Origin of the sequence: Pseudoclavibacter helvolus, assembly GCF_014191305.1 — a bacterium.
Classification (GTDB): domain Bacteria; phylum Actinomycetota; class Actinomycetes; order Actinomycetales; family Microbacteriaceae; genus Pseudoclavibacter; species Pseudoclavibacter helvolus.
In genome coordinates this window covers 172,270-229,940 of the sequence record NZ_JACHWJ010000001.1, presented here as the reverse complement: position 1 = coordinate 229,940, position 57,671 = coordinate 172,270, and the positions used below count along the sequence as shown (strand labels likewise).

The following is a 57,671-nucleotide window of genomic DNA, read 5'->3' as shown; positions in this document are numbered from 1 at the left end:
TGCGCGGGTCGCAGCGTCGACCAGCCGCGCTCCTTAGCCAGGTGGAGGGCCATGACGCCCGAGATGACAAACGGGTTCTGGACCGAGCCGTCGAGCACGGCGTCGAGCGCGTCAGCAAGCGCGACCCAACGCTGCTCCAGCTCGGCCTCCTCTCCCGTGCGTGCAAACGCCTCGGGAGTCTCGGACACGGTGCGGGCCAGGTAGACGCGCACGTTCTCGCTGCTTCCACCCGGCGACGTGTACTGGTCGAGCAGCACGTCCCAACGCTCGGCCACGAGGTCGACCTCTTCGGCCAGCTCGCGCTTGGCCGCGTCGAGCGGGTCCTCCCCCGGCGCGTCGAGCAGACCAGCGGGCAGCTCCCAGTCTCGACGCCCGACAGGGTGACGGTACTGGCGGATGAACAGAATGCGGTCGGCCTCGTCGAGCACAAGCACGGCGACCGCACCCGTGTGCGACATGAACTCGCGGGTGAGCTCCTCGTCGCCGAAGCGGAACCGCTCTCGGACGATGTCCCAGACGGCGCCGCGGAACACGACGCTCGATTCGAGGACCGTGTCCTCAGCGACCTCGTCAGCAAACGGCCCGGCTTCGGCGACGTGGGTCACTGCTGGACCTGGTCCACGGCCTGCACAGTGTCCACGTCCTGCACGTTCTCCTCGACATCGACGAGGCGGCCGGAGCGTTGACGCTCGAGGCCGGCGGCGACGAGGCCGGAGAAGAGTGGATGTGCGCTGTTCGGGCGCGACTTCAGCTCGGGGTGCGCCTGCGTGGCTACGTAGAACGGGTGGACCTCGCGGGGCAGCTCAACGTACTCGACGAGCGTGCCGTCCGGGGAGAGGCCCGAGAACTGCAGGCCAGCATCCGAGATCTGCTCGCGGTAGGCGTTGTTGACCTCGTAGCGGTGGCGGTGGCGGTCCTCGACGAGCGTCGAGCCGTAGAGCTCGGCGATGATCGACCCCTCGTCGAGGGCAGCCGGGTAGGAGCCGAGGCGCATGGTGCCGCCCATGTCACCGGTCTCGATGATGTCGACCTGCTCGGCCATCGTCGCGATGACTGGGTTCGGCGTCTCCGGGTCGAACTCCGACGAGCTCGCGTCGGTGATGCCGACGACGTTGCGGGCGTACTCGATGACCATGCACTGCATGCCGAGGCACAGGCCGAGCGTCGGGATGCCGTTGTCGCGGGCGAAGCGGAGCGCTCCGAGCTTGCCCTCGATGCCGCGGATGCCGAAGCCGCCAGGCACGCAGATCGCGTCGACGTCGCTCAGCTGAGCTGCCGCGCCCTCGTTCGTCTCGCACTCGTCGGAGGGGATCCAACGGAGCTTCACGCGCGTCTGGTTCGCGAAGCCGCCGGCTCGCAGGGCTTCGGTGACCGACAGGTAGGCGTCAGGCAGGTCGATGTACTTGCCGACGAGGCCGACCGTGATCTGGTGCTTCGGGTGGTGCACAACCTCGAGGAGGCGCTCCCAGGCGCTCCACTCGATCGGCTCGGCCGGGAGCTTGAGCTGCTCGATGATGTATTCGTCGAGGCCCTGCTCGCGCAGCACGCGCGGGATGTCGTAGATCGAGGGCAGGTCGATGGTGTTGACGACCGCACGCTCTGGCACGTCGCACATGAGCGCGATCTTGCGCTTGTTGCTCTCCGTCACCGGGCGGTCGCTGCGAAGAACGAGGGCGTCCGGCTGGATGCCAGCGGAGCGGAGTGCTGCGACCGAGTGCTGCGTCGGCTTCGTCTTCTGCTCGCCGGAGGCGCCCATGAACGGCACAAGCGAGACGTGCACGAAGAACACGTTGTCGCGGCCAAGCTCGTGGCGCAGCTGGCGGGCCGATTCGATGAACGGCTGCGACTCGATGTCGCCGATCGTTCCGCCGACCTCGGTGATGATGACGTCGGGGCGAGGCTCCTCGCTTGCCTGCAGGCGCATCCGTCGCTTGATCTCGTCGGTGATGTGCGGGATGACCTGAACGGTGTCGCCGAGGTACTCGCCGCGGCGTTCCTTGGCGATGACGCTCGAGTAGATCTGGCCCGTCGTGACGTTCGCCGACTGGGCGAGATCGACGTCGAGGAAGCGCTCGTAGTGCCCGATGTCGAGGTCGGTCTCTGCGCCGTCATTGGTGACGAACACTTCACCGTGCTGGAACGGGTTCATCGTGCCAGGGTCGACGTTCAAGTACGGGTCGAGCTTCTGCATGACGACGCGCAAGCCTCGGGCCCTGAGAAGGTTGCCCAAGCTGGCAGCGGTCAAACCCTTGCCGAGCGAGGAGACGACGCCCCCGGTCACATAGATCTGCTTGACAACGGCCTGGTCGTTTCCCGCAACTGGGATATCTGCGCTAGTCACGGAATTCCATATTAGACGACGGACCGCGATCCGTCTGCGCCTGGCGCTGTGCGATTCGCCGCGCCGAGCTCCAGCAGCTCCTCTGCGTGCGCGTTGCCCGTCTCGCTCTCGGAGAGACCAGACAACAGCCTGGCGATCTCCTGCGTGCGATCAGCCCCGCGAATCTGGCGGATGCTCGAGGTGGTGAACTGCCCGTCACTCGATTTCTCGATGCTGATGTGGTTGTCCGAGAAGGCCGCCACCTGTGCCAGGTGGGTGACGACGATGACCTGCGCGTTCGCGGAGAGCCGCTGCAACCTGCGGCCGATCTCGATGGCGGCAGAGCCCCCGACGCCTGCATCGACTTCGTCGAAGACGAGTGTCGGCACCGAGCTCACGTCGGCGAGCACCACTTCGAGGGCCAACATGACGCGAGAGAGCTCGCCGCCTGATGCTCCCTTCCCGAGCGGGGCCGGCTCGGTCCCCGGGTGGGGGCGGAGCATGAACGCGACCCTGTCGCCGCCGTGCGCGGCGATCTCGTCGAGCGGCGAGATCTCCACGGTGAGCTGCGCGGCCGGCATCGCCAGCGCGTGGAGTTCGTGAGTCACACGCTCCTCGAGCACGCTCGCGGTCGCTGTGCGCAACCCTGTGAGGTGGGCAGCGGCGGCGGCGAGCGTCGCCTCGGCCTCGGCGATCTGCGTTTCGAGCTCCTGGATGCGCGTCGTGTCGTTCTCGAGTTCCAGCAGCTGCATGCCGGCTTGGGAGCCGAGCTCGATGACGTCGTCGAGGGTCGGCCCGTAGGTCCGGGTGAGGCTCGTGAGCAGCGTGAGCCGCTCGTTGAGCTGAGCCAGCTCACCGCTCCCCTCCGATTCGAGGCCGTCGAGGTAGCTCGCGAGGCGGAGCCCGAGCTCGTCGATCGCGAACGAGATGTCTGCTGCGGCCTGCCCGAGCTCACCGAGCGCCGGGTCGCTCGAGGTCGCGCTGTCGATGAGAGCGCGCACCTGCGAGACGAGCTCGGTCGAGCTCGCGCCGCCCTGGCCGCCGAAACCGGCCGAGCTGTCTCCGGCAAGGAGCTCGTGCGCCTGGCCGACGTCTCTCCGCAGCGCCTCGAGGTTCGAGAGCCGCTCGATGCGCGTGAGCAGCGACACGTCCTCCCCTGACTGCGGTTCGGCAGGCTCGATGTCGGCGAGCGCACGGCGCAGGCGCGCGGCTTCGAGCTCGCGCTCCGCCTCAGCGTCGCTCAGCGTCTGCAGCTCAGAGCGAAGCTCGCCACGGCGCACGTGGGCCTCGCGGACCGCGCCGCGTGCCGTGCGCAGGTCGACGCCACCGAACGCATCCAGTGCCGCGCGCTGCGCCCCTTCGCTGCGGAGCCGCCACTGGTCGCTCTGGCCGTGCACGACGACGAGTCGTTCTCCGAGGTCGGCGAGGATCGACGCGGGAACGCCTCGGCCCCCGAGCCACGCCCGGCTGCGCCCCTCGGCGCTCACTTGACGGGCGACGAGCAGCTCATCGTTCTCGTCGAGCTCGGCGCCGGCGTCGGCGGCGAGCCGCGCCGCCGGGCTGTCGACGTTCAGCTGCCAGCGGCCCTCGACAACAGCCTTGCTGGCTCCGGAGCGCACTGCGTCGGCCGACGCGCGCCCGCCGCGCAGGAGCCCGAGGGCCGTCACGATCATGGTCTTTCCCGCGCCAGTCTCACCCGTGATGGCGGTGAAGCCCGGTCCGAGGGGAAGCTCGGCTCGCTCGATGACGCCGAGGCCGGAGATGTCGATGTCAAGAATCATGCGCGTGCGGGTCCTCGCCATCCTGAAGTCGGGAGTTGGAACTTTTCGACAAGCCGTTTGCTGAAGGGCGCGCTGTGCAGGCGCGCGAGTCGAATCGCGGCGGCGCCCCTGGTCGCCGTCACGCGGGAGCCTGCAGTGAGGTCATAGGTGCGGCGCCCGTCGCACCACAGCACGCCTGGGGTGCCCGTTCTCGGGATGATCTCCACGGCGAGCGTCGAACTCGGCCCGACCACGATGGGCCTGGCGAACAAGGCGTGCGCGCTGATCGGGACAAGCAGCAGCGCCTCGACCGTGGGCCAGACGATGGGGCCGCCGGCCGAGAACGAGTAGGCGGTGGATCCGGTGGGCGTCGAAAAGATCGCGCCGTCGGCGCCGAAGCTCAGGAGCGGCTGGCCGTCGACCTCCAGAACCAGCTCGAGCATCCGCTCTCTGCTGGCCTTCTCGATCGAGGCCTCGTTGAGCGCCCACGTCTCGTAGACCGTCTCGCCGCCAAGGGTGACGCGAACGTCGAGCGTCATGCGCTCCTCGACCTCGTAGTCCCGGCTCAGCGCCCGGCCGACCGTGTCGGCGAGCGAATCCCGCTCGCTCTCGGCGAGGAACCCGACATGACCGAGGTTGACGCCCAGGATCGGAACTCCGGCATCGCGCACTAGTTCGGCGGCGCGGAGGATCGTGCCGTCTCCCCCGAGCACGATCGCGATCTCGACTTCGTCCGCGGCGAGCTGGTCGCCAAGCGTCACCGTCGTGCGCGGCACCCGGTTGCGATCGAGGCGCAGCAGCTCGCGGTATGTCGCGGGCTCCAGCACGGGGGTGACCCCCGCGTCGTCGAGCAGCTGCAGCACGATCATGGCCGCTTCGATGGCCTCCTCGCGTGCCACGTGGCTCACGACGAGGATGCGCCGCTTCGAGTTCCCGCTCATCGATCTGCCTCCAGCTCCTCCGCTTCGACGATGGCTCGCCGCAGAGTGTCGAGTCTGTCAGCATCCGCTGGACTCGAGCCTGTCGACGTGCGGAAGACCGCAACGAATTCTGAGTTTCCGTGGGTGCCGACGATCGGCGATGGGCGGAGCGAGACGAGCTCGAGGCCACAACTTGCCGCTTCGACGAGCACTCGTTCGAGGGCGGGCGCGACGAGCTTGCGGTCGTGCACGATGCCGCCCTTGACGCCCGTCCTTCCGACTTCGAACTGCGGCTTGATGAGCAGCACGGCCTCGGTGATGCCTGGTGCCATCGCCATGATGGGGGCGATCACCTTCGTCAGCGAGATGAAAGAGAGATCGCCGACGACGAGGTCGATGTCCGCTGAACGCACGGGCGAGGCCGCGGCGTCGAGCAGCTCGTCGAGCTGGCTTGCGTCGATGAAGCGCGCGTTGACGCCCTCGAGGTTCGTGACGCGCTCGTCGTCGCGCACCGAGGGGGCGAGCTGGTCGTGCCCGACGTCCAGCGCGATCACATGCCTGGCACCGCGCGCGAGCAGCACCTGCGTGAACCCACCGGTGGATGCACCGACGTCGAGCGCCGCGCGTCCTGCCGGGTTCAAGCTCGGAACCGCGTCGAGGCCAGCGACGAGCTTGTGCGCTGCGCGAGAGACGAAGTCGTCTCCCCCGGCCACCGCCAGCTCGTCGGTCGACGCGACGCGAAGACCGGTCTTGGTCGAGGGAACGCCGTTGACCAAGACGGCTCCGGACTCGACGAGGCGGGCGGCCGCGGTGCGACTGCGGGCCAAGCCGCGACGCGTCAGCTCGCTGTCGAGGCGGGCAAGCGCGCCGCCACCGACGTCCGCAGCAGACGCGTTCACGCGCGATCTCCGTCGAAGAGCTCGACGGGTGTGCTCTCGAGGAGCTGCCCGAGCTGCTGGTGCACCTGAGAAAACGCGGCTGCCCGCTCCACGACGGGAAGGGCCGCGATGCGCTCAAGTTCCGCAGTGAGCTCCGACGCCTCGCCGAGGCCCTCGACGTCGAAGCTCAAGATGCGAGCTCCGAGTAGAGCACCTCTGGCACGCGGAGTGCGTAGATGAGCTTCTCCGAGGCCGCGACTGCCGCACATCCGGCCCGAAGGAGGTTGATGGGCGAGCTACCGGCGCGGTCGACGATGACGTCGATGCCGCGCACCGTGACCTGCGCGTCGCCGACGCGCGCGACGGCGAGCTCGGCCTGCGGACGCTCGGTGACGATCTTCGGGTAGGGCTGTGAGAGCTCACGCAGGTCGGTCAGGATGAAGTCGGGGCGCTGCCCAGGGGGTGCCGCGATGAGCTGCTTGGGGCGGTCGACGCCGGTGAGCACAAACGCGGAGGTCATGCCGGCGTTGTCGGCTCCCTTGATGTCCGTATCAAGTCGGTCGCCGATGAAGAGCGCCTTCTTGGCGTCGAAGCGGCGCACCGCCTCGTCGAAGATGGCCTTCTCTGGCTTGCCCGCCACGAGCGGCAGCTTCTGCACGGCCGTGTGGACTGCGGAGACGAGAGTTCCGTTGCCAGGCGCGATGCCGCGAGCGACAGGGATGGTCCAGTCCTGGTTCGTGGCGACCCAGGGAATGTCTCGAGCGAGCGCAAAGGACGCCTCGGCGAGGTGCTCCCAGCCGACGTGAGGGGCGAACCCCTGAATCACGGCGTCCGGCTCGTCGTCGGCGGATCGCGTCACGCGGAAGCCGCCCTTCGTGAGCTCGTCGATGAGGCCGTCGCCGCCAACGACGAGGATCAAGGATCCAGGCGCCACCTTCGTGGCGAGCAACCCGACCGCCGCTTGTGGACTCGTCACGACGTCCTCCGCGGTCAGCGAGAGTCCGAGGTCGCGCAAGTGCTGGGCAACCTGTTCGTCAGTCCGGGAGGCGTTGTTCGTGATGTAGCCCGAGCGGATGCCGGCGGGTGCGAGCGCGTTCAGGCTCTCGACGGCGTGCGGAACCGGGTTGGGGCCGCGGTACACGACTCCGTCGAGATCTGCCAGCACGACGTCGACGCCGTCGAGCGGGGCGGGTCCCGTTCCGGTGCTCTTCCTGAACAAAGCCATCTGGATCTCTCGTCTCTCTGAGCTCGCCAATTCTCCGCGATTGGTGCTCGTCGTGGTTCGGCAACGTGGTCGTGCGCATCTCGTCGTTGTTCACGCCGCAGTCACCCCGCGGACGCGGGTGGGGACGGGAAGCGGGAGCGGGGCGGGCTGGATGCGGGAAGCGGGGCGACGGAGTGCATCCGCCGCCCCGCATCGTGTCACAGGTCGAAGAGGGGCTCGGGCTCGTCGCCCTTGCGCTTGTCTTCGTCTTCGTCCTTCACTTCAGCCTCGTCGATCTCAGCCTCAGCATCAACGGCCTCGGGTGATTCGGGCTCGGTCTCAGGAGCCGCCGGGACAACGTCGAGTTCAACCTCGACCGCGACGTCCTGAGGCTCGTGCTCAAGTTCGTGCTCAGGTTCGTGCTCCTGGACGTCCTCCGCCGCCGCAACGATCGCGTCGGCTTCTTCCTGGACTTCCTGGACTTCCTGGACTTCCTCAGCCTCTTCGGCAGCCTCAGCCTCTGCGACGATCGCTTCCGCTTCAGCTTCGACGTCGCCGACGGCTTCACCTTCAGCGACGATCTCGTCTGCCTCTGCCTCGACCTCAGCGACGAGTGCCTCGTCGAGCACGGCGGCGACCTCCTCGATGTCAGAAGTTTCGGTTGCAGCGATCACGGCAGGTGCCGAGTCCTCGGTTGCAGCAAGGAGTTCCTCGACTTCAGCTTCGAGGTCGTCATCGTCGCTCGAGTACTCCTCGGTGACAGGCGCGGTGCGGGTGTCGGCTTCGTCGGACTCGTGCTCGGCCTCGTCTGCCACCGAGTCGTCTGTCGCGGCGTCATCTGCCGAGGCGTCATCTGCCTGCGCCTCGTTCTCGAGCTCTTCATCCTCGAGCGGCGGGAACTCGCCCTCGGTGATGACCTCGATCGTCTCGTGCTCGTCGTGCTTCACGGCGTCGAGGGCGTCCTGGGCTCGCGTCGCGAGGGCAGTCCATCGCTCGGCCTCGGCGTCACGTTCGAGCTCTTCGAGCACGGTCGCGTAGGCGCCGAAGAGCGCGGGGCTGTAGGAGTAGGCGCGCTTCGGGTCGAGCTGCGGGATCTCGAGCTCAGCGAGCGCGAGGTCCGGCGAGCCCTGGTCGAGGCGTGCACCTGACATTGCGATGGCGACCTGAACGAGTTCTGCCGGGCCGAGGCCTGTGCGGTCTGCGGCACGGCCGAGCTCGAGGGCGCGGTCCGGGCGGCCGAGACCACGCTCGCTGTCGATCATGAGCGCCAGCTGGTCTTCCTTGCCGCTGATTCGGCGGTAGGTGCGCAGCTCACGCAGCGCAAGTGCGTAGTCGCCGATCGTGTACGCCGTGATAGCAAGCGTCTCGCGAACCATCGCGATGCGCCCGCCTCGGCGCGCAGCCGAGACGGCATGCTGGTGCGCCAGCTCGGGGTCGCTGTCAATGAGCACGGACGCCATCACGAGGTGCCTGGCGACGAACTCCTGATTGGTTGCCTCGAGTGTCTTGAGCTCGTTGCGTGCGCCCTTGGGCAGGTCGGACTCGCTGACCTCATCTGGCACGATCGGGTCGATGTGCTCGGCGCGGACGGGGCGGAGCTCGCGTGCGAGCAGTTCCTCCTCCGTCAGCTCCGGACGCTCGGGAGCCGGGGCACCTCGGCCGCCGAAGCCACCACGTCGGTCCTGACCGCGGTCGTCACGTCCGCCGCGGCTGTCGCTGCGGGGCCCGGATGAACGACGCTCGCCGTCGCGGGGCGGGTACGACTTGCGCTCGCCGCGGTTGTCGTCGCGAGGAGCGTAGGACTTCCGCTCGCCGTCGCGAGGGGCGTAGCTCTTGCGCTCGCCGTCACGCGGCGGGTACGACTTGCGCTCACCGTCGCGAGGGGCGTAGCTCTTGCGCTCGCCGTCACGCGGCGGGTACGACTTGCGCTCACCACGGTTGTCGTCACGCGGCGCGTACGACTTCCGCTCACCGTCACGGGGCGGGTAGCTCTTGCGCTCGCCGCGGTTGTCACCGCGATCGTCGCGGGAGTTGTACGGGCGACGCTCGCCATCGCGCGGCGGGTACGACTTGCGCTCTCCGCGGCTGTCACCGCGATCATCACGCGAGCCGAACGAACGGCGCTCGCCATCGCGAGGCGGGTACGACTTGCGCTCACCACGGTTGTCGCCACGGTCGTCACGCGAGTTATACGGGCGACGCTCCCCATCGCGAGGCGGGTACGACTTACGCTCACCACGGCTGTCATCGCGAGGCGCGTAAGACTTCCGCTCACCATCACGCGGCGGGTACGACTTACGCTCACCACGGCTGTCATCGCGAGGCGCGTAAGACTTCCGCTCACCATCACGCGGCGGGTACGACTTACGCTCACCACGGCTGTCATCGCGAGGGGCGTAGGACTTCCGCTCACCATCACGCGGCGGGTAGGACTTGCGCTCACCACGGTTGTCTCCGCGTTCGTCACGCGAGTTGTAGGGGCGACGCTCACCGTCACGCGGCGGGTACGACTTCCGCTCACCGCGGTTGTCGTCACGCGGGGGGTAGCTCTTACGCTCACCATCGCGGGGCGCGTACGACTTACGCTCACCATCGCGGGGCGGGTACGACTTACGCTCACCACGGCTGTCATCCCGAGGGGCGTAGGACTTCCGCTCACCATCACGCGGCGGGTACGACTTACGCTCACCGCGGTTGTCGTCACGCGGGGCGTAGCTCTTCCGCTCGCCATCGCGGGGTGGGTAGCTCTTGCGCTCGCCGCGCTGACCGTCGCGGTCGCCGCCTGCGTAGGGCTTTCGGTCGCCGTACTGCTTGCGATCGCCGTTGCGGCCCCCGGCATCCCGTCGCCCGTCCTGGCCGCTTCGTTCGTGGCGGTTGCCCGCTCCACGTTCGTTGTTTGAGCTTCGCCGCTCGTTGTCGTTTGCGTCCATGAATAACTCCTCGGGATGCGCTGTCGAATTGTTGTTGTACTCGTTTGGATGCGCCTCACCTTGGACGCTTGCGTCGTCACCCAGCCTACGTCAACGCGCTTCCGCGGGCCGCTGTAGACCTTGAGTCGCGGGCGAGCAGCCGATTTCGCGGCGTCTCGCACTGTTGTGTAGACGTGGGGACAAATGAAAAAAGCCGGGGTTGGTGGTCGAGGAGCATCTCTGCTCACTCAACAACCAACCCCGGCTCATGAAGAAGTCCGGCGGTGACCTACTCTCCCACAGGGTCCCCCCTGCAGTACCATCGGCGCTGAGAGTCTTAGCTTCCGGGTTCGGAATGTAACCGGGCGTTTCCCTCTCGCTATGACCGCCGAAACACTATGGATAACCAATCATGTTCCGAACCACACACCCCGAAACCCGAAGGCTCAGAACATGTGGTCGATTCTCGATCGTCTATCGAGAACCACAAAGTGGACGCGAACAGCAACAACATTCATGTGCATGTTTTATCAAATCATCAGCTTATTAGTACCGGTCAGCTCCACACATTTCTGTGCTTCCACATCCGGCCTATCAACCCAGTCGTCTACTGGGAGCTTCTCCCCCGAAGGGATGGAAATCTCATCTTGAAGCCGGCTTCCCGCTTAGATGCTTTCAGCGGTTATCCGTTCCGAACGTAGCCAATCAGCGGTGCTCCTGGCGGAACAACTGACACACCAGAGGTTCGTCCATCTCGGTCCTCTCGTACTAAAGATAGATCTTCTCAAATTTCCTACGCGCGCAGCGGATAGAGACCGAACTGTCTCACGACGTTCTGAACCCAGCTCGCGTGCCGCTTTAATGGGCGAACAGCCCAACCCTTGGGACCTACTCCAGCCCCAGGATGCGACGAGCCGACATCGAGGTGCCAAACCATGCCGTCGATATGGACTCTTGGGCAAGATCAGCCTGTTATCCCCGAGGTACCTTTTATCCGTTGAGCGACAGCGCTTCCACAAGCCACTGCCGGATCACTAGTCCCGACTTTCGTCCCTGCTCGACTTGTCAGTCTCACAGTCAAGCTCCCTTGTGCACTTACACTCGCCACCTGATTGCCAACCAGGTTGAGGGAACCTTTGGGCGCCTCCGTTACTCTTTAGGAGGCAACCGCCCCAGTTAAACTACCCACCAGGCACTGTCCCTGAACCGGATTACGGTTCGAAGTTAGATATCCAGAATGACCAGAGTGGTATTTCAACAACGACTCCACGAACACTAGCGTGCCCGCTTCACAGTCTCCCACCTATCCTACACAAGCCACACCGAACACCAATACCAAGCTGTAGTAAAGGTCACGGGGTCTTTTCGTCCTGCTGCGCGTAACGAGCATCTTTACTCGTAATGCAATTTCGCCGAGTTCGCGGTTGAGACAGCTGGGAAGTCGTTACGCCATTCGTGCAGGTCGGAACTTACCCGACAAGGAATTTCGCTACCTTAGGATGGTTATAGTTACCACCGCCGTTTACTGGGGCTTAAATTCAGAGCTTCGCCGAAGCTAACCCTTCCTCTTAACCTTCCAGCACCGGGCAGGCGTCAGTCCGTATACATCGTCTTGCGACTTCGCACGGACCTGTGTTTTTGATAAACAGTCGCTTCCCACTGGTCTCTGCGGCCATCAATGCGCTTTCAGGAGTAAATCCCTATACGCCTCAGGCCCCCCTTCTCCCGAAGTTACGGGGGCATTTTGCCGAGTTCCTTAACCACGATTCTCTCGATCTCCTTGGTATTCTCTACCTGATCACCTGTGTCGGTTTGGGGTACGGGCGACTAAAACCTCGCGTCGATGCTTTTCTTGGCAGCAGAGGATCACCGACTACCTCACATACGTGAGTTCCGCGTCAGATCTCAGGCTTCACGAGTGACGGATTTGCCTATCACTCACCCTACATCCTTGCCCGGATTCAACCAATCACCCGGTTCGGCTACCTTTCTGCGTCACACCTGTTAATACGCTAACCGCACCAGAACGGGGTCGAGCGCTAGGCTTCCCACCCACCCGAAGGCAGACGAAAAGATTCGGACTCTTAGCACTACTGGATTGGCTTGGGCGGTTTTTCGCCGGCCACGGGAATATCAACCCGTTGTCCATCGACTACGCCTGTCGGCCTCGCCTTAGGTCCCGGCTTACCCAGGGAAGATTAGCTTGACCCTGGAACCCTTGATCATTCGGAGGACGGGTTTCTCACCCGTCTTTCGCTACTCATGCCTGCATTCTCACTCGTGTAGCGTCCACGGCTGGTTTCCACCGCCGCTTCACTCGCCACACGACGCTCTCCTACCCATCCACACGACTGGACCACGAAGGCCTGTCTATCAATATGAATGCCACAACTTCGGTGGCGTGCTTGAGCCCCGTTACATTGTCGGCGCGGAATCACTTGACCAGTGAGCTATTACGCACTCTTTCAAGGGTGGCTGCTTCTAAGCCAACCTCCTGGTTGTCTGTGCAACTCCACATCCTTTTCCACTTAGCACGCGCTTTGGGACCTTAGTTGGTGGTCTGGGTTGTTTCCCTCTCGACTATGAAGCTTATCCCCCACAGTCTCACTGCTGCGCTCTCACTTACCGGCATTCGGAGTTTGGCTGACGTCAGTAAGCTTTTGGGCCCCATCGGCCATCCAGTAGCTCTACCTCCGGTAAGAAACACGCAACGCTGCACCTAAATGCATTTCGGAGAGAACCAGCTATCACGAAGTTTGATTGGCCTTTCACCCCTAACCACAGCTCATCCCCCCAGTTTTCAACCTAGGTGGGTTCGGTCCTCCACGAAGTCTTACCTTCGCTTCAACCTGGCCATGGATAGATCACTTCGCTTCGGGTCTAGGACATGCGACTGAATCGCCCTATTCAGACTCGCTTTCGCTACGGCTGCCCCACACGGGTTAACCTCGCCACATATCACTAACTCGCAGGCTCATTCTTCAAAAGGCACGCCGTCACAGCTACAAGGCTGCTCCGACGGATTGTAAGCAAACGGTTTCAGGTACTATTTCACTCCCCTCCCGGGGTACTTTTCACCTTTCCCTCACGGTACTTGTCCGCTATCGGTCATCTGGGAGTATTTAGGCTTATCAGGTGGTCCTGACAGATTCACACGGGATTTCTCGGGCCCCGTGCTACTTGGGATACTCTTCAACGTCAATACACGCATTTCGACTACGGGACTCGCACCCCCTCTGGTCAGCCATTCAAAGCTGTTCGTCTATACGCTATTGTCACGCCCACTGCCTGGTAGAGCAGCATGAAAAGTCCCACAACCCCGACCGTGCAACCCCTACCAGGTATCACACACGACCGGTTTAGCCTGATCCGCGTTCGCTCGCCACTACTAACGGAATCACTGTTGTTTTCTCTTCCTGTGGGTACTGAGATGTTTCACTTCCCCACGTTCCCTCTACCCGCCCTATATATTCAGGCGGGAGTCACCAGGTCACCACAAGGGGCCCAGCGGGGTTTCCCCATTCGGAAATCCTCGGATCAAAGTTCGATTATCAACTCCCCGAGGCTTATCGCAGATTTCTACGTCCTTCTTCGGCTCCAGATGCCAAGGCATCCACCGTTTGCTCTTAAAGATTTGATTTACACATGAGTAGCCAATCATTTCATTCTCAGAAACTCTTGACTAAAATTGCTGAACACCACAAACCCAACCATCCGAAGACGATCGACATTTGCGGCATTCAAGATGCTCGCGTCCACTGTGTAGTTCTCAACATACGATCGGTACCAACCCCACACGACACACAGCCGAGCAACGAAGGCCCAAGAGTCCGATCCACCACCAACTCCCAAGAGCAGCAGCAGGCCCGGTCCCTCAGGACCCAACAGCGTGCACACCAGAACCCAACCCAACACCAGCCGTTCCAACCCCCGAAGAGGCGTACTAAACCAGCATCACGCTGAGCACCGAATAGTCAAATGTTCCACCCATGAGCGCCACCGGCCGACATTCGCGACCGAAATGACTTCAGCTCCACACGACAAAGCGTGCGTGCTAAGTGCTCCTTAGAAAGGAGGTGATCCAGCCGCACCTTCCGGTACGGCTACCTTGTTACGACTTAGTCCTAATTACCGATCCCACCTTCGACGGCTCCCTCCAAAAGGTTAGGCCACCGGCTTCGGGTGTTACCGACTTTCATGACTTGACGGGCGGTGTGTACAAGGCCCGGGAACGTATTCACCGCAGCGTTGCTGATCTGCGATTACTAGCGACTCCGACTTCATGGGGTCGAGTTGCAGACCCCAATCCGAACTGAGACTGGCTTTTTGGGATTCGCTCCACCTCGCGGTATTGCAGCCCATTGTACCAGCCATTGTAGCATGCGTGAAGCCCAAGACATAAGGGGCATGATGATTTGACGTCATCCCCACCTTCCTCCGAGTTGACCCCGGCAGTCTCATATGAGTTCCCACCATTACGTGCTGGCAACATACGACGAGGGTTGCGCTCGTTGCGGGACTTAACCCAACATCTCACGACACGAGCTGACGACAACCATGCACCACCTGTATACCGACCTTGCGGGGCGAACATTTCTGAACGTTTCCGGTATATGTCAAGCCTTGGTAAGGTTCTTCGCGTTGCATCGAATTAATCCGCATGCTCCGCCGCTTGTGCGGGCCCCCGTCAATTCCTTTGAGTTTTAGCCTTGCGGCCGTACTCCCCAGGCGGGGCGCTTAATGCGTTAGCTACGACACGGAAACCGTGGAATGGTCCCCACATCTAGCGCCCAACGTTTACGGCATGGACTACCAGGGTATCTAATCCTGTTCGCTCCCCATGCTTTCGCTCCTCAGCGTCAGTAATGGCCCAGAGATCTGCCTTCGCCATCGGTGTTCCTCCTGATATCTGCGCATTCCACCGCTACACCAGGAATTCCAATCTCCCCTACCACACTCTAGTCTGCCCGTACCCACTGCAGACCCGAGGTTGAGCCTCGGGATTTCACAGCAGACGCGACAAACCGCCTACGAGCTCTTTACGCCCAATAATTCCGGACAACGCTTGCACCCTACGTATTACCGCGGCTGCTGGCACGTAGTTAGCCGGTGCTTTTTCTGCAGGTACCGTCACTTTCGCTTCTTCCCTACTAAAAGAGGTTTACAACCCGAAGGCCGTCATCCCTCACGCGGCGTTGCTGCATCAGGCTTTCGCCCATTGTGCAATATTCCCCACTGCTGCCTCCCGTAGGAGTCTGGGCCGTGTCTCAGTCCCAGTGTGGCCGGTCACCCTCTCAGGCCGGCTACCCGTCGTCGCCTTGGTGAGCCATTACCTCACCAACAAGCTGATAGGCCGTGAGCCGATCCATAACCAAAAAATCTTTCCAAACACAGACCATGCGATCATGTTAGATATCCAGTATTAGCCACCGTTTCCGGAGGTTATCCCAGAGTTATGGGCACGTTGCTCACGTGTTACTCACCCGTTCGCCACTAATCCACCCAGCAAGCTGGGCTTCATCGTTCGACTTGCATGTGTTAAGCACGCCGCCAGCGTTCGTCCTGAGCCAGGATCAAACTCTCCGTAAATGAATAACAACCAAACAAGCCCAAAGACTCGCCGGTAAACATCACGCCACCACACCGAAGTGCGATGACAAGTTTGAAACTGACAAAAAACAAAACAACACCAAACCCGAAAGTTCAGTACTGACTTGTATTGTCCAAATATGTTTCCAAAAGGAATCCTTACCCCTCAAAAAGAGAGGCTTACCCCTCCAAAAGAAGAGGCACGGGATCAAATTGGCATTTGACATAGTGCACGCTGTTGAGTTCTCAAGAATCGAGCGCTTCCCTCTTCAAACCTCACGGTCATCTCTAAGGAGCCATCGCTTGTACTGCATCCCCCGGACAAGAACCACGGACCGTGAGCATGAAGCTCATCCTCCGCACAACCAACTGGAAGAACCAGAGGCCACCGATCTTGCTACCCGGTGAGGCAGGAGTTCCGAGTGTAGATCATGTTGCTCCAACTTGCAAGAACAAGTGGCAGATGCTGATCTTTCTTTCAGAACCATCCGGCCCGTGCAACCCGCTCTCGCGTTTCGCTCCGTTGGCCTGACGAGTGATTACTTTACGCACGGCTGGGTCGGCACACAACTCGTGCCGCATCCCGGGCGTGTCGAAGCGGGGCCACTCCCCCGTCAGGCCCGGAAAACCAGGCCAGCGAGGGTCTTCTTGCCACGACGGAGCACTGCGACGCCGCCGGCAAGCGCAGCCGATTCGTCCACGACTGCCGACTCATCGGCCACGCGTTCGTTGTTGAGCGAGACGCCACCCTGCGCGATACCGCGGCGAGCGTCGCCAAGACTCTTCGCGAGTCCCGTGTCGACAAGGGCCTGCGCAACGAGCGTTCCACCCGCGACCTCCGCATTCGGGAGTTCGAGGATCGCGGAACGAAGCGTGTCGCCGTCGAGCTCAGAGAGTTCCCCCTGCCCGAAGAGCGCAGCCGAAGCAGCGATGACGGCGTCGGTCGCCTTCTCGCCGTGGACCAACGAGGTCACCTTCGATGCGAGCGTCTTCTGCGCGACGCGCTTGAACGGCTCCTCCGCGACCAGCTTCTCGAGCTCCGCGATCTCGTCGCGGGTGAGGAACGTGAAGATCTTGATGCGCGCGATGACGTCGGCGTCGTCAGTGTTGAGCCAGAACTGGTAGAACGCGTACGGACTGGTGAGCGCAGCATCGATCCAGATCGCGTTGCCCTCGCTCTTGCCGAACTTCGTGCCATCCGAGTTCGTGATGAGCGGGGTGCCGAGTGCGTGGACGCTCGCGCCTTCCGTGCGGCGAATCAGATCAACGCCGGAAGTCAGGTTGCCCCACTGGTCGCTGCCACCCGTCTGCAGCACACACCCGTAGTTGCGGTGCAGTTCAAGGAAGTCGATCGCCTGAAGAATCTGGTAGCTGAACTCCGTGTACGAGATGCCCGCCTCGGAGTTGAGTCGCGCCGAAACGGCGTCCTTCTTGAGCATTGACCCCACACGGAAGTGCTTGCCGATCTCGCGCAGGAAGTCGATCGCGGAGAGCGGCGCCGTCCAGTCGAGGTTGTTCACCATACGAGCGGCATTGTCGCCCTCGAACGAGAGGTAACCGTCGATCTGCCCACGGAGGCCTTCAACCCATTCCGCAACGGTCTCCCTCGAGTTGAGCGTGCGCTCCGCCGTCGGGCGGGGGTCACCGATGAGACCCGTTGAACCGCCGACCAGGCCAAGCGGCTTGTGGCCCGCGAGCTGGAGGCGGCGCAGAAGGATCAGCTGCACGAGGTGACCAAGGTGCAAGCTGGGGGCAGTCGGATCGAAGCCGCAGTAGTACGTGATCGGCCCCTCGTTCATCCGTTCCTTGAGCTCGGCCAGATCGGTCGAGACGTGGATGAACCCGCGCCACTCAAGCTCGTCGATGACGTGCTCGAAGGTGGCGTCGTTGTGCTGGGTCGTCAGATCACGCGTAGTCACCGGCCAACCGTATCAAGCGGATGCCGCGTCAGCCCTTCCCCGCGCGGAGCGACTTGTGGGCAACGTAGCGAGAAACCGAAGCCTCGCCCTCCAGCCAGAATCGCCAGTCGAAGGGCAGTGCCCCACCCGGAGTCCCCACTCCGACTCGCAGCCCGCGAACGACAACGCCACGTGTACCGGCCGGACGCGGCGCAAGCGCATACGGTTCGGCGTCGAAACGCGCGCCGTCATCCCCCATGTGTGCGCCGAGGGCCGTGACCAGATTCCCCGGCCCTCGAGCAAGCTCATGATCATGCAATCGAGCACCTGAACGACGGCCTGCACCTCGCCGCGCCCTCGCCAACTCGACGCCGTCGATGACCTCACCGGACCTGAGCAAGACCGCGGACGCGGTCCCCCGCTCCCCTGTCACGACGTTGAGGCATGTGTGGATCCCGTAGATGCGATAGGCGTACAGGTGCCTGACCGTGCCGAACATCGTGACGTTCCTCGCCGTTCGACCGCGGAAAGCGTGGGACCCCGGGTCATCTTCACCCGCGTAGGCCTCAACTTCGGTCAATCGAACCGAGACGACGCCGTCCGGAGACGAACGCGAAAGGACCGCCCCCAGCAGCGCATCTGCCGCTGAGAGCGGTCCTTCGAGAAGAGCCGCGTGGAGATCTCTACCCACGCGATGCCCTAGGACTTGAGCGAGGCCAGCCGCTCGCGGAGCTCGACGATCTGCTCTGCGACACGAACAGGAGCCGTGCCACCGCGCCCGTCGCGAGTCGCGACGGAGCCGTCAACCGAAAGCACCTCGCGGACGTCTGGCGACAGGTATTCGGACACTGCCGAGATCTCCGCATCGCTCAGTCCGTCAAGGTCCACCCCCTTGGACTCCGCGGCCTGGACCATGGAACCGGACACCTCATGGGCGATCCGGAACGGGACCTGCCGCTTCACGAGCCACTCGGCCACGTCCGTCGCGAGCGAGAAGCCCTGCGGCGCGAGCTCACGCATCCGCTCACCATGGAACGTGAGCGTCGCGACCATTCCCGTGAACGCCGGCAGCACCAGCTCGAGCGTCTCGACGGAATCGAAGATCGGCTCTTTGTCCTCCTGCAGGTCGCGGTTGTAGGCGAGCGGGAGAGCCTTGAGCGTCGCAAGCAAGCCGGACAGGTTGCCGATGAGGCGCCCCGCCTTGCCACGCGCCAGTTCCGCGATGTCCGGGTTCTTCTTCTGCGGCATGATGCTCGACCCCGTCGAATACGCATCGTGCAGCGTGACGAATCCGAACTCCTTCGTGTTCCAGAGGATGATCTCCTCGGAGAGCCGCGAAAGGTCGATGCCGATCTGCGCCGCGATGAACGCGAACTCCGCGACCAGGTCGCGGCTTGCCGTGGCATCGATCGAGTTCGGTGAAGAGGATGCGAAGCCCAGCTCGCGCGCGACGCGAACCGCGTCGAGGCCGAGCGTGGACCCCGCAAGCGCACCGGCTCCGTACGGAGACTCGTCGAGACGGCGATCGAAGTCACGCAGCCGATCGAGGTCACGGACGAGCGGCCAGGCGTGGGCGAGCAGGTGGTGCGAGAGCAGCACGGGCTGCGCGTGCTGCAAGTGCGTGCGCCCAGGCATGATGACCTGGATGTTCTGCTCGGCCTGCTGCGCGAGCACCTCCACAAGCGTCTCGACCTGCTGTGCGATCGTCGCGCTGTGGTCGCGCAGGTACATCCGCACGAACGTGGCGATCTGATCGTTGCGGCTGCGACCGGCGCGAAGCTTGCCACCGAGTTCAGGGCCGGCGATCTCGATCAGCCCGCGCTCGAGCGCGCCGTGCACGTCTTCGTCATCTTCAGCCGCCACGAACTCTGCGGCCAGAACGCGCCGCTCGAGCTCGGTGAGCGCGTCCAGCATGCCCTTGAATTCGGCTTCGTCGAGGTAGCCAGCAGCCGCGAGCGCACCAGCGTGCGCCCGCGACCCAGCCACGTCGTACTTCGCGAGCTGCCAGTCGAAGTGCGTCGACTTCGACAGGCGCGCGAGCTCCGGGGACGGCCCGTCGCTGAAGCGACCGCCCCAGAGCGCGCCCGGCGTGGTCACTCCCCCGGACTTCGAGTCGCCCTCGGATGCGACCATGCTCAGAGTTCCGGCTTGTCGCGGCGAGCCGAGATCTTGGACGGCAGGCTCCAGAGCTCGATGAAGCCCTTCGCGTGCGACTGGTCGAACGTGTCACCGGTGTCGTAGGTGGCAAGGCTGTAGTCGTAGAGCGACTCGTCTGAGCGGCGACCCGTGACAACCGCGCGACCGCCGTGCAGAGTCATACGCACTTCGCCGGAGACGTGCTCCTGCGTGTGATTGATGAATGCATCGAGCGAGCGCTTAAGTCCGGAGAACCAGAGCCCGTCGTAGACGAGGTTCGACCATTCGGCCTCGATGCCGCGCTTGAAGCGTGCGACATCGCGCTCGATCGTGAGGTCCTCGAGGTGCTCGTGCGCCTCGATGAGGGCCAGGCCGGCCGGGGATTCGTAGATCTCACGGCTCTTGATACCCACGAGACGGTCCTCGACGACATCGATACGGCCGACGCCCTGGTCGCCCGCGAGCTTGTTCATGAGCTCGACGACCTGGATCGGCGTAAGCGACTCGCCGTTGATCTTGACTGGGACACCCTGCTCGAACGTGACCGTGACCTCGGTGGGCTCGCGCGTCAGGTCCGGGTCCTGCGTGTAGGTGTAGAGATCTTCGATGGGCGGGTTCCACGGGTCCTCGAGGAACCCGGTCTCGACGGCACGGCCCCAGACGTTCTGGTCGATCGAGTACGGGCTCTTCTTCGACTGCTCGATGGGCAGGTTGTGCTCCTGCGCGTAGACGATCGCCTTGTCGCGCGTCAGCGCGAGGTCGCGCACGGGCGCGATCGAGGTGAGCTCAGGAGCCACAGCGGCAACGGCGGCCTCGAAGCGAACCTGGTCGTTGCCCTTGCCGGTGCAGCCGTGCGCGATCGAGTCAGCGCCGAGCTCGCGAGCAGTCTTCGCGAGGTGCTTGGCGATGAGCGGGCGTGAGAGCGCGGAAACCAGCGGGTAGCGCTTCTGGTAAAGGGCGTTCGCCTTGAGCGCCGGCACGATGTAGTCGCTGGCGAATTCCTCGCGAGCGTCGATGACAACCGACTCGACAGCGCCGCAGTCGAGCGCTCGCTGTCGCACCTTCTCCATGTCCTCACCGGCCTGGCCGACGTCGATCGCGAGTGCGACCACGTCCTTGCCGGTGGCATCCTTCAGCCATCCGATGCCGACGGAGGTGTCGAGACCTCCGGAGTATGCGAGAACGACGCGTTCCGTCATCAATGCTCCTAGCGTTTGAGTCTTGTGTTCAGTCTATGTGCGGTGGATAGCCGGCTTAGGCCGCGGCCTTGGCGAGCAGCCAGACGAGCAGGGCCTTCTGGGCGTGGAGGCGATTCTCGGCCTCGTCCCAGATGACCGACTGCGGCCCGTCGATGACAGCGGCGTCGACCTCGTAGCCGCGGTCGGCCGGCAGGCAATGCAGGAAGATGGCACCTTCCGCGGCCTTGCCCATTGTTTCCTCGGTCACCCGGTACGCGCTGAGCGCGTCGATACGGCGCTGCTTCTCGTCTTCGCGCCCCATCGAGACCCAGGTGTCGGTCACGACGACGTCTGCCCCAGCCACGAGCTCGTCAATGTTCTCGCCGACGGTCACGGACCCGCCTGTCTGGGCGGCGATCCGCTCGGCGTCCGCGACCACGTCAGCCCGAGGCTGGTAGCCGACGGGCGCCGCGATGCGCACGTGCATGCCCGCCGTCGCGCAGGCCAGCAGGTACGAGTGCCCCATGTTGCTCTCCCCGTCTCCCAGGAAGACGAGCGTGCGCCCGGCCGTCTCACCGAGGTGCTCGTTGACCGTCAGCAGGTCGGCGAGGAGCTGGCAGGGGTGGAAGTCATCGCTCAGCGCGTTGACGACGGGGACGATGGCGCCGTTCGCCATCTCCTCGAGGCCACTCTGCGCGTAGGTGCGCCACACGATCGCGGCAACCTGGCGCTCCAGGACGCGGGCGGTGTCGGAGGCGGTCTCCTTGCCTCCCAGCTGGCTGGACGCCGTCGAGATGATGAGCGGCGAGCCGCCGAGCTCCGAGATCCCCACATGGAACGAGACCCGCGTGCGCGTCGAGGTCTTGTCGAAGATGACTGCCACGCTGCGCGGTCCCTCGAGCGGACGCGCAGAGAAGCGATCGCGCTTGAGCACTGCGGCGAGCTCGAGCACCTCGCGCTGCTCTGCTGGAGTCAGGTCGTCGTCGCGGAGGAAGTGGCGAATCACAGGATGGCCTTTCGGTGGGTGATGGAGAGAAGTCGGAGCGAGGTGCAGCCTCGCCGCGCGCGCAGGTGCATCAGGCGGACACCTTGGTGCCGAAGCCCTCTGTCGTGAAGATCTCGAGCAGCATCGAGTGCGGCACGCGCCCGTCGATGATGGCAGCCTGGTCGACGCCGCCCTCTACGGCTTCGATGCAGGCCTGCACCTTCGGGATCATGCCGGCAGAGAGCGTGGGCAGCAGGGTCCGCAGCTCGTCGAGGTCGATCTCCGAGATGAGCGAGTCGATGTCGGGCCAGTCGCGGTAGAGTCCCGCGACGTCGGTCAGCATGATGAGCTTCGCGGCGCCGAGTGCCTGCGCGAGCGCCGACGCGGCGCGGTCCGCGTTGATGTTGAGTGCTTTCCGCGGCGAGTCGATGTCGCTCGCGATCGACGAGACGACCGGGATGCGCCCGGCCGCGATATCGGCCCTGACCACGGTCGGGTCGACGGTCTCGATCTCGCCGACGAGCCCGAGGTCGACGGTCTCGCCATCGATGACGAGCTTCTTTCGTCTGGCCTGGAAGAGGCCAGCATCCTCTCCGCTCGTGGCCACGGCGATGGGAGCACGTTCATTGATGGCCGCCACGAGCTCGCGGGCGACCTGGCCGCCGAGCACCATGCGAACGACCTCCATGGCCTCCTCGCTGGTCACTCGGTAGCCGTCCTTGAACTCGCTTTCGATGCGCAGCTTGCCGAGCATCCTGGAGATGTGCGGGCCGCCGCCGTGCACGATGACCGGCTTGATGCCCGCGTACCGCAGGAACGCGATGTCAGACGCGAAGGCCTCGAAAAGCTCCGTGTCGACCATGGCATTGCCGCCGAACTTGATGACAAGGACGCGACCCGCGAACTCCTGCATCCATGGCAGGGCCTCGATGAGCGTCTCGACCTTGGAGGTCGCCTTCTCGTACAAGTCGGGAGTGGTCATGCTGCCCCTTTCGGGCCGGTCAGAAACCGTTGGGCTCTTCAGGCATCCGCGCCGCGAATGCTGCGCATGGTCGGGAGGTGCGCTGCTCGTCAGGACGAGTAGGCGCTGTTCTCGTGCACGTAGTCATGCGTCAGGTCGTTGGTGAGGATCGTCGCCTCGCTCACGCCTGCGTGGAGGTCGATGAGGACGCTCGTGTCCCTCGGGGTGAGGTCGACGAGGTCGGCCGACTCGTGGGGCGTGCCTGCTCGACAGACCATGACGCCGTTGATCGTGACGTCGAGCGCCTGCGGGTCGAACTCCGCGTCGGTCGTGCCGACCGCGGCGAGCACACGTCCCCAGTTGGGGTCGTTCCCGAAGATGGCGGCCTTGAAGAGGTTGGAGCGCGCAACGGCACGCGAGGCGTCGAGCGCGTCCTGCTCGGTCGCCGCGCCGATCGTCGTGATGGTGACGTCGTGGCTGGCACCCTCGGCGTCCTGCTGCAGCTGGCGAGCCAGGTCCGCGCACACCTCAGTGAGCACCGTCGTGAAAGCAGACTCGTCCGGGGTCACGCCGCTCGCGCCGGACGCCATGAGGGTGACCTGGTCGTTGGTCGACATGCAGCCGTCGGAGTCGACCCGATCGAACGTGACTCGAGTCGCTGCGCGGAGCGCACGGTCCAGCGCTGCGGACTCGAGGTCAGCGTCGGTCGTGATCACGACGAGCATCGTCGCGAGCCCTGGCGCGAGCATGCCCGCACCCTTCGCCATTGCGCCGATCACGTACCCCTCCCGCTCGCGCACGGAGCGCTTGGGCTTCGAGTCGGTGGTCATGATGGCGAGCGAGGCCTCCTCGCCAGCTTCCGCCGTGTCTGCCAGCGAGTCAGCCGTGAGTTCAACCCCGCGCAGCACACCATCGCGGAAGCTCTGGTCGCCAACACCGATGAGGCCCGTCGAACAGACGAGCACGTCGCCTGCTCCGATACCCAGCTTGGCCGCGACGGCCTCCGCCGTCTGGTGCGTCGTCTGGAAGCCGAAGGACCCCGTGTAGCAGTTCGCTCCGCCGGAGTTCAGCACGATCGCCGAGATCGACCCGCCCTTGATCGCTTCCTGCGACCAGAGGATGGGGTTTGCTTTGCAGCGGTTGCTCGTGAAGACCGCCGCGCAGGCGGCGCTCGGCCCGTCGTTGACGACGAGGGCAACGTCGCGACGCCCCTCCGACTTGATGCCGCCCGCGGCACCTGCCGCTCGGAAGCCTGCTGCTGCGGTCACGCTCACGGTGCCACTCCGTCCAGGGGAAGGCCCAGGGACTCTTCGAGTCCGAGGGCGAGGTTCGCTGACTGCACCGCGGCGCCCGCAGTGCCCTTGCCGAGGTTGTCGATCGCGGCGACAGCGACGAGGCGCCCAGCGCGCTCGTCGACGCCGATGCCGATGGAAGCGCGGTTCGAGCCGGTCACGTCACCTGTGCGCGGCCACTCGTCTTCGGGGAGGAGCTGCACGAAGCGCTCGCCACCGTAGGACTCCTCGTAAGCCGCGCGAAGCACGGCCGCATCGACGCCGTCCGCGAGGCGAGCCGTCGTCGTGGCCAGAATGCCGCGGGCCATGGGGACGAGCACAGGTGTGAACGCGAGGGAGACCTCGGCGCCACCTGCGCGCCGGAGGTTCTGCCTGACCTCGGGGTTGTGCCTGTGTCCTCCTGTTACGGCGTAGGGGTTCGCCGAGCCGATGAGCTCCGAGCCCAGGAGGGAAACGGCCGCCTTCTTGCCGGCGCCGGAGGGGCCGACGGCCAGGACCGCGGTGAGGTCGGTCGGCTGCACCAGCCCGCGGTGCAAGGCAGGCGCGAGCGCCAGTGAGATCGCAGTGACGTTACAGCCGGGGACGGCGACGCGTGACACGTTCTCGAGGTTCGCACGCTGCTTGCCGGCCGCTCCGGCAAGCTCGAGCTCTGGCAGGCCGTAGGCCCAGGTGCCGAAGAAGTCGCCTCCGTAGTACTCGGCCCAGTCCTCTTCGCGCTCGAGGCGGTGGTCGGCTCCGCAGTCGATGACCAGCGTGTCCGCGCCAAGCTCAGCCGAGATCGCGCCAGAGGTCCCGTGCGGCAGAGCCAGGAAGACGACGTCGTGTCCCCGCAGCACCTCTGCGGTTGTCGGCTCGAGCACGAGGTCGGCGTAGCTCGCGAGGTGCGGATGCACACGCAGGAGCCGCTCGCCCGCATTCGCGTGGGCGGTGACGGTACGGACCTCGAGTTCGGGGTGCGAGGCGAGAATGCGCAGGAGTTCGCCACCTGCGTACCCGCTCGCCCCAGCTACTGCAACGGAGAAAGCCATGCCGTTCATCCTAGGCCGTGCCACCCCCACCGGAGTTCGACCGCCATGCGAAGAGGCTCCCCCTGGACGCTTGAGGGAATGCAGGAGGCGCGGCGCACGTTGCACTCGTAGGCTTGACAGGCTGGGGCCACGACGTTCAGCCGTCGACGGCACCCGGCCAAGGAGAGGACGACGTGACACTGAACACCGAAGACGCAGCTTCCCCCACCCGCGCGGACGAGACCCTTTCGGCGCCGAGCTCGCTGAGCGGCGCCCGCGTGCTCGAGCTGCGGAAGGACTTCCCGATCCTCGATCAGGAGGTCAACGGCGAACCCCTCGTCTACCTCGACTCCGGCGCAACGTCCCAGCGTCCACTGCAGGTGCTCGGCACCGAGCGCCGCTTCCTCGAAACGGAGAACGCCGCGGTTCACCGCGGCGCCCACACGCTTGCCGCGCTCTCTACGGTCGCATTCGAGGACGCGCGCGAGACGGTTGCCAGCTTCGTGGGCGCGGCCCCTGAGCAGATCTCGTGGACGCTCAACGCAACCGACGCCATCAATCTCGTGACCGGGGGCATCCGCATCGCCAGCGCCGGGCGAGGCGGTGCACGCGCATCCCTCCTCGCGATCGGCGAGGGCGACGAGATCCTGATCACGGAAGCCGAGCACCACGCGAACCTCGTGCCGTGGCAGCAGCTGGCCCTCGATACCGGGGCGACGCTCGTGTACGTCCCGGTCAACGATCGAGGCACGTGGACCGTCGAGGACGCCGCAGCCCTCATCGGCCCCCGCACCAAGATCTTCGCCTTCGCCCACGTCTCGAACGTGACTGGCCTCATCGCGGACGCGACGCGACTCACCGAACTCGCCCACGAGGCCGGCGCGATCGTCGTGCTCGACGCGTGCCAGTCGGTGCCGCACCTGCCCGTCAACTTCCCCGCCATAGGCGTCGACTTCGCCGCATTCTCGGGCCACAAGATGCTCGGCCCGAACGGCGTCGGCGTGCTCTACGGCCGGGCCGAGATGCTGGATGCGCTCCCACCCGCGCGCACCGGCGGCTCGATGATCACGACCGTCACTATGGAGGAGAGCGACTTCATGGCTCCCCCGACGCGCTTCGAGGCCGGCACGCAGCCTGTCTCGCAGGTGGTTGCGCTCGCCGAGGCCGTCCGCTACCTCGAAGGCGTCGGCATGGACGCCGTCGCGGCGCACGAAGCAGAGATCGGCCAGCTCCTCCTCGACGGGCTCTCCGGGATCCCCGGTGTCCGCATCATCGGCGAGCCAGTCGGCGTGCCTCGCGCCGGCCTCGTGAGCTTCGAAGTCGAGGGGGTCCACTCCCACGACGTCACCCAGTTCCTGGATTCCAAGGGCATCGCCGTCCGCGGCGGCCACCACTGCGCGCAGCCGCTGCACCGCAGGCTCGGTCTCACGGCGTCGACGCGCGCGAGCAGCTACCTCTACACGACCCGAGAGGACGTCGACCGTCTCCTCTTCGCGGTCGGCCAGATCCGCGCCTGGTTCGGGGTCGACGCATGAGCGCACTCGACGGCCTGTACCAGCAGCTCATCCTCGAGCACTCCAAGAAGCGTGCGGGCGACGGACCACTCGCCGACGCAGACGCCGAGCACTTCGAGCGCAACCCCAGCTGCGGTGACGAGATCACGGTGCGCGTGAAGCTCGACGAAGACGGCACCGGCCTCGCCGAGCTCGCATGGCAGGGCGACGGCTGCAGCATCTCCATGGCCTCGGCCTCCGTGCTCAGCGAGCTCGCCGTCGGCAAGTCGACCGCCGAGATCGAGGAACTCGTCGCTGCGTTCCGACTCATGCTCCGAACACGAGACGGGTCGGAACCCGATGAAGACCTTCTCGAGGACGCGGTGGCCTTCCAGGGCGTCTCGAAGTTCGTCATGCGCGTCAAGTGCGCCATGCTCTCCTGGGTCGCTCTCGAGGCGAGCCTCAAGGAGGCCGCGGTCTCACGCGAGGGCTGAGTCCCGCGCACCGACTGAGTCCCGCGTGAGCGACTGAGTCCCGAGCAGCGAAGCAGGCTCAGCACGTTCCCGCTACGCAGAATCGCCCGGCCCCTCGAGGGGCCGGGCGATTGCTTTTGGATGCTCGCGCGTCAGGCTCGCATCGTCGCGCCGAAACGCTCTGCGGCGAGCGCTGCGCCCGCTTCCTTCGCCTCGCTCGCCTCTGCCGCGGTCAGCGTGCGGTCGGTCGCGCGGAATCGGAGAGCGAACGTGAGGCTCTTCTGCCCGTCTTCGAGGCCGGCTCCGCGGTAGTCGTCAACGATCGTGAGCTGCTCGAGTAGAAGACCGGCGCCCTCGCTCACGGCGTTCGACACCTCGGCCGCCGGGACTGCCGCATCCACCACGAGACTCAGGTCCTGCGTCGCGGCGGGGAACGTCGAGATCGGCTCGGGAAGGATGTCCCGGCGCGCGAGCTCGATGACCGCGTCGAGGTTGACTTCGAAAGCCGCAACGACGCGAGGGAGGTCGGCGCCCTCGGCGATGTCCGGGTGGACCTCGCCCGCGTAGCCGACAACAACCTCGTCGAGGCCCTGGCTGACGAACAGCTCGGCGCAACGTCCAGGGTGGAAGGCACGGTGGCTGCCCTGCCGCACCAGTATTTCGGCGCCGGTCGCAAGGCCCAGCTGCGAGACGAGCTCGAGCGCATCTTCCCAGGACGCCGCGACCGGTGCGTGACCGGGACGCTTCGGCTCGCGCTGGCCGAGCACAACACCCGCCGCGTACCGAGGCTGCGGCGGCAGGCCGGCCTCCAGCTCCGCGAGGCGCTCCGGGGTGGGGCGCTGGGCAACAGCGGGGACCTCGTCCACGCCGTAGACGACGCCGGACTCCGGCTTGAAGACAGTCCCCGTCTCGAAGATCGCGAGATCGGTGAGACCACGCGACACGTTGCGGTGCGCGATCGTGAGGAGTCCAGGCAAGAGGCTCGTGCGGAGCCAGGCTGCGCGCGGGTCGAGCGGGTTCGCGAGCTTGACGGCCGCCACCTCGCCGTCGTCGGGGCGACCGAAGGTGACCGTATCTGCCTCAGGTACAAACGGGTAGCTCTGGACCTCGACAGCACCGGACGCGGCGAGCACGTCCGCCGCGGCACGGCGCAGTCGCTGCTCGCGAGTGAGGCCGCGTCCCGGAGGCGCAACGGGGAGGCGGGACGGGATGCGCTCGAAGTCGCACAGGCGACCGATCTCCTCGACGAGGGTCACCGGCTCCGTGAGGTCGCCGCGCCAGCTCGGCACCGTCACGCCAAGGAGGCCCTCCGCCTCTTCCCAGACCTCGCAGCCAACAGCGCGCAGGGCGCCGATCGTTTCGTCGAGCGTGTAGTCGACTCCCATGATGCGCGAAGCAGCATCGACGGGCAGGGTCAGCGACTCGGGAGTCGGGATCTGCTCGTGCACGCTTCCGGCGCGCACGACGCGGCCGCCTGCGTGCTCGACGAGCAGCTCCGCGACGCGGGCCGCAGCAGGCTGCGCGACGCGTGGATCGACCCGGCGCTCGAAGCGGCGTGAGGCCTCGCTCGGCAGCTTGTGCCTGCGCGCCGTGCGGGCGATCGAGATCGGCGAGAACGAGGCCGCCTCGATGAAGACGTTGCTCGTCTCGGAGCTGAGCTCCGTCTCCTCGCCGCCCATGACGCCGGCGAGCCCGATCGGGCCTCGGTCGTCGGTGATGAGGATGTCCTCGGCGCTGAGCGTGCGCTCTTTCCCGTCGAGGGTCGTGAGCTGCTCGCCCTCGCTGGCGCGCCGCACGTGGATGCCTCCGCGGAGCTTGTCGAGGTCGTAGCCGTGGATGGGCTGCCCCAGCTCGAGCATGACGTAGTTGGTGATGTCGATGGCGACGGCAAGTGGGCGGATGCCCGCGAGGCGGAGTCGCTGGGCCATCCACGTCGGCGTCGGACGCGTCGCGTCGATGCCCTCGACCACGAGCCCCACGAAGACGGGTGCCATGGGCTGGTCGCGCACGGCCGCGTCGTCGTCGATCGACACGGTCACGCGCACGTCCTGCGCATCTGGCGCGATGGCTTCGGCAAGGATCGCCTCGAGCTGCGGACGGAGCGCCGGGTCGGTGAACGCGACGCCCGTCGCGTTCGAGTACTCGCGAACGAGACCACGAATCGACATGGCGTAGCCGCGATCTGGCGTGACGTTCACCTCGACCGCCTGCTCGGTGAGACCGAGCAGTTCGATCGCGTCGGTCCCCGGAGCTGCGCTGACGCCGAGGCGCGAGAGCACGATGATGCCCTCGTGGTCATCGCCCATGCCGAGCTCACGCTGCGACGCGATCATGCCGTCGGAGACGTGCCCGTAGGTCTTGCGAGCTGCGATAGCGAAGTCGCCGGGAAGAACGGCGCCTGGAAGCGTGACGACGACAGAGTCGCCGACGCCGAAGTTGTGGGCTCCGCAGACGATGCCGCGCACATCCGCGCCACCATCGGCGGCGAGCTGGCCCTCAGGCGCGACTCGCACCTGGCACCAGTTGATGGTCTTTCCGTTCGACTGCGGCTCAGGCTCAGCCGAGAGCACCTCGCCGACGACGATCGGGCCCTGCAGCTGCGTGCCGTGGACGGCCTCGTCTTCCAGTCCGACGCGGACAAACGCGTCGAGCACCGAAGCTGGGGAGGCAGAGGCTGGGATCTCCGCGTACTCGCGGAGCCAGGAGAGTGGGGCACGCATGACTAGATCACCATTCCGAACTGGGTGCTGAAACGGACGTCGCCCTCGACCATGTCTCGCATGTCGGTGAGCGCGTTGCGGAACATGAGGGTGCGCTCGACACCCATGCCGAATGCGAAGCCCTGGTATTCCTCCGGGTCGACGCCTGCCGCGAGCAGCACGTTGGGGTGCACCATGCCGCAGCCACCCCACTCGATCCAGCGGGGGCCGCCCTTGGCTCCCGGGTGCCAGATGTCCATCTCGGCGCTCGGCTCCGTGAACGGGAAGTAGTTGTTGCGCAGTCGAATGCGCGCCTCGTCGCCGAACATCGACGTCGCGAAGTGCTCAAGCGTGCCGCGCAAGTGCGCCATCGTGAGGCCCTTGTCGATCGCGATGCCCTCGAACTGCGTGAAGACAGGCGTGTGGGTCGCGTCGAGCTCGTCGGTCCGGTACGTGCGGCCTGGCGCGAGCACATAGAGAGGAACGCCACGCTCGATAAGGGAACGCATCTGAACCGGCGAGGTGTGTGTGCGCATCACGAGGTGGCGGTCTGCTGGCTCCACGAAGAACGTGTCCTGCATGGCCCGCGCCGGGTGGTCGGCGTCGAAGTTGAGGGAGTCGAAGTTGAACCACTCGCTCTCGAGCTCTGGGCCTTCCGCGATCTCCCACCCCATGCCAACGAAGATGTCGCTCACGCGGTCCTGCAGCACGGTGAGCGGATGCCGCGCTCCGGTCGCACGGGCAGGGCGCGCGAGCGTGACGTCGACGGTCTCGGCGGCGAGACGCGCGGTCGCCTCGGCTTCTGCCAGCTCACCCTCGCGTGCCGCGAAGGCCTCGTTGACACGGGTGCGGGCCTGCCCGATGAGCTGCCCGGCTTCCTTCTTGCTCTCCTTGGGCACGGCTCGCATCGCGGCGTTCAGCGACGCGATCGCTGAACCCTCCGCCAGATGCTCGGCGCGCACTCGCTTGAGTGCTGTCAGGTCGGGCGCCGCGGCGATAGCGGCGAGCGCCGCGTCGACCGCGGAGCCGACGGCTTCCTGCGTGATGGGGTTCGATGAGGCGTCAGACACAAGGATCGAGTTTACCGAACCGAGCAGACAACGGTTCCAGATCCCAAAATCATGCTTTCTCACCCCGTGAGATATGCCGGGCGAACGTCTTTGCGAGAATCTGGCTTCATCCCGTCGAGCGGTAGGAACCCGCGTAATTCCGGCGATCTTCCAGGGTTCAGGTGTAGCCAGGAGCACCGAAATCGCGCCCTCAGTGCACCGATCAGGTAACCATCTCGTTTCGAAAGCGAGAAATGGGCGACGACGGAGTCTGACGCTGTGGTGGAATCACACCATGCAAAATCAGAGCGAGCCCCTCGTCGTCGTTGACCACGTCGAGAAGCACTACGGTGAATTCCACGCCCTGAAGGACATCAACCTCAACGTCGAGCGCGGTCAGGTCGTCGTCGTCATCGGACCATCCGGTTCCGGCAAGTCAACCCTGTGTCGCACGATCAATCGACTCGAGACGATCACCTCGGGGGAAATCCGCATCGACGGGAAGGTGCTACCCAAGGAAGGGAAGGCACTCGCCGCGTTGCGCGCTGACGTCGGAATGGTCTTCCAGTCCTTCAACCTCTTCGCCCACAAGACCATCCTCGAGAATGTTGCCCTTGGCCCCATCAAGGTCAGGAAGCTCTCGAGGGCAGACGCCGAAAAAGAAGCAAAGGTGCTTCTCGACCGAGTCGGCATCGGTCACCAGGCCGCGAAGTTCCCGGCACAACTCTCGGGCGGCCAGCAGCAGCGAGTCGCGATCGCGCGTGCGCTTGCCATGAAGCCGAAGGTGATGCTCTTCGACGAGCCCACCAGCGCGCTCGACCCCGAGATGATCAACGAAGTCCTCGACGTCATGGTCGACCTCGCTAAGGAGGGCATGACGATGATCGTCGTGACCCACGAGATGGGCTTCGCGCGCAAGGCCGCCGACAGAGTCGTCTTCATGGCCGACGGCCAGGTGCTCGAAGACCAGTCCCCTGAGGACTTCTTCACGCACCCGAAGACCGACCGCGCCAAGGACTTCCTCTCCAAGCTCATCACCCACTGACCGTCGGCGCGGCTCCGCGCCTCGACTGTCTCGCAGGACTCAACAGACTTCCAACAGAAGGAGAAGCAAATGCGAAAGACCAAGCTCAGCGCCATTCTCGGCGCAGGCATCCTGGCCTCACTCGTACTGACGGGCTGCGCCGAGGGGGCGCCGCCGGCAGCAGGTGGCGGTGGCGAAGAGGGCACCACAACCGGTGAAGCACCCGTCTTCGAGGTCGCGACCGACGTCGCCATCGAAGGCTCGCCCACGTTCGACAAGATCACCGCTGCAGGCGGCAAGGTCGTCGTCGGTGTCAAGGAAGACCAGCCGAACCTCGGCTACCTGGATGCGGTCACCGGAGAGCGCACCGGCTTCGACGTCGACGTCGCCCGCTGGATGGCAGCTTCGCTCGGCGTCTCCGAGGAGAACATCGAGTTCAAGGCGATCCCGTCCGCGAACCGCGAGCAGGCGATCATCAACGGCGACATCGACTACTACGTCGGCACCTACTCGATCACCGACAAGCGCAAGGACCAGATCGACTTCGCCGGTCCGTACTTCGAGACGGGCCAGGGCCTCCTCGTCGGCGCCGACTCCGAGATCACGGGCGTCGACGACCTGGTCGCTGGCGTCAAGGTCTGCTCCGCGACGGGCTCCACACCAATCCAGAACATCAAGGACAACTACCCGGAAGTCACGCCCGTTGAGTTCGAGAAGTACTCTGAGTGTGTTGAGGCCTTGAAGAACGGCCAGGTTGACGCAGTCACGACCGACGAGGCCATCCTTATCGGCTACGCAGCACAAGCCCCGGACCAGCTCAAGGTAGTTGGCGAGCCCTTCAGCACGGAGCTCTACGGCATCGGCCTCGCAAAGGGCGACGACGCTCTGCGCGACCACTTCAACACGACCCTCGAAGAGGGCGGCGACGTCTGGCAGTCGATCTTCGACTACAACCTCGGTTCCTCCGGAACCACGGTCTCGCAGCCAACGCCCGACCGCTACTAATCCCACAGGCGAGCGGCGGCGAGACCACAATCTCGCCGCCGCTCGTTCGCACCTAGGGCGCCCCGCGCCGTAACTCAGAAAGGAAGGCGAGCGTGTTCGACATCATCACGAACCACCTCGACCTCTGGGGAGCCTCCCTCGTGGGGACACTCATCCTCTTCTTCGGCGGCGCCTTGCTCGCGTTGGTTCTCGGCTTCATCGTCGGCGCCATGCGAGTCTCGCCCGTCCCGATCGCTCAGATGGTCGGGGCCGCGTACGTCAACGTCATCCGCAACACCCCGCTCACGCTGGTTTTCTTCATCTTCGCGTTCGCTGTGCCCGTGCTGTTCCCGATCGGGCAAGCGGACTACCTCACCCTCGGCATCCTCGCGCTTGGGATCTACACGGCCACGTACGTCGCTGAGGTCCTGCGAAGCGGCATCAACACCGTGCCAGTCGGCCAGGCCGAAGCGGCCCGCGCGATCGGCCTGCCCTTCGGGCAGGTCATGTCGCTCATCGTGCTGCCCCAGGCCGCACGAGCCGTCGTGCCGCCGATGATGAGCGTGCTCATCGCGCTCCTCAAGAACACGACGGTGGCCGCCGGCTTCTCAGTCGTCAACCTCGGCAGCATCCGCGCCAACATGAGCGAACGGGGCGAAGATGCCCTTGGCGTCCTGCTCGTGGTCGCAGCGGTCTTCGTCGCCCTGGTCCTTCTCCTCTCCTGGGTGCAGAACGCGCTCGAACGACACTGGAAGGTCGCACGATGAGCCAGACTTCAGTGCTGTACGACGTGCCGGGCCCCAGGGCTCTGGCACGAAACCGAATCCTCAGCGTCGTCACCATTGCCGTGGTCGTCGCGCTCGCCGCGCTGATCATCTACCGGCTCGGCGTCACGGGAAACCTCAGTGCCAACAAGTGGCAGATCTTTGGCTACGCCGCGATCTGGACGCAAATCGCCAAGGCCCTCTGGGCGACGCTGAGCGCGTTTCTCGTGGCTGCGGTCGGTGCACTTGCACTCGGCTTCATCCTCGCAATCGGACGCCTCTCCGACCACGCCTGGGTCCGTATCCCGGTGACGGTTGTCGTCGAGGTCCTGCGCGCCATCCCTGTGCTTATCCTCATGATGCTCCTGTACTACGCCCTCCCGGGCCTCGGCGTGAAGATGGACCCGTTCTGGGCAGTTGTCATCGCGCTGATCGCCTACAACGGCTCAGTACTCTCCGAGGTCATCCGAAGCGGCGTCGAGGCGCTGCCCCGCGGTCAGTCCGAGGCCGGGTACGCAATCGGTCTGCGGAAAACCGGCGTGATGCAGCTCATCCTGCTTCCGCAGGCGATTCGCTCGATGCTGCCAGTCATCATCGCGCAGCTCGTCGTGACCCTGAAGGACACGGCGCTCGGATCGATCATCACCTACAACGAGCTTCTCTACCTGGCGAAGCTCATGGGAAGCCAGACGAACTACGGCACCCCGTACATCCCGGTCACGATAGTGATCGGCGCCGTCTACATCCTGACCTGTGTGCTGCTCTCCTGGCTCGCTACGGTGGCCCAGAAGCGCATCTCGCAGAACCCGAAGGTGCAGGGCACCACCGAGGTCGAAGCGAAGCCCGTCGGCAACGCTGGCAACGTGACCGACACTGAGCTCATCCTGGTTCAGCAGTCGGACGTGCTGGAACTCGAAGAGGACGAGCGCCAGAGGGCAAAGCACGACAAGGCGGAAGCGCAACGCCAGATCGACCTCCGCAAGAAGGAAGACGGCGACAGGCTCTAAGCGGTCTCCGCGAGCGAAGCTCCCCACGAGCAGGCACTGAGGTTCTCAGTTCCGGCTCGTGGGGAGCTTTTCGTTGCGCCCCGAGACGCCCCGCACTCCTCGACTCGCCGTTTCCAACGTGGGGCCGACTAGCCTGGACCGGATGCGCGCTGAGCCCGGACTTCGACAACTCCTGCGACTCTGGGAGTTCGTCCGCCCGGTGAAATGGAGCCTCTTCGCGGGCTTCGCGTCGGCCCTCACCGCCGCAGTGCTGAGCCTCGTCGGCCCGCAGATCATCCGCCTCATCGTCGACGGGCCGGTCTCTTCCGGCGAGCGGGCCGCCATCATCTGGGGCTCGCTAGCCCTCCTCGCGGTCGGCTGCTTCGAGGCCTTCCTCTGGTACCTGCGCCGCATCCTCGTACTCACGCCGATGGTGGGCGTCGAACGTCGGGTGCGTGACCGTCTCTTCGCCAGGCTGCAGGATCTGCCTGCGGCCTTCCACGATGAGTGGGAGGCCGGGCAGCTCCTCTCCCGTTCCTCCGTTGACCTGAACCGGGTGCGGCGTTGGCTCGCCTTCGGGCTCATCATGCTGACGGTGAACCTGCTCACGGTCGTCGCCGGAATCGGCGTCCTCCTCTGGCTCGACCCTCTACTCGGCATCGTCTATGCCGTCTTCAGCATCCCGACGGCCCTCATCACACTCCGCTTCCAGCGCGTGTACGGCCGACTCTCGCGCCGCAGTCAGGACCAGGCCGGGGCGCTCGCCACCACGGTCGGTGAGGCGGCGAAGGGAATCCGCGTCATCAAGGCGTTCGGCCGCGGCGGCGAATTCCTCGCGTCGTTCCGGACCGAGGCCCAAGCCCTGCGCGAGACTGAGCTCGAGAAAGCCCGCAAGCAGGCAGACATGCGCTCGTGGCTCATCCTGCTCCCCCAGCTCGCCGTCGCGACCTCACTTGCCCTGGGAGTGCTCGCCGTCGCCGGCGGACGACTCACGATCGGTGAGCTCTCGGCGTTCCTCTTTACGGCCCTCATGCTCTCGTGGCCCGTGCGATCCCTCGGCTTCCTGTTCGCGGACACCCTCGACGCAGCCGCATCCACGACAAGAGTCTTCGAGGTGCTGGACACCGCGACGACCGTATCCGACCCGGCAGCACCCCTCCCCGTTCCCGTCGGCCCCGGCGTCCTCGAGTTCCGCGGCGTGCGATTCCGCTTCCCGGATGCGCGGGACGACGACGAGGTGCTGCAAGGTATCGACCTGACACTCAGACCAGGTGAGACGCTCGCGCTTGTCGGGGCAACCGGCAGCGGCAAGAGCCTGCTCAGCGAGCTTGCCGTGCGCCTCCACGACCCGACGGACGGGGAAGTGCTCCTCGACGGCACCGACATCCGTCGCTTCCGCCGCGACGAGCTCAGGAGCCACGTGGCCATCGCCTTCGAGCAGCCGCTCCTCTTCTCGGCGAGCGTCAGGGACAACGTCGCCCTCGGCCGCCCGGAGGCCAGCGACGATGAACTGCGGGAAGCCCTCACTGTGGCACAGGCGGGGTTCGCGCTCGAACTCCCCGACGGACTCGACACGCTCATCGGCGAAGAAGGGCACAGCCTCTCCGGGGGCCAACGGCAGCGCCTGGCACTGGCACGCGCCATCATCGCGCGCCCTCGTGTCCTCGTCCTGGACGACCCGCTCTCCGCCGTCGACGTGCGCACCGAGACCCTGGCGACGGAGGCGCTTCGCACGGCGCTCACCGGGGTCACCACGCTTGTCGTCGCGCACCGCTCATCCACCGTCGCGCTCGCCGACCGAGTCGCTGTGCTCCAGGATGGGCGCATCACGGCAGTCGGTGAGCACCGGAGCCTGCTGGCGGCCGACCCCGTGTACCGCGGCCTGCTCTGGCAGGGCGACCACGTGGATGAGGTCGTCGCGTGAGCACGCGCACCCCACCCGCGCCCCTTGGCGTGCAGGTCGAGCACCTCACCAGTGTCGACCGCGGCACCGCTCGACTCCTGCGTCAACGATCCCTTCGCCTCATGGGTCAGCTCCTCGCGCCGCATCGCGGCAGCCTCGTCTGGCTCGGGGTGCTGGTGCTTGTCAGCCAGGCGGCGTCGGCCGCCGGGCCGCTGCTGCTCTCGCAGGCCATCGATACCGGCCTGCCGAGGCTGCTCGAAGGCGACTGGCGGCCCTTCGCGATCGTCGTCGGCGCCCTCATCGTCGCGACGATCGCCGATGCGGGCTTGTCGAACCTCTTCACACGCCGAGCCGCGGCCCTCAGCCAGCGCGTGCTCCTGCGAGTGCGCACGCTGCTCTTCGAACACACGGGTCGCCTCGGCCTCGACTTCCACCAGCGCTACACGTCAGGGCGCGTCATCAGTCGGCAGACGAACGACGTCGACGCGTTAGCCGAACTCCTCGAGTCTGGCTTCGGCGACCTGGTCAATGCCGTCGCTCGGATGGCGTTCATCGCGACGGCGCTGTTCATCCTCGACCCGCTGTCCGCGCTGGTCGCCCTCGCTGTCTTCGTCCCGGTTGTCCTCGTCACGCGGCACTTCCAGGTCGTCTCGTCACGCCTCTACCGTGAGTCCAGCGAACGCTCCGCGCGCCTCATCGTGCGCTTCGTCGAGACGATCACGGGAATCCGTGCCATGCAGGCGTTCCGCGCGGAAGCCCGCAACGCAGACGTCTACGGCGGTTTGAACGGCGCCTACACGGACACTGGGCGTCGCACGGCTATGGCGTTCGGCAACCTCTTTACGGGCATCAACCTCATCAGCAGCATCGGGCTTGCGGTGCTCGTGCTCGTCAACGGCCTTCGAACGCTCGACGGCAGTATCGGCGTCGGCTTGCTCGTCGCGGCGGCCCTGTACCTCGTGCAGCTGTTCCAGCCCATGGAGGCCGTTGGCATGTTCGCCAACACCTTCCAATCGGCAGTCGCGGCACTCGAGAAGATCTCCGGTGTCCTCGAGGAACGGCCAAGCGTCGCCGAGCCGTCGGCGGCTCGCGACGAACAGCGCGGCGCTCAACGACCGCCCTCAGGCGCGCGGCAAGCCTCTGGACGCGGCGACATGACCCTCCGCGGCACGACGTTCTCGTACGGCGAGGGTCCGCTTGTCCTGCAGCGGACCGACCTGCACATCGCCGCGGGCCAGACCGTTGCGATCGTGGGACCTACCGGTGCGGGCAAGACGACCCTGGCGAGCCTCATCGCGCGGTTCGCCGACCCCACAACCGGCGAGGTCACACTCGACGGCGTCGACCTCCGTGAGCTGCAGGACAGCGAGCTCCGGCAACGAGTCGTCACCGTCACGCAGGACCCATTCCTGTTCCAGGGAACCGTTGCCTCGAACATCGAACTCGGTCGACCTGGCGCGAGCCGGGACGACATCGAACGAGCCGCGAAACTCATCGGCGCCGACCCGTTCATCCGACGCATGCCGGACGGCTACGACACGGACCTGAGCCACCGCGGGGTGAAGCTCTCCGCCGGACAGCGTCAGCTCATCTCGTTCGCCCGGGCGTTTGTCGCCGACCCCGAAGTGCTGATCCTCGATGAGGCGACCAGCTCGCTCGATATCCCAAGCGAACGCGCTGTCCAGCAAGCGCTCGGCACGCTCCTGCACGACAGAACCGCCGTGATCATCGCCCACCGGCTCTCGACCGTCAACGACGCTGACCGAGTGCTGGTCCTGGACGCCGGCACGATCGTCGAGGACGGCTCCCCCGCCGAACTCGTCGCGGCTGGCGGCCGCTACGCCGAGCTGCACAGCGCCTGGCTGGCCTCGCTCGACAGCGACTGAGTCGAGCCGACATGCCGCCCGACACGCTCCCGGTCGAGGTGTGTCGGGGCGGAGACCCGGGGCGCTTCGTGGCGCCGAGCCCTACGAGCGCCGAGCGGGCCGAGCTGGCACCAGCCTAGAGCGGAGTTCTGGTCGCTTGGACTCACCGCAAGCGACCACAAGTGCGCCCTGGGCGAGCCGGCACCAGCCCAGAGCGAGGGAAGCACAAACAGCGACACAGACAGAGACGCCCGAGCCACCCCGCGAAGATCGCGGGGTGGCTCGGGCGTTCCTTGTGGTGCGCTGCTACTAGGCGCGCTGCGCGAACGCGCTCTCGTACAGGCAGACAGAGGCGGCGGTCGCGAGGTTCATGGACTCGGCCTGCCCGTAGATCGGCACGCTCAGGGTCGCGTCCGCGTACGCCAGCTGCTCGTCGTCGAGGCCACGAGCCTCGTTGCCGAAGAGCCAAGCCGTCGGCTGCGCCAGCTCACCAGAGTCGCGGGCGGAGAGCAGGTCAGAGCCGTCGATGTCCGCAGCCACGACGCGCAACCCCGCGTCGCGGGCGCGTGAGGTCGCGACGTCGAGCGTCACCTCAACGGCGATCGGCAAGTGGAAGATCGAGCCAGTGCTCGAGCGCACGACCTTCGAGTTGTAGAGGTCCACGGTGCGGCCCGTGAGGATGACGGCGTCCGCGCCAGCAGCATCCGCGGCACGGATGATGGTGCCGAGGTTGCCCGGATCGCGCACCTCTTCGAGGATGGCAACGAGCTTCGGGGAGCCGCTCAGTGCATCCCGGATCGACGAGGGGAACTGGCGGCAGACCGCGATGACGCCCTGCGGCGTGCGGGTGTCTGCCATCGCGTCGATGGCTTCCTCGCTCGCGAAGGCAACCTCGAGCTGGGCGTCCTCGGCAAGACCTCGCAGCTCAGAGTGCCGTTCGAGCGCCGTCGGGGTAACGAACAGCTCCTCGATGAGCTCGGGGCGCGAGACAAGCGCCTCACGCACCGCCTGCGGGCCCTCGATGACGAAGAGGCCAGTCTCCTGGCGCTCCGACTTCTGCGCGAGCTTCCTGACTTCCTTGACTCGCGCGTTGCGCGGACTTTCGATCATGGTGTCGACTTCTTCCTGCGCACGAAGCGCGCTGCGTTGCTTGAGTGGAGGCTCATCGAGCCGAATGCGGGCAGAGGGTCGTGTTCCCCTGGCGGGCGGAACCCGCCGAAAGGCGAGAGACACCATGCGCTGAAACAAAAGAACATGCGGCCGAGAGCTGGACTCTCGGCCGCATGTTCATACGGCCAGTATTGCCGTGATGTTGACTACGCCGCTGCGCGCGGGGCCGACGTGTCGGCCGGGAGCGCCTGCTTGGCTGCCTCGACGAGACCAGCGAACGTCGCGGGCTCGTTCACGGCGAGCTCGGCGAGGATGCGGCGGTCGACCTCGATGCCAGCAAGGCCGAGGCCCTGGATGAAGCGGTTGTACGTGAGGCCGTTTGCGCGGGATCCGGCGTTGATGCGCTGGATCCAGAGGCGACGGAACTCGCCCTTCTTGGCGCGACGGTCACGGTAGGAGTAGACCATCGAGTGGATGACCTGCTCCTTGGCCTTGCGGTACAGGCGCGAGCGCTGTCCACGGTAGCCGGATGCGCGCTCAAGGATGACGCGACGCTTCTTATGGGCGTTTACTGCCCGCTTTACACGTGCCATGTGTGTTGATTCTCCTCAGTAAGTGTGGGTGCGGGCGGCTTAGTGGCCGAGCAGCTTCTTGGCGACCTTGGCGTCTGCCGGGGAAAGCAGCTGGTCCTGGTTCAGTCGAGCCTTACGGCCGGGCGACTTGACCTCGAGGTTGTGGCGGAGGCCAGCCTGCTGCTTCATGATCTTGCCGCTTCCGGTGACCTTGAAGCGCTTCTTGGCGCCCGAGTGGGTCTTCTGCTTCGGCATTAGTTCTCCTCTGTGGTTGCAGACTCTGGTACAGACTCTGTTGCAGCTTCATCTGCAGGTTCATTCGCAGCTTCGCCAGTTGACGGCTGCCCGTGCTTGGCCGCCCGCGACGCCTCGCGTGCTGCGTTCCGCTTTGCGGAAGCGTCAGCCTTGACGTCGGACTTGTTTCGGAACGGGCCGATGATCATGACCATGTTGCGGCCATCGATCATGGGGTTTGACTCGACAGTGCCGTACTCCGAGACTTCCTCAGCAAAACGCTGAAGGAGGCGCACTCCCATTTCCGGACGCGACTGCTCGCGACCGCGGAACTGGATCATGGCCTTCACCTTGTCACCGTCTTCGAGGAAGCCGATGGCGCGCTTGCGCTTGGTCTCATAGTCGTGGGCGTCGATCTTCAGACGGAAGCGGACCTCCTTGAGGACCGTGTTCGCCTGGTTGCGACGTGCTTCCTTAGCCTTCTGGGCGGCCTCGTACTTGAACTTCCCGTAATCCATGATCTTGGCGACGGGGGGCTTCGAGTTGGGGGCGACCTCGACGAGGTCGAGCTCAGACTCCTGCGCGAGGCGCAGAGCCATCTCGAGCTTGACTACTCCGACCTGCTCACCGCCCGGGCCGACAAGGCGGACTTCACTGGCACGGATGCGGTCATTGGTACGTGGTTCGCTGATGGAAGGCTCCTGACTTCACTGAATGTGGAAAGGAGGCGTCACACCAACAGCGCTGCGCTCGCAGCGTGTTTCCACCCAACGTCACAGGTCATGCCTGTTGTGCAACTCGTGCACTTCTTGCAAACCCTGTGACCTCTTCCCGTGCCGCCGCGAGGCCGCACAAGGAAGGGAGTGGAGCAACCCGGTAACCTACTTAGAGCGGTTTGCGCGGGTGGGACGAATCCTCTTTCGTGGCCTCTGCACAGCAGAAACCGCTCGCCACATTACCAGAACTCCGCACAAAGGACCAGCGTGACCGACGCCTCACTCGAAAACACCTCAGCAGCCGAGCCGGACTACGGTGATCTGCGTCGCGACATCGGCGAAGTTCCGGCTGTCGAGCTCATCACAACCACCGCCATCCACCTCATGAGCGCCGCTGCGGTCGCGTGTGGCCTTGACGAGGACAGCGGCGAAGACGAGCTCGACCTCGACGAGGCCCGCAAACTCATCTCAGCGCTCGCCGGCCTCCTCACCGCGAGCCTCCCCTATCTGGGTGACCACCACGCGCGTCCGCTGCGCGACGGCCTGCGTTCGCTGCAGCTCGCCTTCCGCGAGGCGTCCGACCACCCAGACGCGATCGGCAAGGGGCCAGGCGAAGACCTCACCGGCCCCGTCTACGGCTAAGCGCCCGCGACGCCCCCGCTCGCCCGCCTCACTCGCCCGCCTCTCTCACTCGAGCGAGCGGGCGGGCGGGCGGGCTTCAGGCTCTGGTGCCGACCCCGGCGTGGACCGGCTCAGCCGGCCCGACCAACTGCGCAACGATGGCGGCAGAAAGCGTCACAAGCGGAAGCCCTCCCCCTGGGTGCGCGGATCCCCCGACCAGATACAGCCCCTCGAGCGGCTGCCGGTTCGCGGGCCGGAGGAACGCTGCCCTCGCACCGTTCGATGCCGTGCCGTAGATCGACCCTCCCGGGGAGCGGGTATCGCGTTCAATGTCTGCGGGGGTTCGGATGCGCATCCATCTCACGTGCTCGCGCACGTCGACGCCCCGCTCGGCCATCAGCTCGAGGAGCGATGCCGCGTAGCGCTCAGCAAGCCCTGGTGCATCCCAGTCGACGCCGTGCTCAGGATCGTGACGCGGCGCGTTGACAAGCACGAACCACGCGGCGCTGCCCGGCCCCGGAACCGTCTCCGGGTCATTCGGCGCTGAGATGTAGATCGTCGGCCGCTCGACGGGCTTCGGCCCCGACCCCGACTGGGTTCCGACGCCGAAGACCGCGTCGAACTCGGCGTCGTAGTCCTCTGCGAAGAGCACCCGGTGGTGGGCCTGCTCGCCGTGGTCGACCGTGGCCCCATCGAGGCCGTCGAGCGCCAGCAGCAGGACGAAGCCGGAGAGCGACGGGTCGAGCTTCGCGTGATCCCTGGCCGCACGCCTGGCGCCCTCGCTTCGCAGCAGTTCCCCGTAGACGGTCTGCGCGTCCGCGTTCGCGACGACGATGTCCGCCGCGATGCGCTCGCCGTCCGCCGTCTCGACACCCGCGACCCTGGTTCCGTCCTGCAGGATGCGCGTCACGCTCACCCCGGTGCGGATGCGCGCGCCGAGTTCGGTCGCACGGTCCGCGATAGCGGCACCAAGACGCCACAGGCCACCTTGCACGTACCAGGACCCGTAGGCCTGCTCCGCGTATGGCACCGTCGCGAGCGCTGAGGGGGCACGCCTCGGATCAGAGCCGGTGTAGGTGGCGTAGCGGTCGAGCAGGGCGCGCAGCCGGTCATCGGCGAGGTCCTGTCGACCGAATCCGCGCAGGCTCAGCCACGGGGCCACCCGGGCAAGCGAGAGCGGGTTCGCCGCGAGCGTCGCGATGCCGGCTGCATCGATGGGCGACTCCAGGAAGGGACCACGGGCGATGTCCCACACGCGCTCCGAGCGTTCGAGGAAGCGCGACCACTGCGCGCCCGCGCCGGAACCGAGCGCCGCATCCAACGCAGCAGGGATCTCCTCGATTCGACCCGGCATGTCGAGCTCTGTCCCGTCGGCGAAGCGGTACCTGCAGGCGACGTCGAGTCGTCGGAGCTCTAGCACGGTCTCGAGCGGCGCCCCCGTCTCGGCAAAGAGCTCAGTGAAGACGTACGGCATCGTCACGAGTGACGGCCCCGTGTCGAAGAGGAAGCCATCGTGCTCGAGTGTTGCGAGCTTGCCGCCAATCGTGTCGGCCTGCTCAAGCACCGTGACGTCGTGCCCGAGGGACGCGAGGCGTGCCGCCGCGGCGAGCCCACCGACTCCCGCGCCGATCACGACAACGCGGCTCATCGCGAAGATTCCTCGCTGCGCGCGTCCGCCCCCACGAGGGGACCAGACGCCCGGCGCGCCCGCCAGTCGCGGAGCAACACCACAACAAGCGGAACCGCGACGGCCCCCATGATGAAGCCACCGACGAGGGCCACGCTCGGCCGCTCGAAGAAGGTCAGGTTGCCGACGACGCAGGTCGCGTAGGTCCACAGGTAGACCGTGAAGGGGACGGCATCGCCAGGGGCGCCGTCAACCTCCCGCGAGCGCGCCGCCACGGCGTCGATGAGTCCGCAGATGATGAGCGAGACGAGGTACCAGCCGAGGAAGTTCGTCAGCGGGATGCCGTCGACGCCTGGGATGCCCGGATCCGGGTGCTTCCAACCCCAGTGCCCCGAGTCGACCATCTGCGGGTCGAGGAACACATCCCAGGCGGTGAGCGCCCAGGCCGCGACGGCGACACGTGCGACGCGCCGGAGCATCCCCGGAGTCGTACCGACGAGTCGCCTGGCGATGATGACCGCCGGGTACGCGATCGTGACCCAGGCGAGGGGCACGATGAGCGGCACCTCGAACAGGGAGAAACCGAGCGACGGCGTGTAGATGTACTGGCCGAACGGGAAGCTGGTCGCGACGCCGACAACTTCGGCGAAGAAGCCAATGGCGGCCGCCGCGAGGAGCACGGACGCGAACTTCGGGCCACGCGTCGCCCACGCGTGCAGCACCCCGGTCGCGGCGAGGAGCGCGACACTGGCGATCGTCAGCGGGACGGTGCCCCCGCCCGTGAAGGCGAACAGGCTCTGCACGAACATGCCTGCGGCAAGGGTCACCCACATGAGTCGTCGTGTGATGGCGGTCATCTTGAGTCCGTTCCTCTCGGTCGTGGCTCTGGATCTACGTCTTCGGTCGTGCTGGCTCTTCGCGGCGTCGGCTCGGGTGATCTCACGCCGCAGCGTCTGTCCAGCCCTCGACTGCGTCCACGGCGAAGCGGGCGAAGAGCTCCTCCGCGAACCAGCCGCCCGCCCGGCTGTCGCGCATCGCGGCCCTGTGCGCCTGCGCACCGCCCATGAAGTCCCGGAGCGCGGGGGCCGACTCCCAGAGGCTGAAGGTCCCGAGCAGCCCCGCGGGAAGCTCACCCATCCCGAAGGCCAGCCCGAGGCCGCGTGAGCGCGCCGTCATGAGCTCGGCGGCGATGGGCGGCACCGTCCCGGAGAATCGCCACAGTGCGGACGGGCGGATGCGGGCTCGGGTGATGACGGCAATGCGCTGGCCCTCCACGGCCTCGGCATCCGCCGGGCTGAACGGGTCACGTCCGCCCCACAGCCCCACGGAGCGGATAGGGCGCATCCGCACCCTGACACGCTCGCGCGAGTGAGCATCCCACGCGGCCACAAGCGGCCCGCGGTCGAACGCGTCAGCCGCTCCGCGGGACTCCCAGGAGGAGACAAGCGCCCAGTGGCCGAGGTCGGCGTCGCGGGAAGAGAAGCTCGTCGATTTCGCGGTGCCCAGGATCCGCGCGAAACGAAGGCCCTCCGGACGATGACGCCCGAGGAGCTGCACGGTCGTCTTCGCCGTCAACCCGAGGCCGGCGCTCGCACTGCCGGTGCCCCAGAGGTGGACGGTCGCGACGGTCACCGTCGCTCGACCCCAAGCGGACCGGGGCTGCGATCGCCACGTACGTGCTTGAGCACGAGCTCGGCGCTGATGAGACACATCGGCACGCCGACACCTGGGTTAACGGTGGCGCCAGCGTAATACAGCCCCTTCACCTTCGGCGAGGCGTTGCCAGCGCGGAGCATGGCGGACTGCGCGAGCTCGTGGGACGGGCCGAGAATGCCGCCGCGCCACGAGTTGTAGTCGCGCACGAAGTCAGCGGGCCCGAGCGTGCTCCGCACGACGATCCGGTCGGCGAGGTCTGGAGCAACCGTCCACTCGGCGAGCTGCGCGATCGCGAGGTCGGCGATGCGCTCAACCTCTGCATCCCCCGCGCCGTCAGCGCCTCCCCCGCCGATGCTGGCGTCGCCCTTCACGGGGATGAGCAGGAACAGGTTCTCGTGCCCCTCCGGCGCAACCTCAGGATCGGTTGCGCTGGGCTTGCAGACATAGATGGACACCGGGTCTGGCAGCGCCACGCCCTCGCCGAAGATGGCGTCGAAGTTCTCGCCCCACTCCTTCGTGAGCAACAGCGAATGGTGCGGCAGAGCCGGCAGCTCCCCCGTGACCCCCAGCATGACCAGCACGGCACCCGGTCCGGAATCGGTCTTCTTCCACACGCGCTCCGGATAGCTGCGGTAGCGCGCCGGCAGCAACTGCGTCTCCGTGTGGTGCAAGTCGGCCGCCGAGACGACGACCTCAACGTCTTCGAAGTGCGGCTCGCCCGCGGCATCCCGCCAGTGCACGCCCCTGCTCCACCCGTGCGACACGGCGATGCCGGTCACCTCGGCATCGAGCACGAACTCGACCCCTGCCTCGACCGCGAGGCCGTGTAGGGCATCCACCACCGCGGTGAAGCCGCCCATGGGGTACTGCACCCCCTCGACGAGGTCCATGCGGCTCATGAGGTGGTAGATGGCCGGCGCGCGGCGAGGGTCCGTGCCGAGGAAGACCGCCTGGTAGGCGAGGATCTGCCGGAGCAGGGGATGCGTAAAGGACTCCTCGACGAACTTCTCGAGCGGGGTCGTGAGCCAGGTGAGGAGGTCGGGCAGTTCACGGCGCACCCGCTCGCCGACCAGCGAAACGGGGTTCCTGAACGTGTTGTAGAGGAAGGCGTCTTCCGCCATGTCCATCGCGCGCCTCGCGGTCTCGAGGTAGTTGTCGAACGCCGGAAGCGCGTCGGGTTCGAGATCGGCAACCAGCCTGCGGACGGCGTCCTGTCCGTACGGGATCGAGATCGGGTCGCTCGCCGGCCCGGCACCGGACGGCTCAGGGAAGACCCGGTAGCCGGGGTCAAGCATCCGAAGGTCGAGCTGCTCGGCCGTGCTGGTGCCCGCGAGCTCGAAGAAGTGGTCGAAGACGCTCGGCATGAGATACCAGCTCGGGCCGGTATCAAAGCGGAACCCGTCCACCTCGAGCAGGCCGGCGCGGCCGCCGACCCTGCTGTTCTTCTCCAGCACGGTGACGGCGAAGCCGTCCCGAGCCAGGAGGATGGATGTGGCGAGACCCGCCATTCCGGCTCCGACAACTACCGCGCGAGTGCTCATGATCGTCTCTCCAGAAGGACTCGTGCTGCAATGCGCGCCTTCTCGGCGCTGGGAACTCTCACGCGCGTCGAGCGCAGCTGCTCTGCGGGGGTCGCCGCGATGCGATCGGCAAGCGCCGAGAAGAGGGCGCTCGCGAGCGCAACGCCTCGCCGACAGTCGCGGGGAAGCAGCGGAATGCCCGCATCCGCGGTCGCGAGATCTGCACGGATGCGATCAAGCCAGATGCGCTTGCGGCGCTCGTCGAGCGGCCCGGGCTCGAGCCCCTCGACTGGCAGGTAATCCCGGCCGAGTCTGTCCGCGTCATCGCCCACATCGCGGAGGAAGTTGACGTTCTGGAACGCTGCACCAAGCGCGCACGCTGCCGCGTCGATGCGCTCCCGCTCTTCTGCGGTGCGTGAAACACCCGTGAGGAACACACGCACGCACATGAGGCCGACAACCTCAGCGGACCCGTAGACGTAGCGCCGCTGCTCCTCGACATCAAGCGAGCGCGGCTCCAGGTCCATGCGCATCGAGGCGAAGAACGGCACAACCAGCTCGGCACCGAACCCACAGCGGCGCGCAGTCGCCGCGAAGGCATGCACGACCAGGTTCGTGCTGAACCCCGCATCGATGGCTTCGAGCGTCTGAGCTTCGAGCCCATCAAGGGCAGCGTGCTGCTGCTCAAGTGAGAGCCCGGCAACTGCGGCAACGCCGTCTACGATCTCGTCGGCCACCCGAACAAGCGCATAGATGCTGCGCACCGGCTTCACCGTGCGACGCCCGAGCAGTCTCGACGCGGCGCCGAACGAGCTCGAGTACGCGAAGATCACCTCGGCGGCCGACTTCTCTGCCGTCCGGGTGTACAGGTCAAGCGCGGAGGTCACGAGGTTCGCCTCTCCAGGAGCATGAGCAGCCGCGTCATCATCTCGGCGAGACTCCTGTCTCCCTCACGGCCAGAGGCACCAACAGCGCTCGCCGCCGCCCTCGCCCTCGCGAACTGGGCCTCGAGCTCCTGCTCGACGGCCGCCCGCGAACCGGAGGCGTCGATGAGGTCGCGTGCCTTTGCACCGTCAACCTCACTGAGGAGCGGGTCACCGAGCAGTAGCTGAAGCTCACCCCACACGGGAGTCCCGCAGGCAAGAGCGACGAGCGCCGTGAACTTTCCCTCTCGGATATCCGAGTACGGCGCCTTCCCGAGCTTGTGCTGGTCACCGAACACGCCGAAGAGATCATCCTGCAACTGGAAAGCCAGCCCGGCCGCATCGGAGAACTGCGCGATGAGTCGCGCATCGACGAGGCCTGCACCACCCGCCGCGATCAAGCCGAGCTGGAGCGGAAGCAGCACGGTGTAGGCGGCGGTCTTGTTCGAACTCATCGACAGGACCTCAGCCAACGCCGGGTGGTCGGAACGAAGCGAGAGGCTCACGTCGCTGAACTCGCCAGCGACCGAGACTGCGAGGGCACGCTCGATAGCGTCGAGCACGCGCAGGCGGATGGCGTGCGGGAGGTCGATGCGGGCCACCCTCAGGTGCGCTTCCGAAAGCAGTAGATCGCCAACAAGAATCGCAGCGGCCTGTCCGAGGCGGCTGCCTCGCTCGACGTCGAACTCTGAGCCGCCGACGATCTCCTCGACGCTGCCGAGCAGGTTCCGCACGCCGCGGCGCATCGTGTCGTTGTCGATCACGTCGTCGTGCGTCAAGAACGCCAGATGCAGCAGCTCGGTCGCCGTAGCCAGCTCGAGAACCGCCTCGGGCACCTCGTCGGCGCCCGTGTAGGACAGGTAACTCTGGATCACCAGCGCTGGCCTGAAGAGCTTGCCACCCTCGGTACTGCGCGCCGTGATGCGCCAGAGTGTCGCGAGTCCCTCATCGATCGCGCTGGCCGCCTGGATCCGGCCGTCAAGGAACTGCTCGATTCGCCTTCTCACCTCGAGCAGCTGCTCGGCTGCGAGGTCGAAGTCCGAACCCTGGCCACGGGGGCTCGCCAAAGGCTCACGAATCACTCGGCACCACTCCCTTTAGCTCGGTCGACTAGCAATAAGAGTATCTAAATACTTTCGCGCGAGCTTACAGGCATGCCTTCCTCGAGACCCTGGTCGGGGTCAATCCCCACTGCGACGCCTCCAGGAGCGCTTAGACTCTCGCGTCCTCTCCGCAGGAGCGTCGTCCGGTCGTGCTGTGCTCGCACGCGCGAACGATATCCCGAGCGAGTCGACCTCGGTGCGGAACGCCTCGCTCCCCTGCAGCAGCACACTGGCCCGGCGAGACAGCTCCGCGAGTTCATCGCGGCCGACACCGGCTGCGACGTGCAGCACTACCCGCAGCTCCGGTCCGGTCAACCGGGCTTCCGGATCGCCTGGCACCAAGTCGACACCGAGCACAGGAGTCAGCTCGGACATGACCCGCGAGAGCTCGGCCGTGACCACGGAGTTCGTCCAAGGCGCAGACCACGCCTGCTCCTGGGCGATGGCCCACACCGCTGGCCGACGGACGACGAACTCCGTCTCGCTTGTCGCGTCGACGACGATCAAGTCGCTGCCCTCCGCCGCCGCCGAGATCGCCGCGCGCTGCATGAGCGCCGGGACCGGGCGGGCCGCGGGGTTCCAGCTCTTCATCGCCTCCGCCGAGGTGAACACGGGGAGCACCGTCCGACCATCCGGGCCAGCAACGGTGACGATCGAGAGATCGGCACTCTTGTCAACCGTCACACCCTGCGCGTTGACGTCGGCCTCGCCGAGCTTCGCCACGAGCGGGATGAGCACTCTGGCTTCACGCAACGAGTCGACAACCGCTTCCGGGCCCGCCTGACGCGAACGGAAGAGGCGCAAGGCCTCGATGAACTCGGCGGGCGCCGTGCCGTCATCGTCTCGGAACGGGTTATCGCTGAACGTTCTTCCCGACCAGCTCTGACCGGCGGAGTCGGACTCGCTCGGGTGGAAGTGCTCAGGCAGTGACGGCATGGGACAACGCTTCCCGGTTCAGGATGAGACGTCGAGCGCTTCGACGAGGGTGAACGCCCCCGAATAGAGTGCCTTGCCGATAATCGCGCCCTCGAGCCCCTGCGGGACAAGGCCACGGAGCGCGACGAGGTCGTCGAGGCTCGAGATGCCACCGGAGGCGACGACGGGGCGATCGGTTCGGTCGAGGATGTCGCTCAGGAGCTGCAGGTTCGGGCCCTGGAGGGTGCCGTCCTTCGTCACGTCCGTCACGACGTAGCGCGCGCAGCCAGCTTCTTCGAGGCGCTCGAGGACCGTCCAGAGGTCGCCAGCGTCACGGGTCCAGCCGCGGGCGGCCAGCGTCGTGCCGCGCACGTCGAGGCCCACCGCAATCAGCTCGCCGTAGCGGGCGATGACATTGGCCGCCCACTCGGGGTTCTCGAGCGCCGCCGTGCCGAGGTTGATGCGGCTCGCGCCGGCCTCGACCGCGCGCTCAAGGGACTCGTCGTCGCGGATGCCGCCGGACAGTTCCACGTTGACGTGCTTGGCCGCCCGGATGACGCGCTTGATGACACTGCGGTTCTCGCCGCGCCCGAAGGCGGCGTCGAGGTCGACCAGGTGGATCCACTCCGCGCCCTGTTCGATCCAGTCCTCTGCCGCATCCACGGGGTCGCCGTAGTTCGTTGCGGAGTCAGCCTCACCCTGGACGAGGCGAACCGCCTTGCCTCCGGCGAGGTCGATTGCGGGGAAGAGCACGAGCTCCGGTGACGTGTTGAATTCGCTCACGAGCGTTGGTTCCTTGTTCTCGTTCTGAGGCGCCTGGGCGTCGACGCCGGAAGGGGATGCCCTGGCAGTCCGGGCAATAGCGTATCGGCAGGCGGTCACACCGCACGCCGAAGCGGTCGAGCTAGACCCGCATCGGCAGCGTCTCGATCCAGTTCCGGAGCAGGCGAACGCCAGCCTCGCCGGACTTCTCGGGGTGGAACTGCGTCGCAGACAGCGGTCCATTCTCGACGGCTGCGATGAAGCGTTCGCCGTGCTCGGCGTGGGTGACCAGCACTGGTCGGGCCTTCGGGTGCGGTTCGAGCGGCAGCTCGTGCGCGGCGTACGAGTGCACGAAGTAGAAGCGCTCGTCGGCGATGCCCGCGAACAGCCTCGAATCGGCGGGCGGATCGACAAGATTCCAGCCCATGTGCGGAAGCACGTCGGCGCGGAGCTCTGTCACCTCTCCCGGCCATTCGCCGAGGCCCTCGGCTCGTTCTCCGCCCTCGATGCCACCGTCGAAGAAGATCTGCATGCCGACGCAGATGCCCAGCACCGGCCGCCCGCCGGCCAAGCGCCGGCCGACGATCTCACCGATGCGTTGGCGGTTGATGGACTCCATGACGTGCGCGAAGCTGCCGACGCCGGGCACGACATAGCCGTCGGCCTCGTAGGCAGCGGCGCGGTCAGCGGTGAGCTCAACATCGGCACCGGCCGCCTCGAGCGCCTTGACCGCCGAGTGCACGTTCCCCGAGCCGTAGTCGGCGACGACAACGCGCGGGCGAGCGATCCCGGTCACAGCGCACCCTTCGTCGAGGGAATGCCGACGACCTCCGGGTCGCGACGCTTCGCGGCGCGGAAGGCTCGCGCGAACGCCTTGAACTCCGCCTCCGCGATGTGGTGGGGGTCGCGGCCGCGGATGACCTCCACGTGCACGGTCAGACCGGCATGGAAGGTAATGGCCTCGAACACGTGCCGGACCATAGCACCCGTGAAGTGGCCCCCGATGAGGTGGTAAACGAAGGCCTCAGGCTCCCCCGTGTGCACAAGGAACGGGCGACCGGAGATGTCGACGACCGCTTCCGCCAGCGACTCGTCAAGCGGCACCCGGGCGTCTCCGTACCTGGCGATACCCGACTTGTCGCCGAGGGCCTGGCGGATCGCCTGGCCGAGCACGATCGCCGTGTCCTCGACCGTGTGGTGCACGTCGATCTCCGTGTCGCCCGTGGCGCGGACGGTGAGGTCCGTGAGCGAGTGCTTCGCGAACGCGGTCAGCATGTGGTCGTAGAACGGCACGGACGTCTGGATGTCAGCGATTCCCGTGCCGTCCAGGTCCAGGCTGAGCTCGATCGAGGACTCGCTGGTTGCTCGCGAGACGGTCGCAGTGCGTGGCGTCGTGGTCATCGCTCCAGCCTAGGCCTTTCCTGCATTCGTAATTTCGGCGAGAGCGGCCAGGAACGCCGTCGTCTCGGCGCGAGTTCCTGCCGTCACGCGGAGCGTGTTCGGGATGCCGACGTCACGGACCAGGATGTCCCGCTCGAGGAGCTCAGTGAACGTGCGACCGGGATCGGCCACCCCGCCGAACAGAACGAAGTTCGCTCCGGACTCCCACGGCGTGTAGCCGAGCGGTGGGAGCTCGGTGAGGAGGCGATCACGCTGCTCGCGGATCGCGTCCACCTGCTCGAGCATGATCTCGGCACACTCGAGGGCGGCTGTTGCCGCGGCCTGCGTGATCGCGGAGAGGTGGTACGGGAGTCGAACGAGGCGAACCGCATCGACGACCGCGGCGTCGGCCGCGAAGTAACCGACGCGGGCTCCGGCGAACGCGAAGGCCTTGCTCATGGTCCGCGACACGACAAGCCGCTCGCGGCCGGGCAGCAGCGAAAGCGCGGTCTCTTCGCCATCGGGCAGGAACTCGGCGTACGCCTCGTCGACGATGAGGATGCCGTCCGTCGCGTCGTAGGCGGCGGCGATGACGCTCAAGTCTGTCGCGGTTCCGGTCGGGTTGTTGGGGCTACAGATGATGGTGACGTCTGGCCGCTCGCGATGGATCGCCTCGGTGACAAGCTCGTCGGTGAGCGTGAAGTCGTGCGCGCGCGGGACCGGCACCCAGGTCGAGCCGACACCTCGCGTGAGCAACGGATACATGGAGTAGCTCGGCGTGAAGCTGAGCACGCTTCTTCCTGGGCCGCCGAAGACCTGCAGCAACTGCTGCATGATCTCGTTCGAGCCATTGGCCGCCCACACCTGATCCGGCGAGATGCCATGACCCAGGTAGATGCTCAACTGCTCACGGAGTGCCGTGAACTCGCGGTCCGGGTACCGATTGAGCCCTGGCAGTTCTCGCGCGATGGCCTCGATGATGCGTCTCGCGACGACCTCGGGAACGTGGTGCGGGTTCTCGTTGACGTTGATGGCAACGCGAACGGGCTGCTGAGGAGCTCCGTACGGGGTGAGTCCGCGCAGATCGTCGCGGATTGGCAGGTCTTCGAACGAGGTCACCCCGCAAGCCTACGACGCGGCGCGGCCCCCGACTCGGCCTCGCGACATCAGTCGAGCGGAAGCGCGAGACGCTGGCCGGCCTGGACCGTACCGTTCTCGAGAGCGTTGAGCTGAGAGATCTCAACAATGACATCTCGGACATCAGCATCGCCGGCTACCTCTTCGGCGATGCCCCACAGGGTGTCGCCAGCACCGACGGTGACGTACTCGAACTCGACGTCAGCCGACTCGCTCGAGGCAGCGGCGGAAGTCATGTGCGTAGCGCCGAGCGCAATCGCGGCAGCTACGGGAAGCGCGGCGACGGCGAGCAGGACGCGGCGGCCTCGGATGGTGAGGCGAAGCGGTGCAGCAGCAGTGTTGTTCATGATTCCTCCTGATTCGTCCACATCTTCGAGTGGTCGAATGTATGTACTGAATATAGCTACGAACAAAGTGTCAAGTCAAGGGTTCCTGTTCGAATCTGCCGAACTTTCATCAACAACACTCGAAGAAATGTTTCGTAGCTGCGTGCACCCTCGGTAGGGTTGGCGCTATCAGGCAGTGCATCACCTGCCACCGACATTCCGTGTCGGAGAGCGGACGGAGACGACATGGCCAAGAAGCCAGCGAGTGACATCTACAGAAAACTGACGGAGAAGCAGGAGCGCATCCTGACCTGCATCATGGAGTCGGTGCGCACCCGCGGCTACCCGCCGAGCATGCGTGAGATCGGCGACGCGGTCGGCCTCGTCTCGCTCTCGAGCGTCACCCACCAGCTCGGGCAGCTCGAGAAGTTCGGCTACATCAAGCGAAACCCAGGCATGCCCCGTGCGCTCGAGGTGCTCGTGCACTTCGACCACACCGATGACGGTGACACGAACGAGACTGCGGAAGCGGCCTTCGTGCCGGTTGTCGGACGGATCGCAGCCGGCATACCGATCACTGCCGAGCAGCAGGTCGAAGACGTCTTCGCGCTCCCCCGTCAGATCGTCGGTAAGGGCGAGCTCTTCCTGCTTCGTGTTGTCGGCGAATCGATGATCGACGCGGCCATCTGTGACGGCGACTGGGTTGTCGTGCGTTCGCAGCGCAACGCGGAGAACGGCGACATCGTGGCCGCCATGCTCGACGGCGAGGCGACGGTAAAGACGTTCCGGAAGCGTGACGGCCACATCTGGCTGCTCCCCCGCAACAGCGACTTCGAGCCGATCCTCGGCGACGAGGCCGAGATCCTCGGCAAGGTCGTCGCAGTGCTTCGTTCGATCTGAGCCGCTCCCGGGCGCGGAGACGACAGACGCACAGGAGCGGCGAGCCCATCGGGCTCGCCGCTCTTGTGTGTCGCGGGTTCAGTCGATCCGCGCTTGGTCAGCTCGCGACGGTGAAGGCTTCGAAGAGTCCGAGCTGGTCGGGGTGTACGCGCGCCTTGAGCCGTGTGCCGGTCTCCTCGTGGTCGAGCTCGAGCACCGCGCCGCGCTCATGTAGGTAGGACACGAGGTCGCCTCGCTCGAACGGCACGAGCACGTCGATCGTCACCTCCGGCGTCGGAAGCAGCTCGGCGATACGGGCCAAGAGCAGATCGATGCCCTGGCCGGTGTGGGCGGACACGAAGAGCCCGTCGCTGGCGAGGCCCTGCAACTCCAGGCGGCGGTCGCTGTCGACCAGATCGGCCTTCGTAAAGACCACGATCTCCGGAACGTCTCGCGCCTCGACCTCACCGATGACGTCACGCACTGTCGCCAGCTGGGCGGCCGGGTCCGGGTGCGAAGCGTCCACGGCGTGCACGATGACGTCGGCCGCCTGCAGCTCTTCGAGCGTGGAGCGGAACGCCTCGACAAGCTGATGCGGCAAGTTGCGCACGAAGCCGACAGTGTCGGCGATCGTGTACGGACGTCCGTCTTCCGTCGAGGCCTTGCGGACCGTCGCGTCGAGCGTCGCGAAGAGCACGTTCTCAACGAGGACGCCCGCGTGGGTGATGCGGTTGAGGAGGCTCGACTTGCCTGCGTTGGTGTACCCGACGATGGCAACGGCCGGAACCTGGTTGCGTTCCCGAGTCGCGCGCTTGACGTCGCGTGCATCTTTCATGTCCGCGATCTGGTGGCGCAGCTTGGCCATCTTCGTGCGGATCCTCCGGCGGTCGAGCTCGATCTTGGTCTCACCGGGGCCTCGCGAACCCATGCCGGCGCCGCCGCCGACCTGTCCACCCGCCTGGCGAGACATCGACTCACCCCAGCCGCGAAGGCGCGGGAGCATGTACTCCATCTGCGCCAGCTCGACCTGGGCCTTGCCCTCGCGGCTCTTCGCGTGCTGGGAGAAGATGTCGAGGATCACGGCGGTGCGGTCGATGACCTTGACCTTGACCTCGTCCTCAAGCGCGCGGCGCTGGCTCGGCGCGAGCTCAGTGTCGGCGACAACAGTGTCCGCCCCGAGGGCCGCGACGATCTCCTTGAGCTCCGCTACCTTGCCTCGGCCGAGATAGGTGGCCGGGTCTGGGTTCGGCCGCCGCTGAAGCACACCATCGAGCACAACCGCGCCCGCCGTCTCGGCGAGGGCCGCGAGCTCCTGCATGGAGTTCTCCGCCTCCTCGAGGGAGTTCCTGCGGTAGACGCCCACGAGCACAACACGCTCGAGGCGCACCTTCCGGTACTCGACCTCGGTGACGTCCTCGAGCTCCGTGCGCAGGCTCTCGACGCGACGCAGCGACTGCCGCGCCTCGCGCTCGAGCTGGTCGCCGTCGGCCTCGCCGTCGTAGCTTGTGCTGTCGCCGTCCTGCAGCGCCTGCGCGCGACCGGACGAGAACAGGGTCATCGTGGCGCCCGGTTCCTTCGCGGCTCGGAGGATTCGGTCGATCGCGTCGTTGCTTTCGCCTGGAGGAGTCTCAGAATCTCGCATATTCGTACTATTCTACGCCGGTGCTAGCGTCTAGGGGTGACTGCCCAGCATTACTTCTCAGCAACCCCCGACGGCCCGCTTGAGCGGCGAAGCATCCACATCCAGCTTCGCGGCCGTGCGGCGGCTGTAGTGACGGCTGGCGGCACCTTCAGCCCTGAGCACCTCGACCGCGGAACCCAGGCGCTGCTCAACGCGGCCCCGAAGCCACCGGAAATCGGAACCGCGCTCGACCTCGGTTGCGGCTGGGGTGCCATCTCGCTGGCCCTGGCCTTCGAATCCCCGGAACTCGACGTGTGGGCCGTTGACGTCAACGAACGGGCGCTGCTCCTCACGGGCGAGAACGCGAAGAGCCTCGGGCTCGATCGCATCCGACCGGCCCTGCCCGCCGACGTGCCGGAGGGCGCCACCTTCGACGTCATCTGGTCCAACCCACCCATCAGGATCGGCAAGGACGCCCTGCACCAGCTGCTCACTGATTGGCTGCCCCGCCTCAACCCAGGAGGCGAGGCCTGGCTCGTCGTCGCCAAGAAGCTCGGCGGCGACTCGCTTCAGGCGTGGATCGCGGCACAGTTTGGCCCAGGACTCTCCATCGAGCGCCACTCGACGGACGCCGGCTTCAGAGTGCTGAGGGTGCGTCGAGTTCAGTAACGAGCTCGTCCTCGATCACACCAGTGAAGGCGATCTCGGCGGGCCCAGCCAAGAAGACGTGCTCGACGCCATCTACTGGAGCGACGGTGACCTCGAGGAGGCCACCCGGCACCCTCACCGACCATGCGTCGGGTGCGCCCGCACCTGCCCAGTAGCGGACGGCAAGAGCTGACGCGACGGCGCCCGTGCCGCAGGAGAGCGTCTCTCCGACACCTCGCTCATGCACGCGCATCCGGATGTGACCGACGCCGTCCTGGACAAGCTGGTCGTGTGGGACCACGAACTCGACGTTCGCGCCGAGTTCGGGAGCCGGCTCGATGAGCGGTGCGTGGAAGAGCTCCAGGCGATCGAGTTCCTCTTCACTCGAGAGCGCGACGACGACGTGGGGGTTGCCGACATCGATGCCGAGGCCAGGCCGCGAGACGCCGATGTGCGGGACCGTGACAAGTGGCTCGCCACCCTCGAGGTGCCATGGGCCCATATCCACTCGGAACCCGGTGCCATCCCGCTCAACGACTCGAAGCCCGGCACGCGTTCCGACTTCGAGGCGCTCGCCCTCTGCAAGGGTTGCGAGTCCGGTCTCCGTCAGGAAGCGCGCGAAGGCGCGAACGCCGTTGCCGCACATCTCGGCGATCGAACCGTCGCCGTTGCGGTAGTCCATGAACCACTCCGCCTTGGGGTGCGCTGCCTGCAGCTCGCGGCCTTCTGCAAGGTGCGCAGAGCGGACGGCGCGGATGAGCCCGTCGCCGCCGACACCGAAGTTGCGATCACACAAACGCGCGACGCGCTGCGGCCCGAGCTCGAGCTTGCCGTCCGGGTCGGAGACGAGCACGAAGTCGTTGCCTGTGGCCTGCGCCTTGGTGAACGCGAGTTGTGTCATGGGGTCAATGCTACGGAACTCTCGATGCGTCCGTACGCAGGCGATGGCAGATCAGAGTCCGGCCGCTTGGAGGATTCGCTGGGCCGCGAACCCCTCGCCACTGTGGGCGCGAACCGCGCGCTCGTAGCGGCGGAACCAGGAAACCTGGCGCCTCGCGTACTTCCGCGTCAGGAGCTGCGCCTCCGCAATCGCCTCGGCACGGCTCAACTCTCCCCGGAGCTCGGCGAGCGCCTGCTGGTAGCCGATGGCGCGCTTGGCCGTGGTCCCACGTTCCAGCCCGATCTCGGCCAGCGCTTCGGTCTCCTCGAGGAGACCCGCCTCCCACATCCGCTCAACTCTGGCGTCGAGTCGAGGCGTGAGCACCTCACGATGCTCTTCAACGACCGCAAACGTCACGTCTCGCCAGGTCGCCTCCTGGTCGGGGAGCTGGGCGCTGAACGGCTCCCCCGTGACTTCGATGACCTCGAGCGCACGGACCAGTCGCCGGCCGTTGCGCGGGTCGATAGTGGCGGCCGCGGTCGGATCGAGTTCGCGTAGCCGAGCGAAGAGCTGACCAGGGCCGTCCCCCTCAAGCTCGGCCTCGAGCCGCGCGCGCACGGCCGGGTCGGTGCCAGGAAACCTCAGGTCGAAGCAGACGGCCGCGATGTAGAGGCCGGAGCCTCCCACGAGGATGGGGATATCACCTTCGGCCTCGATCGTCTCGATGAGACCCCTCGCCTGATCCTGGTACCAGGCGACACTCG

General features: G+C 65.9%; 48 protein-coding genes and 3 rRNA genes (2 of these 51 only partly in view). 11 read left to right on the top strand and 40 right to left on the bottom strand.

Going from position 1 to position 57,671, the window contains the following annotated elements; translation table 11 throughout:
* The 19 genes from FHX72_RS00980 to argC form a co-directional block, all read right to left on the bottom strand.
* Positions 1-605: the 5' portion of an NUDIX domain-containing protein gene (locus FHX72_RS00980; protein WP_183622474.1), read on the bottom strand. The gene continues 40 nt to the left of window position 1, outside the view; only the first 605 of its 645 coding nucleotides appear in the window; its start codon is at positions 603-605; its stop codon lies beyond the left edge, outside the window.
* A complete protein-coding gene (locus tag FHX72_RS00975) occupies positions 602-2,341 on the bottom strand; it encodes a CTP synthase (protein ID WP_338109987.1) in 1,740 nt (579 codons plus the stop codon). The genes FHX72_RS00980 and FHX72_RS00975 overlap by 4 nt, the downstream gene beginning before the upstream one ends.
* An 11-nt stretch (positions 2,342-2,352) precedes the next feature.
* Positions 2,353-4,101, bottom strand: a complete 1,749-nt coding sequence (gene recN, locus FHX72_RS00970) for a DNA repair protein RecN (RefSeq protein ID WP_183622472.1) — start codon at positions 4,099-4,101, stop codon at positions 2,353-2,355.
* Positions 4,098-5,021 (bottom strand): NAD kinase, encoded by a 924-nt coding sequence (locus FHX72_RS00965; protein ID WP_068477878.1) that lies wholly within the window; start codon positions 5,019-5,021, stop codon positions 4,098-4,100. Before FHX72_RS00965 ends, recN begins: the two co-directional genes overlap by 4 nt.
* Complete coding sequence (locus FHX72_RS00960) at positions 5,018-5,899, bottom strand: SAM-dependent methyltransferase (protein WP_183622470.1); 882 nt, start codon at positions 5,897-5,899, stop codon at positions 5,018-5,020. Before FHX72_RS00960 ends, FHX72_RS00965 begins: the two co-directional genes overlap by 4 nt.
* Complete coding sequence (locus FHX72_RS00955; RefSeq protein ID WP_156475616.1) at positions 5,896-6,069, bottom strand: hypothetical protein; 174 nt, start codon at positions 6,067-6,069, stop codon at positions 5,896-5,898. The genes FHX72_RS00960 and FHX72_RS00955 overlap by 4 nt, the downstream gene beginning before the upstream one ends.
* Positions 6,066-7,103, bottom strand: a complete 1,038-nt coding sequence (locus FHX72_RS00950; protein WP_183622468.1) for an HAD-IIA family hydrolase — start codon at positions 7,101-7,103, stop codon at positions 6,066-6,068. Before FHX72_RS00950 ends, FHX72_RS00955 begins: the two co-directional genes overlap by 4 nt.
* 197 nt (positions 7,104-7,300) lie before the next feature.
* Complete coding sequence (locus FHX72_RS00945) at positions 7,301-10,012, bottom strand: primosomal protein (protein ID WP_183622466.1); 2,712 nt, start codon at positions 10,010-10,012, stop codon at positions 7,301-7,303.
* Positions 10,013-10,267: 255 nt separating this feature from the next.
* Positions 10,268-10,384, bottom strand: a 5S ribosomal RNA gene (rrf, locus tag FHX72_RS00940).
* A 133-nt stretch (positions 10,385-10,517) separates the two neighbouring features.
* A 23S ribosomal RNA gene (locus tag FHX72_RS00935) occupies positions 10,518-13,631 on the bottom strand.
* Between the two features lie 429 nt (positions 13,632-14,060).
* Positions 14,061-15,580 (bottom strand): 16S ribosomal RNA (locus FHX72_RS00930).
* The 16S, 23S and 5S rRNA genes sit together here, the layout of an rRNA operon.
* Before the next feature lie 614 nt (positions 15,581-16,194).
* Positions 16,195-17,499 carry a tyrosine--tRNA ligase gene (tyrS, locus tag FHX72_RS00925; RefSeq protein ID WP_068481066.1) on the bottom strand — a complete coding sequence of 435 codons (1,305 nt, stop codon included), beginning with the start codon at positions 17,497-17,499 and terminating at the stop codon, positions 16,195-16,197.
* Between the two features lie 28 nt (positions 17,500-17,527).
* The gene (locus FHX72_RS00920; RefSeq protein WP_183622464.1) at positions 17,528-18,169 is read right to left on the bottom strand and encodes a DNA-3-methyladenine glycosylase; all 642 of its coding nucleotides are present in this window, start codon (positions 18,167-18,169) and stop codon (positions 17,528-17,530) included.
* 8 nt (positions 18,170-18,177) lie between these two features.
* Positions 18,178-19,611 carry an argininosuccinate lyase gene (gene argH, locus FHX72_RS00915; protein WP_068481073.1) on the bottom strand — a complete coding sequence of 478 codons (1,434 nt, stop codon included), beginning with the start codon at positions 19,609-19,611 and terminating at the stop codon, positions 18,178-18,180.
* A gap of 2 nt (positions 19,612-19,613) precedes the next feature.
* On the bottom strand, positions 19,614-20,813 hold the full coding sequence (locus FHX72_RS00910) for an argininosuccinate synthase (protein ID WP_068481076.1): 1,200 nt from the start codon (positions 20,811-20,813) through the stop codon (positions 19,614-19,616).
* A 55-nt stretch (positions 20,814-20,868) separates the two neighbouring features.
* Positions 20,869-21,798 carry an ornithine carbamoyltransferase gene (gene argF / locus FHX72_RS00905; protein ID WP_068493144.1) on the bottom strand — a complete coding sequence of 310 codons (930 nt, stop codon included), beginning with the start codon at positions 21,796-21,798 and terminating at the stop codon, positions 20,869-20,871.
* Positions 21,799-21,868: 70 nt separating this feature from the next.
* The gene (gene argB, locus FHX72_RS00900) at positions 21,869-22,759 is read right to left on the bottom strand and encodes an acetylglutamate kinase (protein WP_068481082.1); all 891 of its coding nucleotides are present in this window, start codon (positions 22,757-22,759) and stop codon (positions 21,869-21,871) included.
* An 89-nt stretch (positions 22,760-22,848) separates the two neighbouring features.
* The gene (argJ, locus tag FHX72_RS00895) at positions 22,849-24,012 is read right to left on the bottom strand and encodes a bifunctional glutamate N-acetyltransferase/amino-acid acetyltransferase ArgJ (RefSeq protein ID WP_068481085.1); all 1,164 of its coding nucleotides are present in this window, start codon (positions 24,010-24,012) and stop codon (positions 22,849-22,851) included.
* Positions 24,009-25,058 carry an N-acetyl-gamma-glutamyl-phosphate reductase gene (argC, locus tag FHX72_RS00890; RefSeq protein ID WP_068481383.1) on the bottom strand — a complete coding sequence of 350 codons (1,050 nt, stop codon included), beginning with the start codon at positions 25,056-25,058 and terminating at the stop codon, positions 24,009-24,011. The genes argJ and argC overlap by 4 nt, the downstream gene beginning before the upstream one ends.
* A 242-nt stretch (positions 25,059-25,300) precedes the next feature.
* Between argC and FHX72_RS00885 the strand changes: the two genes are divergently transcribed.
* Entirely contained in the window at positions 25,301-26,572 is a 1,272-nt protein-coding gene (locus FHX72_RS00885; protein WP_068481386.1) for a SufS family cysteine desulfurase, read from the top strand.
* Positions 26,569-27,024 (top strand): Fe-S cluster assembly sulfur transfer protein SufU, encoded by a 456-nt coding sequence (sufU, locus tag FHX72_RS00880; RefSeq protein ID WP_068493142.1) that lies wholly within the window; start codon positions 26,569-26,571, stop codon positions 27,022-27,024. The genes FHX72_RS00885 and sufU overlap by 4 nt, the downstream gene beginning before the upstream one ends.
* A gap of 131 nt (positions 27,025-27,155) precedes the next feature.
* On the opposite strand, the gene pheT is transcribed toward sufU, so the two are convergent.
* Together pheT and pheS are read right to left on the bottom strand one after the other, a co-directional pair.
* On the bottom strand, positions 27,156-29,723 hold the full coding sequence (gene pheT, locus FHX72_RS00875; RefSeq protein ID WP_183622461.1) for a phenylalanine--tRNA ligase subunit beta: 2,568 nt from the start codon (positions 29,721-29,723) through the stop codon (positions 27,156-27,158).
* A 2-nt stretch (positions 29,724-29,725) separates the two neighbouring features.
* The gene (gene pheS, locus FHX72_RS00870) at positions 29,726-30,772 is read right to left on the bottom strand and encodes a phenylalanine--tRNA ligase subunit alpha (RefSeq protein ID WP_377605114.1); all 1,047 of its coding nucleotides are present in this window, start codon (positions 30,770-30,772) and stop codon (positions 29,726-29,728) included.
* Between the two features lie 274 nt (positions 30,773-31,046).
* On the opposite strand from pheS, the gene FHX72_RS00865 reads away from it, so the two are divergent.
* The 6 genes from FHX72_RS00865 (at position 31,047) to FHX72_RS00840 (ending at position 38,298) form a co-directional block, all read left to right on the top strand.
* Positions 31,047-31,796, top strand: coding sequence for an amino acid ABC transporter ATP-binding protein (locus tag FHX72_RS00865; RefSeq protein ID WP_068481095.1), 750 nt, complete (start codon positions 31,047-31,049; stop codon positions 31,794-31,796).
* Between the two features lie 69 nt (positions 31,797-31,865).
* On the top strand, positions 31,866-32,780 hold the full coding sequence (locus FHX72_RS00860) for a glutamate ABC transporter substrate-binding protein (RefSeq protein ID WP_183622459.1): 915 nt from the start codon (positions 31,866-31,868) through the stop codon (positions 32,778-32,780).
* Between the two features lie 92 nt (positions 32,781-32,872).
* Positions 32,873-33,526 (top strand): ABC transporter permease subunit, encoded by a 654-nt coding sequence (locus FHX72_RS00855; protein ID WP_183622457.1) that lies wholly within the window; start codon positions 32,873-32,875, stop codon positions 33,524-33,526.
* Positions 33,523-34,530 (top strand): amino acid ABC transporter permease, encoded by a 1,008-nt coding sequence (locus tag FHX72_RS00850; RefSeq protein WP_183622455.1) that lies wholly within the window; start codon positions 33,523-33,525, stop codon positions 34,528-34,530. Before FHX72_RS00855 ends, FHX72_RS00850 begins: the two co-directional genes overlap by 4 nt.
* Positions 34,531-34,672: 142 nt before the next feature.
* Positions 34,673-36,433: an ABC transporter ATP-binding protein gene (locus FHX72_RS00845; protein ID WP_183622453.1), complete on the top strand. Its 1,761-nt coding sequence runs from the start codon at positions 34,673-34,675 to the stop codon at positions 36,431-36,433.
* Complete coding sequence (locus FHX72_RS00840; RefSeq protein ID WP_338109986.1) at positions 36,430-38,298, top strand: ABC transporter ATP-binding protein; 1,869 nt, start codon at positions 36,430-36,432, stop codon at positions 38,296-38,298. The genes FHX72_RS00845 and FHX72_RS00840 overlap by 4 nt, the downstream gene beginning before the upstream one ends.
* Before the next feature lie 288 nt (positions 38,299-38,586).
* On the opposite strand, the gene FHX72_RS00835 is transcribed toward FHX72_RS00840, so the two are convergent.
* The 4 genes from FHX72_RS00835 to infC form a co-directional block, all read right to left on the bottom strand.
* Entirely contained in the window at positions 38,587-39,387 is an 801-nt protein-coding gene (locus FHX72_RS00835) for a TrmH family RNA methyltransferase (protein WP_068481107.1), read from the bottom strand.
* 206 nt (positions 39,388-39,593) lie between these two features.
* Positions 39,594-39,980: a 50S ribosomal protein L20 gene (gene rplT, locus FHX72_RS00830; protein ID WP_068481110.1), complete on the bottom strand. Its 387-nt coding sequence runs from the start codon at positions 39,978-39,980 to the stop codon at positions 39,594-39,596.
* A 39-nt stretch (positions 39,981-40,019) separates the two neighbouring features.
* Entirely contained in the window at positions 40,020-40,214 is a 195-nt protein-coding gene (gene rpmI, locus FHX72_RS00825; protein ID WP_068481113.1) for a 50S ribosomal protein L35, read from the bottom strand.
* Positions 40,214-40,885 carry a translation initiation factor IF-3 gene (gene infC / locus FHX72_RS00820; RefSeq protein ID WP_082775391.1) on the bottom strand — a complete coding sequence of 224 codons (672 nt, stop codon included), beginning with the start codon at positions 40,883-40,885 and terminating at the stop codon, positions 40,214-40,216. The genes rpmI and infC overlap by 1 nt, the downstream gene beginning before the upstream one ends.
* 291 nt (positions 40,886-41,176) lie before the next feature.
* Here infC and FHX72_RS00815 point away from each other — a divergent pair, with 291 nt between their 5' ends.
* On the top strand, positions 41,177-41,551 hold the full coding sequence (locus FHX72_RS00815) for a DUF1844 domain-containing protein (RefSeq protein WP_068481116.1): 375 nt from the start codon (positions 41,177-41,179) through the stop codon (positions 41,549-41,551).
* 76 nt (positions 41,552-41,627) lie between these two features.
* Here the strand turns inward: FHX72_RS00815 and FHX72_RS00810 are convergent, their stop codons facing one another.
* The 12 genes from FHX72_RS00810 to FHX72_RS00755 all read right to left on the bottom strand — a co-directional run bounded on the left by FHX72_RS00810 (position 41,628) and on the right by FHX72_RS00755 (position 52,900).
* Positions 41,628-43,178 carry a phytoene desaturase family protein gene (locus FHX72_RS00810; RefSeq protein WP_068481119.1) on the bottom strand — a complete coding sequence of 517 codons (1,551 nt, stop codon included), beginning with the start codon at positions 43,176-43,178 and terminating at the stop codon, positions 41,628-41,630.
* A complete protein-coding gene (locus FHX72_RS00805) occupies positions 43,175-44,014 on the bottom strand; it encodes a carotenoid biosynthesis protein (protein ID WP_082775392.1) in 840 nt (279 codons plus the stop codon). The genes FHX72_RS00810 and FHX72_RS00805 overlap by 4 nt, the downstream gene beginning before the upstream one ends.
* An 82-nt stretch (positions 44,015-44,096) precedes the next feature.
* Entirely contained in the window at positions 44,097-44,789 is a 693-nt protein-coding gene (locus FHX72_RS00800; RefSeq protein WP_183622451.1) for a monooxygenase, read from the bottom strand.
* Positions 44,786-46,354: a phytoene desaturase family protein gene (crtI, locus tag FHX72_RS00795; protein ID WP_068481125.1), complete on the bottom strand. Its 1,569-nt coding sequence runs from the start codon at positions 46,352-46,354 to the stop codon at positions 44,786-44,788. The genes FHX72_RS00800 and crtI overlap by 4 nt, the downstream gene beginning before the upstream one ends.
* A complete protein-coding gene (locus tag FHX72_RS00790) occupies positions 46,351-47,220 on the bottom strand; it encodes a phytoene/squalene synthase family protein (RefSeq protein WP_068481128.1) in 870 nt (289 codons plus the stop codon). Before FHX72_RS00790 ends, crtI begins: the two co-directional genes overlap by 4 nt.
* A complete protein-coding gene (locus tag FHX72_RS00785) occupies positions 47,217-48,338 on the bottom strand; it encodes a polyprenyl synthetase family protein (RefSeq protein WP_082775393.1) in 1,122 nt (373 codons plus the stop codon). The genes FHX72_RS00790 and FHX72_RS00785 overlap by 4 nt, the downstream gene beginning before the upstream one ends.
* A 99-nt stretch (positions 48,339-48,437) precedes the next feature.
* A complete protein-coding gene (locus FHX72_RS00780; RefSeq protein WP_183622449.1) occupies positions 48,438-49,295 on the bottom strand; it encodes an SseB family protein in 858 nt (285 codons plus the stop codon).
* Between the two features lie 18 nt (positions 49,296-49,313).
* A complete protein-coding gene (gene priA, locus FHX72_RS00775) occupies positions 49,314-50,057 on the bottom strand; it encodes a bifunctional 1-(5-phosphoribosyl)-5-((5-phosphoribosylamino)methylideneamino)imidazole-4-carboxamide isomerase/phosphoribosylanthranilate isomerase PriA (protein ID WP_068481137.1) in 744 nt (247 codons plus the stop codon).
* A gap of 121 nt (positions 50,058-50,178) precedes the next feature.
* Positions 50,179-50,823, bottom strand: coding sequence for an imidazole glycerol phosphate synthase subunit HisH (gene hisH / locus FHX72_RS00770; protein WP_068481399.1), 645 nt, complete (start codon positions 50,821-50,823; stop codon positions 50,179-50,181).
* 5 nt (positions 50,824-50,828) lie between these two features.
* Entirely contained in the window at positions 50,829-51,437 is a 609-nt protein-coding gene (hisB, locus tag FHX72_RS00765; RefSeq protein ID WP_183622447.1) for an imidazoleglycerol-phosphate dehydratase HisB, read from the bottom strand.
* A 9-nt stretch (positions 51,438-51,446) separates the two neighbouring features.
* The gene (locus tag FHX72_RS00760) at positions 51,447-52,535 is read right to left on the bottom strand and encodes a histidinol-phosphate transaminase (protein WP_183622446.1); all 1,089 of its coding nucleotides are present in this window, start codon (positions 52,533-52,535) and stop codon (positions 51,447-51,449) included.
* A 47-nt stretch (positions 52,536-52,582) separates the two neighbouring features.
* On the bottom strand, positions 52,583-52,900 hold the full coding sequence (locus FHX72_RS00755; protein ID WP_068481146.1) for a LysM peptidoglycan-binding domain-containing protein: 318 nt from the start codon (positions 52,898-52,900) through the stop codon (positions 52,583-52,585).
* Positions 52,901-53,125: 225 nt separating this feature from the next.
* On the opposite strand from FHX72_RS00755, the gene lexA reads away from it, so the two are divergent.
* Positions 53,126-53,779, top strand: a complete 654-nt coding sequence (lexA, locus tag FHX72_RS00750) for a transcriptional repressor LexA (RefSeq protein WP_068481149.1) — start codon at positions 53,126-53,128, stop codon at positions 53,777-53,779.
* 97 nt (positions 53,780-53,876) lie between these two features.
* Here the strand turns inward: lexA and hflX are convergent, their stop codons facing one another.
* Positions 53,877-55,400 (bottom strand): GTPase HflX, encoded by a 1,524-nt coding sequence (hflX, locus tag FHX72_RS00745; RefSeq protein ID WP_183622444.1) that lies wholly within the window; start codon positions 55,398-55,400, stop codon positions 53,877-53,879.
* 36 nt (positions 55,401-55,436) lie between these two features.
* Between hflX and FHX72_RS00740 the strand changes: the two genes are divergently transcribed.
* The gene (locus FHX72_RS00740) at positions 55,437-56,048 is read left to right on the top strand and encodes a class I SAM-dependent methyltransferase (protein WP_068481157.1); all 612 of its coding nucleotides are present in this window, start codon (positions 55,437-55,439) and stop codon (positions 56,046-56,048) included.
* On the opposite strand, the gene dapF is transcribed toward FHX72_RS00740, so the two are convergent.
* A complete protein-coding gene (dapF, locus tag FHX72_RS00735; protein WP_068481160.1) occupies positions 56,017-56,928 on the bottom strand; it encodes a diaminopimelate epimerase in 912 nt (303 codons plus the stop codon). The genes FHX72_RS00740 and dapF overlap by 32 nt on opposite strands.
* 51 nt (positions 56,929-56,979) lie before the next feature.
* On the bottom strand, positions 56,980-57,671 hold the 3' portion of the coding sequence (miaA, locus tag FHX72_RS00730; RefSeq protein ID WP_183623914.1) for a tRNA (adenosine(37)-N6)-dimethylallyltransferase MiaA. The gene runs 226 nt beyond the window's last position; 692 of the gene's 918 nt are visible here — the last part of the coding sequence; the start codon falls outside the window, past its right edge; the stop codon is at positions 56,980-56,982.

Bases quoted from the DNA above. Each gene is read 5' to 3' on its own strand.
- recN (WP_183622472.1), bottom strand. From the start codon at position 4,101: ATGATTCTTGACATCGACATCTCCGGCCTCGGCGTCATCGAGCGAGCC.
- FHX72_RS00965 (WP_068477878.1), bottom strand. From the start codon at position 5,021: ATGAGCGGGAACTCGAAGCGGCGCATCCTCGTCGTGAGCCACGTGGCA.
- FHX72_RS00950 (WP_183622468.1), bottom strand. From the start codon at position 7,103: ATGGCTTTGTTCAGGAAGAGCACCGGAACGGGACCCGCCCCGCTCGAC.
- FHX72_RS00945 (WP_183622466.1), bottom strand. From the start codon at position 10,012: ATGGACGCAAACGACAACGAGCGGCGAAGCTCAAACAACGAACGTGGA.
- argH (WP_068481073.1), bottom strand. From the start codon at position 19,611: ATGGTCGCATCCGAGGGCGACTCGAAGTCCGGGGGAGTGACCACGCCG.
- FHX72_RS00910 (WP_068481076.1), bottom strand. From the start codon at position 20,813: ATGACGGAACGCGTCGTTCTCGCATACTCCGGAGGTCTCGACACCTCC.
- argB (WP_068481082.1), bottom strand. From the start codon at position 22,759: ATGACCACTCCCGACTTGTACGAGAAGGCGACCTCCAAGGTCGAGACG.
- argC (WP_068481383.1), bottom strand. From the start codon at position 25,058: ATGGCTTTCTCCGTTGCAGTAGCTGGGGCGAGCGGGTACGCAGGTGGC.
- sufU (WP_068493142.1), top strand. From the start codon at position 26,569: ATGAGCGCACTCGACGGCCTGTACCAGCAGCTCATCCTCGAGCACTCC.
- pheT (WP_183622461.1), bottom strand. From the start codon at position 29,723: ATGCGTGCCCCACTCTCCTGGCTCCGCGAGTACGCGGAGATCCCAGCC.
- FHX72_RS00865 (WP_068481095.1), top strand. From the start codon at position 31,047: ATGCAAAATCAGAGCGAGCCCCTCGTCGTCGTTGACCACGTCGAGAAG.
- FHX72_RS00860 (WP_183622459.1), top strand. From the start codon at position 31,866: ATGCGAAAGACCAAGCTCAGCGCCATTCTCGGCGCAGGCATCCTGGCC.
- FHX72_RS00850 (WP_183622455.1), top strand. From the start codon at position 33,523: ATGAGCCAGACTTCAGTGCTGTACGACGTGCCGGGCCCCAGGGCTCTG.
- FHX72_RS00845 (WP_183622453.1), top strand. From the start codon at position 34,673: ATGCGCGCTGAGCCCGGACTTCGACAACTCCTGCGACTCTGGGAGTTC.
- FHX72_RS00835 (WP_068481107.1), bottom strand. From the start codon at position 39,387: ATGATCGAAAGTCCGCGCAACGCGCGAGTCAAGGAAGTCAGGAAGCTC.
- rplT (WP_068481110.1), bottom strand. From the start codon at position 39,980: ATGGCACGTGTAAAGCGGGCAGTAAACGCCCATAAGAAGCGTCGCGTC.
- rpmI (WP_068481113.1), bottom strand. From the start codon at position 40,214: ATGCCGAAGCAGAAGACCCACTCGGGCGCCAAGAAGCGCTTCAAGGTC.
- FHX72_RS00810 (WP_068481119.1), bottom strand. From the start codon at position 43,178: ATGAGCCGCGTTGTCGTGATCGGCGCGGGAGTCGGTGGGCTCGCCGCG.
- FHX72_RS00805 (WP_082775392.1), bottom strand. From the start codon at position 44,014: ATGACCGCCATCACACGACGACTCATGTGGGTGACCCTTGCCGCAGGC.
- crtI (WP_068481125.1), bottom strand. From the start codon at position 46,354: ATGAGCACTCGCGCGGTAGTTGTCGGAGCCGGAATGGCGGGTCTCGCC.
- FHX72_RS00780 (WP_183622449.1), bottom strand. From the start codon at position 49,295: ATGCCGTCACTGCCTGAGCACTTCCACCCGAGCGAGTCCGACTCCGCC.
- hisB (WP_183622447.1), bottom strand. From the start codon at position 51,437: ATGACCACGACGCCACGCACTGCGACCGTCTCGCGAGCAACCAGCGAG.
- FHX72_RS00755 (WP_068481146.1), bottom strand. From the start codon at position 52,900: ATGAACAACACTGCTGCTGCACCGCTTCGCCTCACCATCCGAGGCCGC.
- lexA (WP_068481149.1), top strand. From the start codon at position 53,126: ATGGCCAAGAAGCCAGCGAGTGACATCTACAGAAAACTGACGGAGAAG.
- hflX (WP_183622444.1), bottom strand. From the start codon at position 55,400: ATGCGAGATTCTGAGACTCCTCCAGGCGAAAGCAACGACGCGATCGAC.
- dapF (WP_068481160.1), bottom strand. From the start codon at position 56,928: ATGACACAACTCGCGTTCACCAAGGCGCAGGCCACAGGCAACGACTTC.